The sequence below is a fragment of the Streptomyces sp. NBC_01264 genome (genome assembly GCF_026340675.1).
Lineage (GTDB): Bacteria > Actinomycetota > Actinomycetes > Streptomycetales > Streptomycetaceae > Streptomyces.
The window spans coordinates 4161620-4218926 of sequence record NZ_JAPEOX010000001.1; the positions used below are offsets into that span (position 1 = coordinate 4161620).

Consider the following 57307-nt stretch of genomic DNA (forward strand, 5'->3'; position numbering starts at 1 on the left):
CCGGCGTGCGTCGTCGCGCTCGGCGAGCACGACCGTACGGACCGCTGGATGGGACACCCGTACCCCCGCCACCAGCGCGATCCCGTCGGCCGCGGGCGTCGCGGAGCCGGACTCCCGCTGGGCGGGGACGCCCACGGGGACGGCGGCCAGGTCGGCGTCGACCAGCAGGACGTCGAAGCGGCGGCCCTCGGCCACCGCGCGTTCGAGGCAGCGCAGCGCGGCGGGGCCGCTGCCGGCCGCGGAGACGTCCACGTCCGGTTCGGCCGCGAGCGCGGCGGCGAGAGATTCGGCGAAGATGCGGTGATCGTCGACCACGAGTACCCGGATACGGACCACAAAACCCCCAAGGGTCGGGGAACGGACGACTGCGGGTACGACGCCCGGACCGGGTGATCCGCAGGCGCCGCGGCCGCCGCCGTGACATCTCTGCACTACCCCGGACCGGACGTCGTACCCGACTTGTCTCGACCCCTGAATCAACACCGGCCCCCACCGGTGTCACGCATCAGCGTAGGGCCGGGGTCGGCTCGTGGTTGGCCGAATTACAGAAGTTTTCCGAGCGATTTTCCGGCGAGGCGCTTCCGGAGCGGCTCCGAGATGGCTTGAAATCGCCCACAATCCACCCGACTGACGGCCCGTTCCGTCCGGTCGTGTGCCGCGGGCAGTTGCACGAGGGGTATTTCACTCGGCGTGCGCACGCCGGGCGCCCGCGCGCAGCGCCCGGCGGCGGCGCGCCCGGAACGCACGCGCGCCCCCGCCCTGGTCAGGGCGGGGGCGCGTGGGGCAGGGGGGTCGGTGGTTGCTGATGGGTACCGATGAGTGCCGGTGGGTGCCGGTGGGTGCCGGTGGGCTCAGCCGCGCCGGGCGCGGGTGAAGTTCCAGGCGTCCGTCACGATGCCCGTGAGGTCCGAACGGGTCGGGGTCCAGCCGAGCCGCTCGTGGGCCCTGCGGGCGGAGGCGACGAGGAAGGCCGGGTCGCCGGCCCGGCGGGGGGCCACCACCTCGGGAATCTCCTTCCCGGTGACCTTGCGGACGGTCTCGATGACCTCGCGGACCGAAAATCCGCTGCCGTTGCCGAGGTTGCACACCAGGTGCTCCCCCTCGCCGACCACCCGGAGCGCGGCGAGGTGCGCCTCGGCCAGGTCGGCGACGTGGATGTAGTCCCGTACGCAGGTGCCGTCCGGGGTCGGGAAGTCCTCGCCGAACACCGAGATCGACTCCCGCTCGCCGAGGGCCACTTGCAGGACCAGCGGGATCAGGTGGCTCTCGGGGTCGTGCAGCTCGCCGAACTGCCCGTAGGCGCCCGCCACGTTGAAGTAGCGCAGCGAGACCGCCGCGAGGCCGTGCGCCGCGCACTCCCCCGCGATCATGTGGTCGACGGCCAGCTTCGAGGCCCCGTACGGGTTGGTGGGGGCGGTCACCGAGGACTCGGTCAGCGGCCCGTCGCCGGGCTCGCCGTAGGTGGCCGCGGTGGAGGAGAACACCAGCCGGCGCACGCCCGCCCCGCGCATGGCGGCCAGCAGGGCCAGCGTCCCGCCGACGTTGTTCTCCCAGTACTTGCCGGGGTTCACCACGGACTCGCCGACCTGCGAGGAGGCCGCGAAGTGCAGGACGCCGTCGTAGGAGGGGTCGAGGTGCTCGGCGGCGTCCTGGATGCGGCCCTCGACGAACGCGGCTCCGGCCGGCACCCCGGAACGGAAGCCGGTGGAGAGGTCGTCGAGGACGGTGACCTCGTGGCCCGCCTCCAGGAGATGGGCCGCGACCACCCCGCCCACGTACCCGGCTCCGCCGGTGACGAGGTACTTGGAAGCATGGGAAGCCTTCGAAGACTTGGGATCCTTGGGAGCCTTGGATGTCGCCGTCTCGCTCACGCGCCTACTGCCTCTCGCCGGAAACGCACGCACCGTGCGCGTGCTGGTCACCGGCATACCCGAATCCGCGCTCCCGCGGAAATCCCGGGCCCGGATCAGAGCCCGGCGCCCCCGGACGGCGGCAGTCCGGCCCGGTCCAGCAGACCGGTACGGGCGGCCAGCGCGGCCGCCTCCAGCCGCGAGCCCACGCCCAGCTTCATCAGGACCCGCTGGACGTGCGTGCGCGCGGTGCTCGGCGCGATGGCCATGCCGGCGGCGATGAGCCGGGTGTCCTCCCCCTCGGCGACCCGGACGAGCACCTCCACCTCGCGCGGGGTGAGCAGCCGCAGCAGCCGGCTGCCCTCGTCGTCGGGCTGGGCGGTGGGGTTGAGCAGCTCCGCGAAGGCACCCTGCAACAGCTGCGGCGCGATGGCCACCTCCCCCGCCCGGGCCTTGGCCAGGGCCCGCTCCACGCCCTCGATGCGCTCGTCGTGCCGTACGTACCCCGAGGCGCCGGCCGCGAAGGCGGCGGCGATCCCGCGCGGGCTCGGCACCGGGCCCAGGACGACCACGGCGATCTGCGGGCGCTCCCGCTTGATCCGGACGATCGGCTCGAAGACCCCGGGCTCGGCGGGCGTGGCCGTGCCCAGCAGGCAGACCTCCGGGGCGCGGCTGATGACCAGTTCGGCGGCCCCCGCGGCCGGCGCGGCGGCAGCCAGCACCCGGTGGCCGCGCAGTTTCAGGGCCGAGGCGAGCGCCTCCGCCAGCAGCCGGTGCTCGTCGACCACCATGACCCGTACGCCCATTGAGGCACCCACCCCCGCCCTTCTGCCCCGGCAAGCTACACGCTTGTTCGACGGCGCGGTGCGATAACCGCGCAGAAGCCCCCGGAAGGACGGACCCTCCGGGGGCTTCCGGGCTGCTGCGCTTCGGTCAGCCCGTCGTGAAGGAGACGAAGTTGTAGTACGGGTCGGTGGACACCGTGGACTTGCTGTGCACGGCGTTGCGGGCGATGAAGAGCTTCCCGTTGCCGTAGCGGAACTCGCCGGAGTCCGGCAGGAACTGGGTCTCGGCGCGCTGCGATTCCTTGTCCGCCGGGTTCTGCATGAGCAGGGTCTCCTTCATCGTCTTGCCGTCGATGGAGACGACCTGGCCGCCGCCGTCGTAGGGCGGGACCTTGTAGGCGATGAGGTTGGAGCCGTCCATGCGCAGCGGGTAGATCGTGTAGCGCTCGCCGGCGTCGGCGCGGTCGGCGGTCAGCTTGCCGGTCTCCAGGTCGAAGGAGACGATCTCGTTGGTGCGGCCGTAGTCGGTCGTACCCCCCTTGTGCTCCTCGGTCGGCAGGTAGAGCTTGCCGTTTCCGACGACCATGTTGGTGCAGTCCTCGACCCTGAGGCCGCACTCGGGGTTGTAGTTGCCCGAGGTGAGCGGGATGCGCGCCTTGAGCTGGCCCCCGTCGTCGAGGACGAAGAGGTCGCTGACGCCGATGGCGTTCTTGGAGGTGTGGTTGACGTCCGCCGAGACGATCAGCGGCTTGCTGGAGACGATCCCGGCGTCCTCCAGACCCGGGGGGAGCTTGTACGTGGACTTCGGTGCGCCGGTGACCGGGTCGAGCGCCTGCGCGGACATCGCGTAGTTCCCGTACCGGCCGCAGCGGCGGATCACGGCGAGGGCGGGGCCGCCGCCGTAGCCGAGGTCCTGGCAGTCGTCCGCGTCGATCTTGGGCTTCCACAGGGGCTTGCCGTCGGCGAGGTTCCAGGCGGCGCCGCCGTACAGTCCGCCCGCAGCCACGGTCTGGCCGCTGACGGTCACCTCCTTGAACTCGATCGGCTTGTCGCCGCCGCCCTGGGTCTTGGTGGTGGCCTTCCACAGGAGCTTGCCGGCGTTCAGGTCGATGACGCCCACCTGGTTGCACGGCTGGTACTTCTTCTCGGCCGTCGGCAGGGCCTCGTCGAAGAGGATCGCCGTCTTGTTGTCCGAGACCCAGCGGCTCGCGGCGCAGACGTTGGCGCCGAGCGGGACCTCCCACTTCTTGGCGCCGTCGGCCACGTTGTAGCCGACGACCTTGCCCATGTCGGACTTGGCGTAGGTGGTGTCGGTGAGCCAGGAGCCGGGGATCTGGACGATCTCCTTCGACTCCGGCATCGGGAGGTTGACCAGCGTCTTCGACTTGGTCTTGGCCGGTACCTTCTCGGTGCCGCCGCCCTTCGCCTTGTCGCCGTCGGTGCCGCCGTCGGCCACGGGCTGGTTGCCGGAGCCCTTGTCCTCGCCGGAGACGTACCAGAAGCCGCCGCCGATGATGAGGACGATGGCCAGGAGGGCCGCGCCAACGATCATCAGCTGGGTGCGGATCTCGTTGCCGCCGCTGCCGGCGGGCGCGGCCGGGCTCTGGGCCGCGTACATGGGCGCGGTGACGGGCTGCGGCTGCTGCGGGTAGCCGTAGGGCTCCTGCGGATAGCCGTACGAGGCCTGCCCCGCGGGCGCCCCGGCGGGGACCGTCGGCGGCACGGCCGGGGGCGCGGGCGGCATGGCCGGGGGCGGCGGGGGGCCGGCCGGCATGGCCGGGGGCACCGGCGGGGGCCCGCCGAACCCTCCGGGCGGCTGGTCCTTGGGCGCGCCGTAGCCGCCCGGCGGCTGGTCCTGCGGCGCGCCGAAGCCGCCGGACGGCGGCTGGCTGGGGGGCGGCGGGGTACTCATCGGTGCTACTGCCTCTCGGTGGGCGGTTCGGCGGACTGCTCGGCGGGCTGCTCGTGCGCTGGGGGGCGGGCTCTCACTTGCCGAAGACCATCAGGAACTTCTCGCTCTTGTTCTCGGCCTTCAGGTGGGAGGCGGAGATGAACAGCCGGCCGTCCACGTAGTCCACGTTCGGGGAGTAGAAGGAGCTCTCCACCGGGGCCGCCGCGCCGGACGGGTTGCGCAGGACAGCGGTGGGCGTGCCTCCGGCGGCCGGGATCGTGAGGACCTCGCCGCCCTTGTCGCTCTCCGCCTCGCGGTAGACGACGACCTTGCCGCCCGCCGCCTTGAGCGGGGTGAGGGTGCGTCCCTCGCCCGCCGGGGTGCGCCACTTCACCTTGCCGGTGCCGAGGTCGAAGGCGACGACCTCGTTCGGCTTGCCGATGTCGGCCTTGGTCGGCAGGTAGAGGGTGTTCGCGTCCACGTAGGAGGAACCGCAGCTCTGGAGCGAGCGGTTGAAGCTGAAGAGGCCGCCGCAGCCGACCGGGAAGGTGCCTTCGCCGGAGACGGTGGCGCGCTGCTTGCCGTCGGGTCCGAGGACCACGATGGAGCGCTCCTTGGCCTCGTTGCCGAGGTCGAGGACGATCGGGTCGAGCGAGTAGACGTTCTTGACGTCGAAGCCCTTGGGGAGCTTGTAGATCCAGGTGTTCTTGCCGGTGGCCGGGTCGGCGTCCATGACCTGGACGGTCTTGTCGACGTCCTGGCAGGTCGCGACGGAGAGCATCTTGCCGTTCATCGCGACGAAGTCGGTGGGCCGGCAGCCCTCTTCCCGCTTGTTGTCGAAGAGCTTGTCCCCGGTGCTGACCTTGAACGCGCTGACCGTGCCCGTCCGGTTGACGACGAGGGCGTCACCGGTGAGGGCGAGGTCCGGGGAGGTCATGATGTCGAAGAGGCCTTCCTTCGGCACCTCCTTCGTCCATCCCTCCTTGCCGGCCTTGAGGTCGATCAGCCGCATCATGTTGCAGTCGGCACCGTCGGACTCGCCGTTCTTGTACATGACGACGGTCTTGCCGTCCGCGGTCATGTCGGTGACCCCGCAGATCTCGGCGGGGAGGGCGAGGGTCCACTTCTCCTTGCCGTCCTTGACCCCGTAGCCGGTGACCGACTTCCAGACGGTCTTGACGACGGTGTCCCCGACGATCCACTGCCCCTTGGAGTCCACGCCCCCGCCGGGGCCGTTGATCGTGCTGGTCTTGAGCCAGAGGACCTTGTCCTCGCCCTGCTTGCGGCCGGCGTTGAGGTCCTGCTCCTCCTCACCGCCGTTGCCGCTGCCGTCTCCCTTGTCCACGGAGGCGGAGGGCGAGGCCTTGTCGTCGACGGGCGGCGGCGTGGTGTCCTCCCCGATGACCTTGTCGTTGCGCTTGTCATCGCCGGAGAGCAGGAAGTAGCCGCCGGTGCCCAGGACGAGGACGCCGGCGACCGCGGCCGCGATCAGCACGCCGAGCTTCTTCTTCGGCCCGGCCGGCGGCGCGGGCGGCATGCCGGGGAACCCCGGGGCGCCGGGGGGCATGTGCGGGGGCTGGGGCGGGAAGCCGTAACCCCCGGCCAGCTGCTGGCCGTACGGGCCGCCCTGCAGCTGCTGGCCGTACGGGCCCTGCGGCTGGGGCTGAGGGGGCTGCTGGGGCTGCTGCGCGTACGGGTTCTCGCCCTGCTGCGGCGGGAAGCCGTACCCGGGCTGCGGGGGCCCGGGCAGGTGTCCGTAACCGGAAGGGTTCGGCGGCTGGGGCGGCTCGGTCATCAGCGCATACCTTCGGCTTCGGGTGTGGGAGGAAGCCCTTTCTATCACTGCCGGCGAGAACTGCCCGGGCCGGTCCGGCCCCTGTTCCCAAGGGAGGACCGGCCCGTGATGCCGCCGTTATCGCCCTGTTGGGGCCGCGGGCAGCGGTACGGGATCCTCAGCCGCTCCCGGTCCTGCTCCCGGTCCCGCGCGCGGCTCACCGCGGACGGGTCGCCGCTTCCCTCTCAACGCGTCCAACTCACCGCGTAGTACAGCAGTCGGGCGTCCTCGCCGACCGGGTGCATTCCGGCGGCCGCCATGACGTGCTGCGAGGCCGTGTTCGCCCGGTCGGTGTCGCCCGACACCGTGACCGCCCCCTGGGCGCGGGCGTGCTCCAGCAGGGCCCGGAGGGCCTCGGCCGCGTACCCCTGGCCCCGTACGGCGGGCACCAGCCCGTATCCCACGGTCACCCGGCCCGCCCCGTCGGCGGGGCCGTGGAACCCGGCGCCGCCGATCATCAGCCCGTCGGAGCGGCGCTGGATCTCGAACGCCCCGTACGGCGCCGGGTCACCCGTGTCGGCCAGGACCCGCAGATACCGTTCGGCCCCGGCCCGGTCCCCGGCCTCCGGATAGCCCTCGGCCCAGCGGTCCGACGGACCGGGTGGTCCGGATGGTCCGGCGGCGAGCCGCCGGGCCCGGTCGGCGTCGAGCGGGAGCAGGACGAGGCGTCGGGTGCGCAGTGGTTCCATCCACCAGGAGATAGCAGCCGCGCTCCGGGTACCGCACCCGGATTCGGGGCTACGCGTCCTCGGCGAGCTCCAGCCAGCGCATCTCCAAGTCGTCCCGGTCCGAGATGAGTTCGCGCAGCTCGGCGTCGAGCTTGGCGACCTTGTCGAAGTCGGTGGAGTTCTCGGCGATCTGGGCGTGCAGGCTGCTCTCGCGGTCCGTCATCTTGTTGAGCTGCCGCTCGATCTTCTGCAGCTCCTTCTTCGCGGCGCGCGCGTCCCCGGAGGCCGAGGACTTTCCGGCGGCGGCCTGGGCGGGGGCCGGGGAGGCCGCGTCGATCATCTTCTGGCGGCGCTCCAGGTACTCGTCGAGGCCGCGCGGCAGCATCCGCAGGCTCGCGTCGCCCAGCAGGGCCATGACCGTGTCGGTGGTGCGCTCGATGAAGAACCGGTCGTGCGAGATCACGATCATCGACCCGGGCCAGCCGTCGAGGAGGTCCTCCAGCTGGGTCAGGGTCTCGATGTCGAGGTCGTTGGTGGGCTCGTCGAGGAAGAGGACGTTGGGCTCGTCCATCAGCAGGCGCAGGATCTGCAGCCGGCGCCGCTCGCCACCGGAGAGGTCGCCGACGGGCGTCCACTGCTTCTCCTTGGTGAAGCCGAACTGCTCGCACAGCTGCCCCGCCGTCATCTCGCGGCCCTGGCCGAGGTCGACCCGGTCGCGGACGCGCTGGACGGCCTCCAGCACCCGCAGGGACGGGTCGAGTTCGCCGACCTCCTGCGAGAGGTAGGCCAGCTTGACGGTCTTGCCGACGGTCACGGTGCCCGCGGCCGGCTGGACCTCGCCCTGGGTGCGGGCCGCCTCGCCGAGGGCGCGCAGCAGGGAGGTCTTGCCGGCGCCGTTGACGCCGACGAGACCGACGCGGTCGCCGGGGCCCAGGTGCCAGGTGAGGTGCTTGAGGAGGGTCTTGGGGCCGGCCTGGACGGTCACGTCCTCCAGGTCGAACACCGTCTTGCCGAGGCGGGCGTTGGCGAACTTCATCAGCGCGGACTTGTCGCGCGGCGGCGGCACGTCGGCGATCAGCTCGTTGGCGGCCTCGATGCGGTAGCGCGGCTTGGAGGTGCGCGCGGGGGCTCCGCGGCGCAGCCAGGCGAGCTCCTTGCGCATCAGGTTCTGCCGCTTGGACTCCTCGGTCGCGGCGATGCGGTCGCGCTCGGCGCGGGCGAAGACGTAGTCGCTGTATCCGCCCTCGTACTCGTGGACGTCACCGCGCTGCACGTCCCACATGCGGGTGCAGACCTGGTCGAGGAACCACCGGTCGTGGGTGACGCAGACGAGCGCGGAGCGGCGCTCCTGGAGGTGCTTGGCCAGCCAGGAGATGCCCTCGACGTCGAGGTGGTTGGTGGGCTCGTCGAGTACGAGGAGGTCCTGGTCGGCGATGAGCAGCTTGGCCAGCGCGATGCGGCGGCGCTCGCCACCGGAGAGCGGACCGATGACTGTGTCGAGGCCCTGCCCGAAGCCGGGCAGGTCGAGCCCGCCGAAGAGGCCGGTCAGCACGTCGCGGATCTTGGAGTTGCCGGCCCACTCGTGGTCGGCCATGTCCCCGATGATCTCGTGGCGGACGGTGGCCTTCGGGTCGAGGGAGTCGTGCTGGGTGAGCACGCCCATGTGCAGGCCGCTGTTCTGGGTGACCCGGCCGGTGTCGGGTTCCTCCAGCTTGGCGAGCATGCGGATGAGGGTGGTCTTGCCGTCGCCGTTGCGGCCTACGACACCGATCCGGTCCCCCTCGGATACGCCGAGGGAGATGCCGTCGAGCAGGGTACGGGTGCCGTACACCTTGCTGACTGCCTCGACATTGACCAGGTTGACGGCCATCAGGAGCGCTCCAGGGAAGGGGTGTGGATCAGCCCCTCAGCCTAACCCTCCGCGAAGTGCCGGACCGTTCCACCAGCAGCCAGCCGCCCAGCGCCATGCCGATCGCGGCGGGCGCGGTGACCGGGAGGGCAATCAGCGTGGCGCTGTGGCCTTCCAGGAGCCCGCCGAGGCCGGTCGTGGAGAGCCCGAGGACGCCGAGCAGGCAGAGGGCGGTGCCGAGGGCGGCGCGGGGGCCGGAGCCGGGACCGGCGCCGCTGCTCGCGCTGCCTGCGCTGCCTGTGACGGGGGCCTCGAAGCGGCGGAAGACCGCGACGAGTACGCAGGTCAGCGCGGCGGCGGCGAGGAACCGGACCGGGACCTGGGCCCACCAGGCCGCCCCGGCGGGCTCGGGCAGGGCGATGCCGAGGCCCAGCTGGGCGGCGTAGACGGCGAGCATCGCGGTGAGGTGCCAGAGGAAGGCGGTCATGGCGACCCCGTTGGCGGCGACCACGCCGCGCCAGACCCCGGGCCGGTCCAGCCAGGCGCCGACGGGGGCCCTCAGCAGTTCCACGGCGCCCACGAGCCAGATCCCGTGCGCGAGCAGGGCGAGGGTGGGCGGGGCCATGTTGGAGACCTTCTCCCCGGGCATCCCGACCATGGACAGCGGGTACGGCCCGTACGCCACCAGCGCCACGGCCCCGGCGAGCCCGGCGGCGGCGAGGGCGCCGGGGCGGCGGAGCCGCCCATCGGCGCGCAGGAAGCCCAGCTGGTGGACGGCGAGCCAGACGAAGGCGAAGTTCAGGAACTCGGCGTACGGGACACCGCCCGCGAAGCGCAGCAGGTCGACGGCGGCCGCCGCCCCGGCCAGGGCCCCGAAGGCGGCCCAGCCGTACCGCTCGTGCAGGGTCAGCAGGGGCGGGGTGAGGGCGACCATCGCGAGGTAGATCCCGATGAACCACAGCGGCTGCGTGACCAGCCGGAACGCCGCCCCGGACAGCCGCCCGCCGCCCCCGCCGAGGAGCTGCGCGGCAAGGGCCGCGGCGGTCCAGACGCCGACGAAGACGAGGGTGGGCCGCAGCAGCCGGCGCAGGCGGGCCCGCAGGAAGGCGGCGTAGACGGGGCCGTCGGTGCGGCGGGCGAGGGAGCGGTAGGACAGGGCGTGCGAGAACCCGCCGACGAAGAAGAACACCGGCATGACCTGCAGCGCCCAGGTGAGCACCTGCAGCGGCGGCACGACGGCGAGCAGGTTGCCTATGCCGTCGGTACTGACGGCGGCCATCAGCCAGTGCCCCGCGATGACGGTCCCGAGCGAGGCGACCCGGAGCAGGTCGACGTAGCGGTCCCGGGTGGCGGGGGTGTGTGCGGCGATGTCGCTTGCGCTGGCTCCCATGACCCCTACGCTCCCGCGCGGGCCGTCCCGGCAACAGGGCGCGAGTACTCACTCCCACCTAGGTACCCGGGGCGGGCGCCCCCGACCCCAGCCCCCCGGTCCGACCGCCCCGTCTCCGCTGCGCGGGGCGGCATCCCGCCTGCGACCCTGCCGCTGCGCGGGGGCGAAGCCCCGGCTGCCCCGTCTCCGCTGCGCGGAGCTATTCCCGGCTGTGCCCCTTGCCGCTGCGCGGGGCGAGGTCCCCTACCCGCCCTTCCACCGTTCCCAGGGCTCCGCCCTGACCCGTCGGGCCCCGGGCTGCCCCCGAGGCCGTGGGGCTCCGCCCCAGACCCCGCTCCTCAAACGCCGGAGGGGCTGGGATCGCCCTGCGGGCAAACCAGCCCCGGCTCAGCGCACCGCGTGCACGTGTGGGCTGACGCCAGCCAAAATCCAGCCCCTCCGGCGTTTGAGGAGCGGGGGTCCGGGGGCTGGCCCCCGGCAACGGCGCCGCACCCGGCAAAGGGTCCGGGCGGAGCCCGGGGAACGGTGGAAGGGCGGGTAGGGGACCTCGCCCCGCAGAGCCGGCCCACCCCGCCGGGCCCCGCGGGGGCGGCCGACGCCGGTCAGGGCCGGTCAGGGGCCAATCAAGGCCGGTAAGGGGCCCGTCAGGGCCCGTCAGAGGAGGGTCGCGCCCGGCGCCGGGCTTGTGGCCACGTGGGTGCTGCGGCAGGTGCCGGAGGCGGCGAGCGCGGCGGCGACCTTCGTCGCCGACGAGGCATCGCGGACCAGGAAGGCCGTCGTCGGACCCGAGCCGGACACCAGCGCGGCCAGCGCCCCGGCCTCCGTACCCGCGGCCAGCGTCCCGGCCAGCGACGGCCGCAGCGAAAGGGCCGCGGCCTGGAGCCCGTTCTCCAGGGTGGCGGCCAGCTCGTCCGGGTCACCGGAGGCCAGCGCCGCGAGCAGCGCCGGGGAGGCCTGCGGAACAGGGACCTCCACCCCGGCGGTGAGCCGGTCGAACTCGCGGAACACCGCCGGGGTGGAGAGGCCTCCGTCGGCCACCGCGAACACCCAGTGGAAGGTCCCGGCCGCGACCGGAGTCAGGATCTCCCCGCGCCCGGTACCCAGCGCCGCCCCGCCGACCAGGCTGAACGGCACGTCACTGCCCAGCTCCGCGCAGATGTCGAGGAGTTCCCCGACCGGGGTCTTCAGACCCCACAGGGCGTCACAGGCCAGCAGGGCCGCCGCCCCGTCCGCGCTGCCGCCCGCCATGCCGCCCGCCACCGGGATCCGCTTCTCGATGTGGAGACGCACATCGGGGCTCAGCCCGGCCCGCTCCGCCAGGATCTCCGCGGCCCGGGCCACGAGGTTGGTGCGGTCGAGCGGCACCTTGTCGGCGTCCGGGCCGGCGCAGGTCACGGTGAGCCCGTCGGCGACGCTCGCGGTGACCTCGTCGTAGAGGGAGACCGCGAGGAAGACGTTGGCCAGGTCGTGGAAGCCGTCCGGCCGGGCCGCGCCCACCGCCAGCTGGACGTTGACCTTCGCGGGAACCCGTACGGTGATCGACCCGGTCACAGCGCGGGCCTCTCCGCGGCGGGCTTGTGCTCGGCGATCGCCGCGAACTCCTCGACGGTGAGGGACTCACCGCGGGCCTGCGGGGAGATCCCGGCGGCGACCAGCGCCGCCTCGGCTCCCGCGGCCGATCCGGCCCAGCCGGACAGCGCCGCGCGCAGCGTCTTGCGGCGCTGCGCGAAGGCCGCGTCGACGACCGCGAAGACCTCGGCCTTGGTCGCGGTGGTCTTGACCGGCTCCGCGCGGCGGACCAGCGAGACGAGTCCGGAGTCGACGTTCGGCGCGGGCCAGAAGACCTTGCGGCCGATGGCGCCGGCCCGCTTGACGTCCGCGTACCAGTTGGCCTTGACGGAGGGGACCCCGTACACCTTGTTGCCGGGCTCGGCGGCCAGCCGGTCGGCGACCTCGGCCTGCACCATGACCAGGGTCCGCTCGATGCTCGGGAAGCGGTCGAGCATCGTGAGCAGGACCGGCACGGCCACGTTGTAGGGGAGGTTCGCCACGAGCGCGGTCGGCGGCGGTCCGGGCAGCTCCTTGACCAGCATCGCGTCGGAGTGGACCAGCGCGAAGCGGTCCTTGCGCTGCGGCATCCGCGCCTCGATGGTGGCGGGCAGCGCGGCGGCCAGGATGTCGTCGATCTCGACGGCGACGACCCGGTCGGCTGCCTCCAGCAGTGCGAGCGTCAGCGAGCCCAGCCCGGGTCCGACCTCGACGACCACGTCGTCCGGCCGGACCTCGGCCGTGCGCACGATGCGGCGCACCGTGTTGGCGTCGATGACGAAGTTCTGGCCCTTCTGCTTCGTCGGCCGTACGCCGAGTACGGCGGCCAGCTCCCGGATGTCGGCCGCGCCGAGGAGGGCGGAGGTCTCGGGGGCGGAGGTCTCGGGCGCGGAAGGCGCGGAGGTCTCCGGCGCGGAGGTCTCCGGCACGGTGCTTTCGGGCTGCTGCTCTGCTGTGCTCACCGATAAAGGGTACGGCCGCAGTGTGGCCAGGGACTCGCCCCCCGCTGGACGTACAGCTTCTTGGCCCGGTACGTCTGTTCCGGGCCCGGAGCGTCCTGCGGGCGGCCGCTTCCGCCCAGGGCCTGCCAGGTCTGTACGTCGAACTGGTAGAGCCCCCCGTACGTGCCGGAGGGGTCCGTGGCGCCGGGCCGGCCGCCCGACTCGCAGCGGGCCAGCGCGCCCCAGTCGAGGCCGTCCGCGCCCTGCACGGAGGACGGCAGCGGCTTGGTGCCGACCTTGACGAGCTGGCTGACGGGCTCGCGGACGGTCTCCTCGGCGAGCCGCCGGGGCTTCTGCCGGACCCCGTTGACGGTGCGCAGGCTGTACGTGACCCTGCGCGCTCCGGGCCGCCCCGAGCGCGCGACGACTTCGGTGCCGGCGAAGAGGGAGGAGTCCTTGACCCGCTCGGTCGCGTACGGGATGCGTTCCTCGCGGATCTCGCGGGTGCCGGTGATGCGGAGCACGGTGACGGTCTGGCCGTCGCGCGGGAAGGAGCCGGCGGGCACGGAGGTGGTGTCCTGGCCGTGGAGGGTGATCCCGGCTTCGTCGAGGGCCTCCTGCACGGTGGCGGCGTTAGTGCGGATGGCGCGCTCGCGGCCGTCGGCCATGAAGGTGATGCTGCGTTCGGTGCGGACGGCGAGGGTCAGGCCGGTCCGGGGGACGGGGGCGGTGCGGGGCGAGGAGAGGTAGGCGCCCTCGGCGCGGATGCCGAACTGGCGCAGTGCGCCGTCCACGGTGCGGGCGGTGGTCCACACCTCGCGCCGCTGTCCGTCGAGGGTCAGGCTCAGCGGGCGGCCGTAGCGCAGGACGATCTCGTCCCCGTCGTCGAGGACCTGCGCCCCGGCCGGGGCCACGAGGTCGTGGGGGCCGATGCCGAGTCCTTCGGCGGCGAGCAGTTCGTCCACGTCGTCGGCGAAGGTGTGCAGGGTCCGCGGGACTCCGTCGACGGTGAGGCGTACGGCCTTGTCGGCGGCGACGAAGGCGGTGGTGCCGCCCGCCAGGAACGCGACGACCAGGGCCTGCGGCACGATGCGCCGCCAGGCGTCGCGCGAAGCGGGGGCGGCGCTCCTACGCCGCCTCGGACCGGAGGCGGGCCCGGCTCCGGTGCCGGGCCCGGTGCCAGGTCCGGGTCCGGGCCCGGGTCCGGGTCCGGGTCCGGGTCCGGGTCCGGGTCCGGGTCCGGGTCCGGGCCCGAGCCCCGTGCCAGGTCCGGTTCCGGGTCCGGACCCGAGCCCCGGTCCTGCGCCAGGTCCGGTACCGGGGCCGCTGCCCAGCCCGGTGCCCGGTCCGGCCGGGGCGGGCACCGTGCCGAGTCCGCCCCCGCCCCGGCGCCGCCCGGTCCCCGCGGGGGCGGGTCCGGCCGGGACGGTGTCCAAGGACGCCGCCGGCGCGCCGCGACGCCGACGGCCGGTGGCCGGCACCTCCGGCTCGGGGGCGGAGCCCGGAGCGGGGGCAGCAGGGGCGGGGGCAGGACCAGCGGGGGCCCGGCCGCGCGCCCGGCGGCCCGCCCCCGGCTCGGCCGCAGTCCGCCGCCGCCCACCGCCCCGAGGCGCCGGCACCCCGGGCTCCAACTGTGAGCTCGGGTCCGGGTCCGCCCCAGTGCGCAGGAACAGGTCCAGGCCCGGATCCTGGTCCGCCCCCGGGCGGAGGAACAGGTCCGGGCCCGGGTCGGGGTCCACCTCCGGTCCCGCCTCCGGGCCCCAGAACGCGTCCGCGTCCGGACCTGCCCCGGAGCCCGGGTAGGAGTCCGGATCCCGGTAGGGGCCCGCTCCGGCCTCCGGGCCCGCGTTCCCCGCACGGCCCGCGTACGGATCCGGATCTGGATCCCGGTGAGGCCCCGCTCCGGCGTCCAGGTCCGGTTGCCCGGCCCCGGAGGAGTCCGCGTACCAGTTCCGGTCCCGGTCAGCCGCCGCTCCCGCGGCCAGGTCCGGGTTCACCGCCCCCATCCGCGCGTACGGGTCCCCTTCCCGGTAAGGCCCCGCTCCCGCGTCCAGGTCCGGGTTCGCCCCGACGAGGCCCGCGTAAGGGTCCGAGTCGGTGTACGGGTCCGCGTACGCGCCCGGGTCCGGGGGCGCGGCCCAGGGGTCGCGTCCACCGGCCGGCCAGGCCACATCGCTCATCGCGCTCGCTCCACTGGTCCGTCCGGCTGCTTCGGGCACGGCACCCTAGCGGAGCGGCCGTCACGCAACAAAGCGGAACGGCTACGGAACGTGGCGAACGGGTGAGGGCCCGCTCAGTAGGCGAAGGCGCGGGCCGTGTTGGCCGCCAGGGCCGTCGCCATCGCGTCCTCGTCGATGCCGCGGACCGCGGCCATGGCCCGTACGGTCAGCGGAATGAGGTACGGCGCGTTGGGCCTTCCGCGGTACGGGGCCGGTGTGAGGTACGGGGCGTCCGTCTCCACGAGGACCAGTTCCAGCGGGGCCACCGCCAGCGCCTCGCGCAGCGGCGCCGCGTTCTTGAAGGTGACGGTCCCGGCGAAGGACATGTAGTAGCCGGCGGCGGCGCACTCCCGGGCCATCTCCGCGTCACCGGAGTAGCAGTGGAAGACGGTCCGCTCGGGGGCGCCCTCCTCGCGCAGGACCCGCAGCACGTCCGCGTGCGCCTCTCGGTCGTGGATGACCAGCGCCTTGCCCTGCCGCTTGGCGATCTCGATGTGCGCGCGGAAGGAACGCTCCTGCGCGGCCATTCCCTCGGGGCCGGTACGGAAGTGGTCGAGGCCGGTCTCGCCGACGGCCTTCACGTGCGCGAGCCCGGCCAGCGCCTCGATCTCGGCGAGCGCGTCGTCGAGCGCGGCCTCGCCGCCGCCCTTCCGGGCGCCCTGCCGCGACCAGCCGTCGGGGTCCCCGTGGACGATCCGGGGGGCCTCGTTGGGATGCAGGGCCACGGCCGCGTGGACGTTCTCGTACGCGGCCGCGGTCTCGGCGGCCCACCGGGAGCCCTTCACGTCGCAGCCCACCTGGACGACGGTGGTGACCCCGACGGAGGCGGCCTTGGCGAGGCCCTCCTCCACGGTGCCGGACTGCATGTCCAGGTGGGTGTGGGAGTCGGCGACCGCCACCCGGAGCGGCTCCGGCAGCGGGGGCGGTGCGTCGTTCGGCGTACTACGGCTCATGCGGCCGATCTTATGACCGGCGGAAGAACCCCAGCAGCCGGGCCATCAGACCGGGCCGCTCCACCGGGACCGGCCCGGGGGCGTCGTGCAGGGCGGCCTTGCGGGGCTTGGGGGCCTTCGCGCTGTACCCGGCGGGCACCGGGCCGGCGATCCCCGGGGCCGCGCGGTGGTGGTAGAGCTGGTCGAGCATGCCGATGACCGACTTGACCTGGCCCTCCCTCATGATCCGCACCACGTGCCCGCCGCAGTTCATGCAGGTCGGGTTGGACAGCGGGGAGGGGACCCGCTCACCGTCCGCCGTGTAGACGATGAACGGCATGCCCTTGCCGTCGGTGTGGTGCTCTATCTCGTACCCCTGCTCCCAGCCGTAGCCGCACTTCATGCAGGCGAAGGAGTACGCCTCGTGCACGGTCGGCACGGTGGCGGAAACGGGAGCCGCGGCAGCGGCCACCGGGGCGGTGACGGTAGAAGCGGTGGGTACGGAGACGGGTTGGGGTTCGGCGATCTCACTCATGCCAGCTCCTCTTGTTCCACTGGTGCCATTGCCAGTGGACGCCTCTTCGGGCGGGAGCGCATCAGGCCCTGTCTACTGTTGGACGGTCCTTGGGCGAGTCATGCCCAAAGCGCCCGGTGCGCGGTCTGAGCTTTGCTTTTCAGGTTAGCTCTTTACCGACTCACGGCGACTTTTGTGCCGCGTTCTTTGCCGCGACCACGGCGTCGAAGACCTCGCGCTTGGGTACCCCGGCCTCCGCGGCGACCGCCGCGATGGCCTCCTTGCGCCGCTCCCCCGCCTCCTCGCGCACCCGTACCCGGTTCACCAGCTCCTCGGCGTCCACATCGCCGGGGGCCGCGGCCGGGGCGCCCTCGACGACGACGGTGATCTCCCCGCGCACGCCTTCGGCGGCCCAGGCGGCCAGCTCGCCGAGACCGCCTCGCTTGACCTCCTCGTAGGTCTTGGTCAGCTCGCGGCAGACGGCGGCGCGCCGGTCGGCGCCGAAGACCTCGGCCATGGCGGCCAGGGTGTCGTCGAGCCGGTGCGGGGCCTCGAAGTAGACGAGGGTGCGGCGCTCGGCGGCGACCTCGCGGAGCTTGCTCAGCCGCTCGCCGGCCTTGCGCGGCAGGAAGCCCTCGAAGCAGAAGCGGTCGACGGGAAGCCCGGAGAGGGCGAGCGCGGTGAGGACGGCGGAGGGCCCGGGCACGGCCGTGACCTTGATGTCCTTCTCCACGGCGGCGGCGACGAGCCGGTAGCCGGGGTCGGAGACCGAGGGCATGCCGGCGTCGGTCACGAGCAGGACGCGCTTGCCGGCCTCCAGGGCCTCGACCAGCTCGGGGGTGCGCGCGGACTCGTTGCCCTCGAAGTACGACAGGACGCGCCCGGTGGTGTACACGCCGAGGCCCTGCGTCAGCCTGCGCAGCCGCCGGGTGTCCTCGGCGGCGATCACATCGGCCCGCTCCAGCTCGGAGGCGAGCCGTGGCGGGGCGTCGGCGAGGTCACCGATGGGGGTACCGGCGAGGACGAGGACGCCCACCCCGTGGCCATCGGATGAGGGGGCCGGGGAGGGGGCTTCGGCGGTGCGGGGCTGGTCAGTGGTCACCGCCCCATCCTCTCAGCCGCCCCAACCGCCGCGCCCCACACTGCCGTCCCCCTGGGTCCGGCACAGGGTCGTTCCCTACGATGTGCCGGTGACCAGTACCGCGACGCCGCCGCCCAGCCCTGCGGGGGCCCCGCCCGCCACCGAGGCCGGGCCCGGCCCCGACCCCGCCGACCAGCCGTCCGCCTGGATGCGCCGGCTGCGCGGCTTCGGCTACGCGCAGCCCGCCGGGGCGCAGCGGCAGTCGGACGTCGGCACCCGCCTGGTGCCCCCGTACGCACGGCCGTCCGCGCAGCTGTGGGCGCAGATCGGGATCGGGCCGGACGCGGCGGAGCGCTGGGAGCGGGTGCTGGCGTGGGCCGGGCCGCTGCTGGTGACGCTGGTCGCCGGGGTGCTGCGCTTCGTCCATCTGGGCACCCCGAAGGCGGTGATATTCGACGAGACGTACTACGCCAAGGACGCGTGGGCCACGATCAAGCAGGGCTACGAGGCGAGCTGGCCCAAGGACATCGACAAGTCGATCCTCGCCAACCCCCACGGAGTGCCCCTCCCGCTGGAACCGGGCTACGTCGTGCACCCGCCGGTCGGCAAATGGGTGATCGGCCTGGGCGAGTGGATGTTCGGCTTCGACCCCTTCGGCTGGCGGTTCATGACCGCGCTGCTCGGCACCCTGTCCGTGCTGATGCTGTGCCGCATCGGGCGGCGGCTGTTCCGCTCCACGTTCCTGGGCTGCCTGGCCGGCCTCCTGCTGGCCGTGGACGGCCTGCACCTGGTGATGAGCCGGACCGCCCTGCTCGACCTGGTGCTGATGTTCTTCGTGCTGGGCGCCTTCGGAGCACTCGTCATCGACCGGGACAAGGCGCGGGCCCGGCTCGCGGCCGCGCTCCCGGTGGACGAGGAGGGCCGGACCCGGCCGGACGCCCGCATCGCGGAGACGCTGAAGCTGGGCTGGCGCCCGTACCGCATCCTGGCCGGGATCAGCCTCGGCCTGGCCTTCGGCACGAAGTGGAACGGCCTGATCGTGCTGGCCTTCTTCGGCGTGCTGACCGTCCTGTGGGACGCGGCCGCCCGCCGCACGGCGGGCGCGGGCACCCCGTACGCGGCGATGCTGCGCCGTGACAGCTGGCCCGCCTTCCTCTCCCTCGTCCCCGTGGCGATCTCCGTCTACGTGGCCTCCTGGCTCGGCTGGATCCTCTCCCCCGACAACGGCAAGGGCGGCTACTTCCGCGACTGGGCCGCCAAGAACGACCAGCACAGCTCCCTCTCGTTCCTCCCGGAGTGGCTGCGGAGCCTGTGGCACTACGAGACGACGGTCTACGACTTCCACGTGGGCCTGACCTCGGGCCACACCTACGAGTCGAACCCGTGGAGCTGGCTGGTCCTGGGCCGTCCCGTCTCCTACTTCTACGAGTCCCCCTCCCCCGGCACCGACGGCTGCCCGGCGACGGAGACGGCCAAGTGCGCGCGCGAGGTGCTGGCGCTCGGCACGCCGCTGCTGTGGTGGGCGGGCTGCTTCGCCCTGCTGTACGTGCTGTGGCGCTGGCTCTTCCGCCGCGACTGGCGGGCGGGCGCGATCGCGTGCGCGCTGGGCGCGGGCCTGCTGCCCTGGTTCAACTACCAGGAGCGGACCATCTTCTTCTTCTACGCGGTGGTCTTCGTCCCGTACCTGTGCCTGGCGGTGGCCATGATGATCGGCGCCCTGCTGGGCCCGGCGGGCTCCTCGGAACGCCGCCGCGCGCTGGGTGCGGTGGCGGCGGGCGTCCTGGTGCTCCTGATCGTGTGGAACTTCATCTACTTCTGGCCCATCTACACGGGCCAGTCCATCCCGATGGACTCCTGGCAGAACCGCATGTGGCTGGACACCTGGGTCTAGCGGGGCGGCCGTGAGCCCGGACGCCCAGGACGGCCAAACCCCTGAACCGTCCGTCTGTTCGACGTAAGGTCTACTCCAGAGGGCCCTTGAACACGTTCAGTGTCCAAGGGCCGGGGTAGGGGACACGGGAACGGGGAGCGGGAATGAACGGGGCTGCAAAGGGAGCCGTCGTCGGCGGGGCCTTCCTCGCGATGCTGGGCGGGGCCGTGTACGGGGTGTACGCGCTGGTGGGGGACGCCGGTGACGGCGACGCCAAGAACACGAGCGCGACCGGCCCGGCGGTGCCCGCCAAGGGCACCGGGCCGGTCAGCGACAAGGACGCCGCGGCGACCGCCCAGGCCTTCTTCACCGCGTGGGCCGCCGGGGACGCCCGCGCCGGCGCCGATCTGACGAACAACCCCTCGGAGGCGCAGGTCGCCCTCGGCGGGTTCACGACCCAGGCCTACGTGTCCAAGGTCGCGATCACCCCCGGCGCGCAGACCGGGACCACGGTGGCGTACTCCGTCGCGGCCGAGGTCACCTACGAGGGCGTCACCAAGCCCCTCGCCTACGAGTCCAAGCTGACCGTGGTCCGCGGCAACACCACCGGGCTCCCGCTCGTCGACTGGCAGCCCTCGGTGCTCCACCCGCAGCTCCAGAAGGGCGAGAAGCTGCGCGGCGGCGCCCCGGCCAACCCGCCGGTCAAGGCCGTCGACCGCAAGGGCCGGGAGCTGACCGCCGAGAAGTACCCCTCGCTGCGCCCGGTGCTCGACAGCCTGCGCAAGAAGTACGGGGAGCAGCTGGGCGGCAAGAGCGGCGCCGAGCTGTGGATCGAGCCGGTCGCCGAGGATGCTCCACGGCGGACCCTGCTCACGCTGGTCGAGGGGAAGCCCGGGAAGATCGAGACCGTCCTGGACGCGGACGTCCAGGCGGCGGCGGAGCAGGCGGTGCTGAAGTTCCCGCAGGCCTCGGTGGTCGCCGTCCAGCCCAGCACCGGCAACGTCCTGGCCGTCGCCGACCATCGCGGCGACGGCTTCCCCGCGTCCCTGAGCGGGGCTCGCGCGCCCGGCTCCACGATGAAGATCGTGACCGGCGCGATGCTGCTGGACCGGGGTCTGGTGGCGGCGGACAAGGTCGCCCCGTGTCCGGCGGAGGTGCAGTGGGGCGGCAAGACCTTCAAGAACCTGAAGGGCTTCAAGCTCGAGGGCGAGACCTTCGCGACGAGCTTCGCCCAGTCCTGCAACACCGCCTTCATCAAGCAGATCCTGCCGGTGGACGACGACGACGCGCTCCCGAAGGAGGCCCGCGAGGTCTTCGGCATCGGCGAGGGCGTCGAGTGGAAGGTCGGCGTGCCCACCGTCGACGGCAAGGTCCCGGCCGCCACCGGGCCGGCGGCGGCCGCCGCGTACATCGGCCAGGGCCAGATCCAGATGAACCCGCTGACCATGGCCTCGATCACGGCGACCGCCCGCACCGGGGTGTTTCGCCAGCCGGTCGTCGTCAAGGCCTCGCTAGACGACCGCGAGCTCGCCAAGGCCACCCGGAGGATGAAGCCCTCGGTGGCGGCCCAGCTGGTGCGGATGATGAAGCTGACGGCCACCTCGGGCACCGCCCAGGGCGCGATGTCCGCGGTCCGCGGCTCCGACAAGGGCGCCAAGACCGGCTCGGCGGAGGTCGACGGGGCGCAGAACCCGGACAGCTGGTTCACCGGCTTCAGCGGCGACGTGGCGGCGGCGGCGATGGTCGAGGGCGGCGGCCACGGCGGCGACGCGGCGGGCCCGATCGTGGCGGCCGTCCTGAACGCGCGCTGACCGGCGGGCCCGGGCCGGCAGCGGGCCACGGGCCGGCCGGCGGGGGCCCGCCCCCGGGTCAGCCCTCCCGTACGTCGGCCAGCGCGGCCCCCGCGTTCCGGATCAGCTCGCGCGGATCCATCGGGAACACCGTGTGCGGAGTGCCCGCGGCCGCCCAGACCACCTCGTGGGCCAGCAGGGAGCGGTCCGCGAGGACCCGGGTGCGGGTGCGGTGCCCGAAGGGGGGCACCCCTCCGATGGCGTAGCCCGTGGTCTCCCGGACCAGGGCCGCGTCGGCCCGGGTCACCGCGCCCGCCCCGAGCTCGCGGCGCACCGCCTCCACGTCGACCCGGGAGGCGCCGTCCATGAGGACCAGTACGGGAACCCCGTCGGCTGCGAAGATCAGCGACTTCACGATCTGGCTGAGCTCGCAGCCGATCGCCGCCGCCGCGTCGGCGGCGGTCCGGGTCCCGTCGGGGAAGGTCCGTACGTCCGGCTCCAGGCCCAGGGCGGCGAGGGCTTCGGCGAACAGGGGATGCGTGGAGGTCGTCATGACCGCACGCTAACGCTCCCCGCGCCGCCCGTGCGGGGCATTTCACGAGCCGCGCTACAGCGCCGAGCGGACCGCCCGGACCAGGGCCTGGGCGCGCGGGTCGGCGGTGACGGACTTGGCGTGGCCGTTGGTGACGTAGCCGAAGCCGATGCCCGCCTCCGGGTCCGCGAAGGCCAGCGAGCCGCCGCGACCCGGGTGCCCGAAGGAGGCCGGGGACAGCAGCGGGGAGGCCGGGCCGTGCAGCATGTAGCCGGGCCCGAAGCGGGTGTTGACCACCAGCACGCGGTCGGGGCCCGAGGAGAACTCCTTGCCGGCGAGCGCGGTGGTGGCCGGGGTGAAGATCCGCGCGCCGCCCTCCACCACGCCGATGGTGGCGGCGTAGAAGCGGGCCAGGGCGCGGGCGGTGCCGATGCCCGCGGAGGCCGGCAGCTCTGCCGCGCGGTAGGCGGGGTCGTTCTCGTCGGGCAGCGGGTCGATGGCCGCGAAGGCGCGGCGGGTGAGGGAGTCCGGGTCGGCGTAGGCCGCGGAAACGTTCCGCTTCGGCCGGGTCCTGAGCGTGCCCGCGCTCTCCGGCGGATCGACCGGCGCCACCCGGCCCACCCGGTGCTCCTCGGACTCCGGCAGGCCGATCCAGAAGTCCAGGCCCAGCGGCTCCGCGATCTCCTCGGCCAGGATGCCCCCCAGCGAACGGCCGGTCGCCCGCAGCACCAGCTCGGACAGCAGCCAGCTGAAGGTCTGCGCGTGGTAGCCGTGCTCGGTACCGGGCTCCCAGAAGGCCCGCTGGGCGGCGATCGCACGCGGTCCGGTGACTCCGTCCGCGGCCTCGGCCACCGTCAGCCCGCGGTCCAGGGCCGGGACGCCCGCGCGGTGCGCGAGCAGGTCGCGGACCCGGGTCCGCTCCTTGCCGCCCGCCTTGAACTCCGGCCAGTACGAGCTCACCGGCGCGTCCAGGTCCAGCAGTCCGCGCTGCTGGAGCAGCAGCGGCACGGCCGCGGCCACGCCCTTGGTGGCGGAGCGGACGATCTGCGCGGTGTCCTCGGCCCAGGGCTCCGTACCCTCGGCGTCCTTGGTCCCGCCCCAGAGGTCGACGACCTTGCGCCCGTCCCGGTACACGGACACGGCCGCGCCCCGGTCCCCGAGCACCTGGAAGTTGCGTACGAACGCGTCCCTGACGGGCTCGAAGCCCTCCGCCACCACACCCTGGATGTCCACGGGGTGTGCAACAACCTCCGACCGGGGCTTATGCCACCACTGTGCTCATCCCACCGACACTGACCTCGGGTCGAAGCCGAAGGGCAGCTCCAGCCGGTGCGCCCGCATCAGCGCCTCGTCGCACAGCACGTCCTGGGTGCGGCCGTCGGCCACGATGGTCCCCTCGCTGAGGATCACCGCGCGCGGGCAGAGCTCCAGCGCGTAGGGCAGGTCGTGGGTCACCATCAGCACGGTGACGTCCAGCGAGCGCAGGATGTCCGCGAGCTCGCGGCGCGAGGCCGGGTCCAGGTTGGAGGACGGCTCGTCCAGGACGAGGATCTCGGGCCGCATGGCCAGTACGGTCGCCACCGCGACCCGGCGGCGCTGCCCGAAGGACAGGTGGTGCGGGGGCCGGTCGGCGAAGGCGGCCATCCCGACCTGCTCCAGTGCCTCGCGCACCCGCTCCTCCAGCTCGGCGCCGCGCATCCCGGCGGCGGCCGGGCCGAAGGCCACGTCCTCCCGGACGGTCGGCATGAACAGCTGGTCGTCCGGGTCCTGGAAGACGATGCCGACCTGGCGGCGGATCTCGGCGAGGTTGCGCTTCTCCACGGGCAGCCCGGCCACGCTCACGGTGCCGACGCCGCCGGTCAGGATGCCGTTGAGGTGCAGCACCAGGGTGGTCTTGCCGGCGCCGTTGGGACCCAGCAGCGCCACCCGCTCCCCGTGCCCGACGGCGAGGTCGACCCCGAAGAGGGCCTGGTGGCCGTCGGGGTAGGCGTAGGCGAGGCCGGCGACCTCCAGCGAGGGCGGGGGCACGGGCGCGGGCGTGGGTGCGTTCACAGGGTCCATCCCATCAGACAGACGGCCAGCGCCGTCACCGGGAGCGCTGCGGCGTACGCCCACTGCGTGCGGGTGGCCGTCACCTCGTCGATCACCGGCATCGAGCCGGCGTAGCCGCGGCTGACCATCGCGAGGTAGACCCGCTCGCCGCGCTCGTAGGAGCGGATGAACAGGGCCCCGGCGGTCTTCGCGAGGACCCCCCAGTGGCGGATCCCGCGCGCCTCGAAGCCCCGCGAGCGCCGGGCGATGGACATCCGGCGCAGCTCGTCACTGATGACGTCCCCGTACCGGATCATGAAGGAGGCGATCTGGACGAGGAGCGGCGGCAGCTTGAGCCGCTGGAGGCCCAGCAGCAGGGCGCGCAGTTCGGTGGTGGAGGCCAGGAGCACGGACGCGGCCACGCCGAGGGTGCCCTTGGCCAGGACGTTCCAGGCGCCCCAGAGGCCGGAGACGCTGAGCGACATGCCGGCGAACTCCACCCGCTCGCCCTGGGCCACGAAGGGCATCAGGACGGCGAAGGCGACGAAGGGCACCTCGATCAGGAGGCGGCGCAGCAGGAAGCCGAGCGGGATCCGGGCCACGGCGGTGGCGGCCGCGATGAGGACGGCGTACAGCCCGAAGGCCCACACCACCTCGCGCGGTGTGGACACGACGACGGCCACGAAGCCGAAGGTCGCGGCGAGCTTGCAGTGCGGCGGCAGGTCGTGGACGGGCGAGGATCCCGGCCGGTAGAGCTTGTGGGCGTGGCCCGCGCCCATGTCAGGCGGCCGGTACGGCCGTCGAGGCGGCCGTCAGGTCGGAGGCGCGGCGCCGGCGCACGGTCCAGAACACGCCGGTGCCGACGAGGACGGTCGCGCCCACGCCGATGACTCCGGCGAGGCCGCCGGACAGGCGGGCGTCGGAGACGTCCTTGACGCTGTAGTCGGCGAGCGGGGAGTCCGCGGCCGCGTGCTCGGTGACCTTCTGGTCGATGCCCTTGTCTGCGGCGACCTTCTCCAGTCCGTCCGGGCTGGAGGAGGCGTAGAAGGAGACGATGCCGGCGAGCGCCAGCGCGGCGACCAGGCCGGTGATCCACACGGGCTTCGTGGAGCGCGCGGCGGCCGGAACGGCGGCGGGGGCGGCGGGGGCATCGACCAGTTCGCCGCCGACGCGCAGCTTCAGCGGGGCGGACAGGCCGCGGGCGCCGTGGACGAGGTCGGGGCGGACGGCGATCACGGCGCCGACGGTGGCGGCGGTGATGACGGCCTCGCCGATGCCGATGAGGACGTGGACGCCGACCATGGCGCCGAAGACCTTGGCGATGGGGACGTCGGTGGTGCCGCCGAGGGCGTACAGGAGGGTGAAGAAGGCGGCCGCGGCGGGCACCGAGAGCAGGGCTCCGGCGAAGGCGGCGACGGTGACCGAGCGGCGGCTGTCGGGCAGCAGCTTGACCAGGGCGCGGAAGACGGCGTAGGCGACGACCACGGTGACGACGCCCATGGTGACGATGTTGACGCCGAGGGCGGTCAAGCCGCCGTCGGCGAAGAGGAGGCCCTGCATGAGCAGGACCACGGACACGCACAGCACGCCCGTATAGGGCCCGACGAGGATCGCGGCGAGCGCTCCTCCCAGCAGGTGGCCGCTTGTTCCGGCCGCGACGGGGAAGTTGAGCATCTGTACGGCGAAGATGAAGGCGGCCACGAGGCCGGCCAGCGGCGCGGTGCGCTCGTCGAGCTCCCGGCGGGCGCCGCGGAGGCTGACCGCCACGGCTCCGACGGCGGCGACACCTGCGGCAATGGAGACGGGGGCATCGATGAAGCCGTCGGGCACATGCATGGTTCTGCTCCGCTTCCTGCGGTCCGGCGAACGGTCCGTTGAGCTGACAAAGTCTTTAACCGTTCAAGAATAGGGCCTTCTTGCGAACAGTTGGCAAGAGCGGTGGCGTGACAAATAGCCCCGTGCGAATTCGTGGGAATGTGCGAGGCTGGGGGCAATACGGAAGCAAATGTTCCGATTAGAGGAGTCTTGTCGATGTCAGCCGCCGCCGAGAATCCATCCGCAGGTGCCACCGCCACCCGGGCCGCGACCGTCACGGCCTCCCTCGTCGAGGAACGGGTACGGGCCCGAGTGATCACCGACGACCCTCTCTACCGGGCCATCCCGGTCGCCCTGCGCTTCGTCCCCGACGAGCCACTGGCCGTACGGATCGTCTTCCCCGCCGACCTCTCCCCCGAGGGCACCGACAACGAGTGGGTCTTCCCCCGCGCCCTCCTGGAGGCCGGCCTGCAGGCCCCGACCGGGACCGGCGACGTACGCGTGTGGCCCTGCGGGCGGGTCCAGGCCGTCGTCGAGTTCCACTCGCCGGAGGGCGTCGCGGTGGTCCAGTTCGACATCGCCGCCCTGCGCCGCTTCCTGCGCCGTACGTACGCTCCCGCGCCCGCGGCCACCCGTTAGGCCCAGCCGGCCCCGCCCGGTCCCGGGCGCACGCGAACGGCCCCGCACCGAAAGGTGCGGGGCCGTTCTGCGTACGTACTGCCGACCGACGGCCGACCCGAGGGTCAGACGTTGGCCAGTTCGCGGTCCTTGTCCGGACCGGAGCCGTCCGCGGAGTCGCCGAGGTGCTTGCGCAGGCTCTCGCCCTCCACGTCCACGTTCGGCAGGATCCGGTCGAGCCACTTCGGCAGCCACCAGGCCTTGTGGCCGAGCAGCGCGAGGACGGCCGGGACGATGGTCATGCGGACGACGAAGGCGTCGAAGAAGACGGCGATGGCCAGGCCGAAGCCGATCATCTTCACCATCTGGTCGCTGGCGCCCATGAAACCGGAGAACACCGCGATCATGATGACGGCCGCGGCCACGACCACCCGGGCGCTGTACTGGAACCCGGTGACGACGGCCTGGCCCGGCCGCTCCCCGTGGACGTACGCCTCACGCATGCGGGTGACCAGGAAGACCTCGTAGTCCATGGCCAGACCGAAGACCACGCCGACCATGAAGATCGGCATCATCGACATGATCGGACCGGTCTGCTCCACCCCGAAGAGCGAGCCGAGCCAGCCCCACTGGAAGACCGCCACGACGGCGCCGAGGGCGGCGACCACCGAGAGCAGGAAGCCGAGGGCCGCCTTGAGCGGAACCAGGATCGAGCGGAAGACGAGCATCAGCAGCAGGAAGGCGAGGCCGACGACGAGTGCCAGGTAGGGCAGCAGTGCGTCGTTCATCTTCTGCGAGAAGTCGATGTTCATCGCGGTCTGGCCGGTGACGAACACCTTGCCGCTGTCGCTGCCCTCACGGATCTCGTGGACCAGGTCCTCGGTCTCCACGGAGGACGGACGGTCCTTCGGGATGACCGAGATGACGGCGGCGTCCTTGGCCTCGTTCTGGGTGGCCGGCATGACCGCCGCCACGCCGTCCAGGCCCTTGATCCGGTCGACGGTCGCGTCGGCGAGCGCCTTGTCCCCGTTCACGACGACCATCAGCGGGCCGTTGAAGCCGGGGCCGAAGCCTTCGGAGAGCATGTCGTACGCCTGGCGCTGGGTGGTGGACACCGGCTGGGCGCCGTCGTCCGGCAGGCCCATCTCCAGCTTGCTCGCCGGGACGGCGACGATGCCGAGGCCGATCACGCCCGCGAGCAGCACCATGACGGGGCGGCGCAGGATGAAGCGGGCCCAGCGGGTGCCGCCGTTGGGCTTGGCCTCGGCGCCTTCGGCGGCGTCCTTGCCCTTGCCGAGGAAGCGGGACTTGGTACCGGCGGGCAGCACCTTCTTGCCGGCGAATCCGAGCATGGCCGGGACCAGCGTCAGGGCGACGAGGACGGCGATGACCACGGTGCCCGCGGCGGCGAAGCCCATCTTGCTGAGCATGGGGATGTTGACGACGGCCAGGCCCACGAGGGCGATGACCACGGTCAGACCGGCGAAGACGACGGCGGAGCCGGCGGTTCCGACGGCGCGGCCGGCGGCCTCGTCGCGCTCGCGGCCCTCGGCGAGCTCCGCGCGGTAGCGGGAGACGATGAAGAGGGCGTAGTCGATGCCGACGGCGAGGCCGATCATCATCGCGAGGGTGGAGGTGGTGGAGCCGAGGTCCAGCACGTTGGCGAGCGCGGTGATGGAGGAGATGCCGATGCCCACGCCGATGAGCGCGGTCAGCAGCGGCAGACCCGCGGCGATGAGCGAGCCGAAGGTGATGACGAGGACGATCGCGGCGATCGCGATGCCGATGATCTCGCCGGAGCCCGTCTCGGGGGCGGCCTGCAGGGCGTCGCCGCCGATCTGGACGTTCAGCCCGTCGGCCTTGGCGCCCGTGGCGGACTCCGTGAGGGCCTCGCGGGTGGCGTCCGTCAGCTCCATGCCGCCGACCTTGTACTTGACGCTCACGTAGGCGGTGGAGCCGTCCTCGCTGACGGCCTTGGCCTCGTACGGGCTGGTGACCGAGGAGATCTGGTCCTTGCCCGGACCGTCCTTCAGCTCGCTGACGATCTTCTCGACCTGCGGCTTGACCGCCGCGGAGTCGACCTTCTCGCCGGCCGGGGCCTTGATCACGATGCGGGCGGTGGCGCCGTCGGCGGCCATCCCCGGGAAGCGCTGGTCCAGCAGGTCGAAGGCCTTCTGGGCCTCCGTGCCGGGTATGGAGAACGAGCCTGAGGTGGGTGCGGACGCCGATGCCGCGCCGAAGCCGGCGACGAACAGCAGCGCCACCCAGACGAGGGCGACGAATCGGCGGCGCCGGAAGGCGCCCCTGCCGAGTCGGTAGAGGAAGGTGGCCACGTCGGTGGTTCTCCCGTTCGGGTCGTGGGATGGATCAGGGCATGGAATGCCGTTCCGACGACGAGAGCGGCGTGTCAGGGCAGGCAGGAATCGAGCGCGGGGACAGCGCGGGCGGGCGGCTGCATGGGTGGGCAGCCGGGCAGGTCAGCAGCCGTGCGGGATCAGACGCCGAGGGCGGGGAAGACCACGGCGTCGATGAAGTCGCCGAGGAAGGTCCGGTCGACGGACCGGTCCTCGATCAGCGGGAGGGCGATGAACGCCCCGATGAGCATGTGCGGAACGAAGGCCAGGGCCGGACAGTCCGGGGCGATCTCACCCCGGGCGACCGCTCTTTGCAGCATCTCCTGCAGACCGTTGATCTCCGGATCGACCAGCAGGTCCCGTAGCGCCTGGTGGAGCTCGGGGCTCTCGTGCACCGCGTGGGTCAGGCCCCGCATCAGCGCGGTGTCCTTCGCCATCTGGGCGTCGTCGGAGTTCTCGATCATGACCCCGAAGTCCCCGCGGATGCTGCCCGTGTCGATCTCCCGGAGGGAGACCGGCTGGGTACAGCGCAGGGCCTTCGCGACCAGCTCGGGCTTGCTCCCCCACTGGCGGTAGAGGGTGGCCTTGCTGGACTTCGTACGGGCGGCGACCGCGTCCATGGTCAGCGCCTCGTAGCCGACCTCACGGAGCAGGTCGAGGACCGCGCCGTGCAGTTCGGCTTCCCGTTCGGGGGTGATCCGGCTGCGACGCGACATGACCTCTTCGACCATCCCGGCGCCTCCTCCCGACCTTGCCCAACCGAACGAAACCGTTTCGTACGGGTAGACCATACCCCGGCCGCAAGCGAAACGAAACCGTTCCGTTTCGCTTGCGGCGTGGTGTCGGTCACGTCCCCGGCGCCGCCCGCCACCCCCGCGTGAGGCCGCATGGATCACCTGTACGAGTTGCCAGCCCCCCTCCGCGCGGAAAGCATTGGGGGGTGAGTCACGACGCGGCGTACCTCCGGTTCCCCCATCTCCACGACGATCTGCTGTGCTTCGCCACCGAGGACGACCTCTGGGTGGCGCCCCTGGTACCTCCCGGAGAGCCCGCGGGCCGGGCCTGGCGGATCACCGTCGACCGGACCCGGGTGGGCCATCCCCGGTTCTCCCCCGACGGCAAGCACATCGCCTTCACCACCTGGCGCAGCCTCGACCCCGAGATCCACCTCGCCCCCGTCGCCGGCGGCCCGGCGCGCCGCCTCAGCCACTGGGGCTCCACCGACACCCGGGTCTGCGGCTGGACCCCGCCCGACAAGGACGGCCGCAGCGACATCCTGGCCGTCTCCTCGCACGGCCAGCCCTTCTCCTACTTCGCCTGGGCGTACACCATCCCGACCGACGGCAGCCCCGGCGGCCGGCTCCCCTGGGGTCCCGTCTCCGACATCGCCGTCCGCGAGGAGCCCTCCCAGGGGGACGAGCCGGGCGAGCGCCGCACCCTGCTGCTGACCGGCAAGCCCCCGCACGAGCCCGCCGCGTGGAAGCGCTACCGCGGCGGCGCCACCGGCCGGCTGTGGCTGCACGGCGAGCGGCTGCTGGAGGGCGTCGAAGGCCACCTGGACTCGCCGATGTTCGTGGACGGCCGGATCGCCTTCCTCTCCGACCACGAGGGCATCGGCAACGTCTACTCCTGCCTGCCCGACGGCACGGACCTGCGCCGGCACACCGACCACGAGGAGTTCTACGCCCGGCACGCCTCCAGCGACGGCTCCCGGATCGTCTACCAGTGCGCCGGCGACCTGTGGATCGTGGAGTCGCTGGCGCCCGACGCCTCCCCGCGCAAGCTGGAGGTCCGCCTCGGCGGCCCCCGCGCGGGCCGCCGTACCTACCAGGTCCCGGCCGCCAGCCACGTCGACTCGCTCTCCGTGGACGCCACCGGGCGGGCCAGCGCCGTCGTCGTGCGCGGCAGCCTGTACTGGCTCACGCACCGCGACGGGCCCGCCCGCACCATCGCCGACACCCCGGGCGTACGGGTCCGGCTGCCCGAGATGCTCGGCAGCGGCGGGCAGGTGGCGTACGTGACCGACGCGGAGGGCGAGGACGCGATCGAGATCGCCTACCTGCCCCGGGCCTCGGGCGACCGCGAGCCCCGCCGGCTCGCCTCCGGCGCCCTGGGCCGCGTACTGGAACTGCTCTCCGATCCGGACGGGGAGCGGCTCGCGATCGCCTCCAACGACGGCCGGCTGCTGCTGATCGACGCGACCGAGGAGTCCAACGGGGAGGCCAGCGAGCTGATCCGGTCCGAGAACGGGCCCGTCACCGACCTCGCCTTCTCCCCCGACGGCTGCTGGCTGACCTGGTCGCACCCCGGCATCGGCCGCTCGCTGCGCCAGATCAAGATGGCCAAGATCGCCGGACCCGGCTCCCCCACGATCGTGGACGTCACCAACGGCCGCTTCGAGGACGAGAATCCGGTCTTCACCCGGGACGGCCGCTACCTCGCCTTCCTGTCCTGGCGCGGTTTCGACCCCGTCTACGACGTCCACACCGGCGACCTGTCCTTCCCGCTGGGCTGCCGCCCGTACCTGGTGCCGCTGTCCTCGGCCACCCCCTCCCCCTTCGCCTTCTCCCCCGACGGCCGCCCCGCGGCGGGCGGACTCGACCCGGTCGAGGGGGACTCGGACTCCGGCGACGGCGCGGTCACCGTGGAGGTGGAGGGCCTGGAGAGCCGGGTGACCCCCTTCCCGGTGTCGGCCTCCAAGTACTCGGCGCTGTACCCGGTGAGCGGTGGCGGGCTGGTGTGGCTGCGCTGGCCGATCTCGGGCGCGCTCGGCGAGACCTTCGCCAATCCGGCCGACACGAGCGGCAAGCCCACCCTGGAGTACTTCGACCTCACCAAGGCCCGCAAGACGGAACTGGCCTCCGGGCTGGACTGGTTCGCGGTCAGCGGCGACGGCACCCGGCTCGTGGTCAACGACGACGGCGACCTGCGCGCCGTACCGGCGACCGAGTCCGGCGACACCGACTCCACCGTCTACCTGGACCTGCGGCGCATCCTGCACGAGGTGGACCCGGCGGCCGAGTGGCGCCAGGCCTACGAGGAGGCGGGGCGGCTGATCCGCGCCTACTTCTGGGAGCCGAAGATGTGCGGCATCGACTGGGACGGGGTGCTGCGCCAGTACCGCTCCCTGGTCGAACGGGTCGCCTCCCCCGACGAGTTCGCGGATCTGATGCGCGAGGTCCTCGGCGAGCTCGGCACCTCGCACGCGTACGTGTCCCCGGCCCGCCGCAACGAAGGCCCGCCGCACTACCAGCGGGCGATCGGCCTGCTCGGCGCCAACCTCTTCCCCCGCGACGGGGCCTGGGTCGTCGGCCGGATCCTGCCCGGCGAGTCCTCCGACTCCAAGGCCCGCTCCCCGCTCGCGGGCACCGGCATCCGCGAGGGCGCGGTCCTCACCCACGTCGACGGCCGCCCGGTGGACCCGGTCGCCGGGCCGTACCCGCTGCTCTCGGCGGCCGGCGGCACCACCGTGGAGCTCACCTTCGAGCCCGCCGAGGGGCAGGGCCGCTCGCGCCGGGTCGCGGTGGTCCCGCTGATCGACGAGCGTCCGCTGCGCTACCAGGACTGGGTGGCCAAACGCCGTGCGGTGGTCCGGGAGATCAGCGACGGCAAGTGCGGCTACCTGCACATCCCCGACATGGGCGGCTCGGGCTGGGCACAGTTCAACCGCGACCTGCGCGCCGAGATGTCCAAGCCGGCCCTGCTCGTGGACGTACGCGGCAACGCCGGCGGGCACATCAGCGAGCTGGTGGTGGAGAAGCTGACCCGCTCCATCCTCGGCTGGGACCTGACCCGCAACGCGCAGCCCGTCTCCTACGCCTCCAACGCGCCCCGGGGCCCGATCGTGGCCCTCGCCGACGAGGCGACCTCCTCCGACGGGGACATGATCACGGCCGCCTTCAAGCTGCTGGGCCTCGGCCCGGTCGTCGGCCAGCGCACCTGGGGCGGGGTGGTGGGCATGACCGGCCGGCACACGCTGGGCGACGGCACGGTGATCACGGTCCCGATGAACGCGGCCTGGTTCCCCGAGTACGGCTGGTCCGTGGAGAACCAGGGCGTGGAGCCCGACCTGCCGGTCCTGCGCACCCCGCTCGACTGGGCGGAGGGACGGCACGCGCAGCTCGACGACGCCGTGCACCTGGCGCTGGAGCTGCTGGAACAGGACCCGGCGGCGGTACCGCCCGGCTACACGGACGTACCGGACCGGCGCCGGCCGCAGCTGCCGCCGCGGGGGTGAGCCCGCAGGGCATGCGAAAGGGGTGCGACCCGGGACGGCGGGTCGCACCCCTCGGCATGTGTCTTCGGATACCGCTACTTGTCGCTACTTGTCGAAATTGTCATCGAAAGCGTCGCGGGCCTTGTCCTTGGCCTGGTCGGCGGCCTGCGAGGCGCGCTCGGACGCCTCGTCCTGCTGGCCGGAGGCCTTCGCCCGCTCCGCGAGTTCCTTGGCCTTGTCCTGGAACTGGTCCCTGATGCCCATGTGTCCTCACTCCTGCAGCGGTGGTCGGTAAGGGGAACGCGACCAGTCTCGCCCAGGTGGACATCCGGCGCATTCCGGTCAGCGGCTCTTGCTGCGCTCCTGCTCGTCCGCGGCCCCGCCGGCTCCCACAAGTCCCGTGGAAACGCTCGCCAGTCGCGGTTCGAACCGCTTCATCTCGCGCTGTCCGACTGCCGAGATGATCCCGGGCAGGTACCCGCGGACCCCCTGCATGCCCCGCAGCCACCACTGCGCGTACACGTGCGCGGAGCGCCGCTCGATGCCCGCGACGATCCGGTCGACGGCCGGCCCCAGCGGGTACGTCCGGTTCGACGGCCACGGCAGCCGCTGGCGCAGCTCGCGCATGACCTCGTCCTGGTCGGCGCCGCGCACCATGTCGGTGTCGGTCCAGGACAGGTAGCCGACGCCCACCTTGACCCCCTTGTAGCCGACCTCGGAGCGCAGGCAGTGCGCGAAGGCCTCGACCCCGGACTTGGAGGCGCAGTAGGCCGTCATCATCGGCGCCGGGGTGATCGCCGCGAGGGAGGCGATCTGCAGGAAGTACCCGCGGCTCTCCATCAGCACGGGCAGGAAGGCCCGGGCGGTGACGGCGCCGCCGATCAGGTTGACCTCGATGACCCGGCGCCAGGCGTCGGGGTCGGAGTCGGCGAAGGGCCCGCCGGAGGCGACGCCGGCGTTGGCGACGACTATGTCCACCTTGCCGAACCGCTGCTTGACCTCCTGCGCGACCCGGGCCATGGCCTCGTGGTCGGTGACGTCGGCGTACCAGTGGTCGCTGTCGGTGTGCAGCCGCTCGGAGACCTCCTTGAGGGCCTCGGGCTCCAGGCCCACGAGGGCCACCTTCGCGCCGCGGGCGGACAGTTTGCGGGCGAGCAGTTCGCCGACCCCGCGCGCGGCCCCCGTGACGACGGCGACCTGGCCTTCCAGACTCCTACGGGCACTCACGCGGTCTTCTCCTTCGCGGGACGGTTGGTGTCGGAGCGGCTGACGGTGGAGCCGATGTACGCCTCGACGAGCTCGCGCACGGCGGCCGTGACGGCCTCCGGGGCCTCGATCGGGCTCATGTGCCCGACCCCGGTCAGCTCGGTGAGTCCGACGCAGTTCGGCAGCGCCGCCGCCAGCCCCCGGGCGTGCACGATCGGCGTCAGCCGGTCGCTCTTGCCGCCGATGACGGCGGTGGGCACGGTGAGCGCGGCCAGCTGTGCGTCGAGGTCCAGCGCGGCCAGCACCCCGGACCAGGCGTGCCGCACGGAGGTGGGGCAGGCGTGCACGATCCGCGCGCAGGCCTCGACCTTGTCGGGCGCGGAGCCGGGACCCATCGTGGCGTACCTCAGCACCTTGCGGGCGACGGGGGTGACGGGCCCGAGCGGGGCCCGGGATCCCAGGACCGCCCCGGTGATACGGGTCCTCGCGCGGCCCGCGCGCCACGGCAGGACCTCCGCCTCCGCGACCAGCCGGCCGCTGCCCGTGCTGCACAGCAGCGCGGCCGCGGCGTGCTCGGCGAACTCCGGCCGGGCGGCGGCGGCCATGACCGTCATCCCGCCCATGGAGTGGCCCGCGACGACGGCCTTCTCGCCGGGGGCGAGGGTGGCCCCCAGGACCGCGACCAGGTCGTCGGCGAGGGCGTCGGTGCCGTAGCCGGAGCGGACACCGGCGGGGCTGCGGCCGTGGCCCCGCTGGTCGTAGGCGATGACCCGGTGTCCGGTGGACAGGGCCCGTATCTGCGCGGCCCAGAAGGCGGTCGAACAGGTCCAGCCGTGCGCGAGCACGACGGCCGGGGCTCCGTCCTCACCGTGCACCTCCACGTGCAGGCGCGCACCGTCGGCGGAGGTGGCGACCAGCTCGCGGCGGGCCGCCGGCGGGGCGTACGCCCCCGCGGTCACGTGCGTCAGGCGGCTCACGCGGCCCCCTCCTGCGCCGCTTCGGCCCCACCGGCCACCGGGACCCGCTCGCGCTCGCGGCCCCGTACGACCTCGTACTCGCTCAGGTCCACGCCCAGGGTCTCCTTGCGGAACTCCCCGGTGGTGCCCGGCCAGACCGTGGTGTTGCGGCCCTGCGCGTCCAGGTACCAGCTGGTGCAGCCGCCGGTGTTCCACACCGTCCGCTCCATCCGGGTCTGGACCTGCCGGTTCCAGGCGTTGACGGCGGAGGGCCGGGCGGCGAGGGCCACCTTCCCTCCCAGGACGCCCAGCTGGCGCATGTAGTCCGCCATGTAGTTCAGCTGCGACTCGATCATCAGGATCATCGAGCTGTTCCCGAGCCCGGTGTTCGGGCCGATGATCGTCATCCAGTTCGGGAAGCCCGCGGCGGTGGCCCCGCGCAGGGACTGCATCCCGTCCTTCCAGACCTCCGCGAGGGTCTTGCCGTCCAGGCCCACCACCCGGTCGGCGATCGGCATGTCCGTGACGTGGAAGCCGGTGCCGAAGACGATCGCGTCCACCTCGGTCTCGGTCCCGTCGGCCGCCACCAGCACCGACCCCCGGATCTCCTTGAGCCCGGAGGCCACGAGGTCCACGTCGGGCCGGGCCAGCGCCGGGTAGTACTCGCTGGAGAGCAGGATCCGCTTGCAGCCGATGCGGTACGACGGCGTCAGCTTGGCCCGCAGCTCCGGGTCCTTGATCGAGCGCGCCATGTTCGCCTTGGCGAGGGACTCGATCAGCCCGAGCTGGTTCGGCCGCTTGGTGAAGGCGCTGACCTGGAGCTCCCGGATCCCCCACAGCAGCCCGCGGCGGGCCGCCCGGGTGAAGGGGAGCTGGCGGTGCAGCCAGCGCTCCACCGAGGTGATCGCCCGGTCGGTGCGCGGCATCACCCACGGCGGGGTGCGCTGGAAGAGGGTGAGCCGCTCCACCTCGGGGGCGATGGCGGGCACGATCTGGATGGCGGAGGCGCCCGTACCGATCATGGCGACGCGCTTGCCGCGCAGGTCGTAGTCGTGGTCCCAGCGAGCCGAGTGGAAGACCTTGCCGGGGAAGCCGGCCAGTCCGGGGATCTCCGGCATCTTCGGGTCCGACAGCGGCCCGGTGGCGGAGACGACCACGTCGGCGGTGAGGTCCCCGCCCGCGGTCTCTATCTCCCACCGCATCGCGTCCGCGTCCCAGCGCATCATCCGGACCTCGTGGTTCAGCCGGATGTGCCGGCGCAGCCCGAAGGTGTCGGCCACGTGCTCCAGGTACTCCCTGATCGCGGGCTGCCCGGAGAAGGTGCGGGGCCAGTCGGGATTGGGGGCGAAGGAGAACGAATACAGATGGGAGGGCACGTCGCAGGCGCACCCGGGGTAGTTGTTGTCCCGCCAGGTGCCGCCGACGGAGTCGGCGCGCTCCAGGACGACGAAGTCCGTGATCCCCTCGCGCCGCAGCCGCACCGCGGCGCCCAGCCCGCCGAACCCGGATCCGATCACCGCCACGCGTACGTGCTCGCGCCCCTGCTCTCGTTCCCGCTCGCGCCCGTCCATGCCACCGCCCATGCCAGCCACCTTCGGATGCCGATGCCAACGCCCATTCGGATGCTGCCAGCAATCACTGGCACAATCGGGAGGGTAGAGCAGCTCCGTACTCATGGGTAGGGGTCGCGCCGGGAAAGTTACCGGGAGTACGCCCTAGGCTGCGCACGTGCCGCACAATGCGACGCAGGACGCGGCGCCACCCACCCACGCCACAGAAGCAGGGACCACAGTGCGCGAATACCGCACGGAAGAGCTGGCCGAGGCCGCCGGCATACCCGTACGCACCCTGCGCTTCTACCGTGAGCGCAAGCTCCTGCCGCCGCCCCGCCGCGAGGGCCGCATCGCCTGGTACGACGACCATCACCTGGCCCGGCTGCGCACCATCGCCGCCCTGCTGGAGCGCGGCCACACCCTCGGCGGGATAGCCGAGCTGACCGTCGCCTTCGAGAACGGCCGCGACGTGGGCCAGCTGGGTGAGCTGCTCGGCATCGGCTGGTCGGAGGAGACCCCGGTCCGGCTGACGCCCGAGGCCCTCGCGGACCACTTCGAGGGCGAGGTCACCCCGGAGAACCTGGCGGCCTCGCTCGACCTGGGCTACCTCGTCGCCGACGGCGAGGAGATCGTCCACGTCAGCCGCCGGCTCCTGGACGTCTCCTCGGCCCTGGTCCGCGAGGGCGTACCGCTCGCGGACGTCCTGGAGACGGGCCGCCGGGTGCGCGAGCACGCCGACGCGATGGCGGCCCTGTTCGCGGAGCTCATCTCCGCCCACATCTCGGAGGAGGCCGTCACGCGCCTGCGCCCGCTGGCCAAGAGCGTGGTCGAGGCGGAGCTCACGATGGCCATGGACCGCCTGCGCCCGCCGGCGCCGGGGCCCTCTCAGACGCCGAGCTCGTAGACCACCGTCACGGGCGCGTGGTCGGACCACCGCTCCGGGTGCGTCTCGGCCCGCTCCACGAACGCCTTGACGGCCTTGGCCGCCAGCCCCGGCGTGGCCACCTGCAGGTCGATCCGCCAGCCGGCGTCGTTGTCGAAGGCCCGCCCGCGGTAGGACCACCAGGAGTACGGCCCCTCGGTGTCCGGGTGCAGGCTGCGCACCACGTCCACGTACCCGGCGGCGTCGTACACCTGCCCGAGCCACTCGCGTTCCTCGGGCAGGAAGCCCGCGTTCTTCCGGTTGGTCTTCCAGTTCTTCAGGTCGGCTTCCTGGTGACAGATGTTCCAGTCGCCGCAGACGACGACCTCCCGCCCGTCCGCGGCCGCCCGCGCCCTGAGCTCCTTCAGGTAGCCGAGGAACTCGCCCATGAACCGGTACTTCTCGTCCTGCTTCTCGGTGCCCGCCTCCCCGGAGGGCAGGTAGAGGCTGGCGACGGTCACACCGGGCAGGTCGATCTCCAGGTACCGCCCGCTGGTGTCGAACTCGTCACTCCCGAAGCCGACCTGCACCCGCTCCGGCTCCCGCCGCGAGTACACCGCGACCCCGGCCCGCCCCTTGGCGGCGGCCGGCGCGAACACGGTGTGCCACCCCTCGGGCGCCCGGACCTCGTCCGGAATCTGCCCCTCCTCGGCCCGCACTTCCTGCAGGCAGACGACGTCGGCGTCCGACCCGGCGAGCCACGGGGAGAACCCCTTCTTGGCGGCGGCGCGGATTCCGTTCACATTCACAGAGGTCACAGAGAACATCCCTGCACGATAGCCGGAGCGTTCCGTACGCTGTTCCGATGTCTCAGGAGATCCAGCTCCGCGCCGTGTCGTACGACCACCCGGACGCGGTCAAGCTCAACGACCAAGTACAGATCGAATACCAGGAGCGCTACGAGGGCGAGGGCGACGAAACCTTCCTCGACCCGGCGATGTTCGAACCGCCGAGGGGCCTCTACCTCCTCGCCTACGACGCTTCGGGCGCACCGGTCGCCAGCGGCGGCTGGCGTGGCCACGAGGCGAACGACGAGGGCTACGCCGACGGCGACGCCGAGCTGAAGCGCATGTACGTGATCCCCGAGGCCCGCGGCCTGGGCCTGGCCCGCCGCATCCTCGCCGCCCTGGAAGCGGACGCCCGCGCGGCCGGCCGCCTGCGCATGGCCCTGGAAACCGGCGACCAGCAGCCCGAGGCCATCGCCCTCTACCTCTCCGAGGGCTACACCCTGACGAACGCCAAGTTCGGCCACTACCGCTTCCACGACTCCAGCCGCTGCATGACAAAGCCGCTGAACCCGTCATAGCGGAACCCGAGCCGGGCGCGGACCGACCCCATCCCGCGCCCGGCTCCGGCCCCAACTCGGGCCCGAACGCAAAAGATCCCGCCCGGTCTTCCGACCGGACGGGATCTCGTGACGTTCCCGGGAGCAACCCGTGAACTGTCGTTTGTGGACCTGTGGGGATTTGAACCCCAGACCCCCTCGATGCGAACGAGGTGCGCTACCAGACTGCGCCACAGGCCCTTGCGACGTGTGAAACATTAGCATCCCCTCGCGGGTGCTCCAAAACCGGATTCGGGGAGCGTCCGCGCAGGTCATCGATCACTCGTTCGCGGCGCGCGGGCGTTCGTCGCCCTCGTACTGGTCGAAGAGGGGGGTACGGGCCGCGTCGCGCGGGCGGGGGCGGGGCGACGGGGTGGACGGCTGGGCGCGCAGGCGGGGTTCCGTCGGCTCGGCCGTGCTGGAGCGGGTCGCGCTCCAGGGGTCCGGGGTCGCCGGGCCGGTGGCGCGCGGGGCGACCGGGGCCGTCACGTACGTGGGCAGCGGCACCGGGACGGGCTCCCAGCTGTCACCTCGGGCGGGGCCGCGCTCGCGTTCGCGCTGCTGGTCCACCCACTCCGCGTGGTCGGTCTGCTCGACCAGGGCGCGCCGGCCGGCCTCCTGCGGGGAGACGGGTGGCGCGGGGTCCGGGTCGGAGCCCGCCGACGCCTCGGACTCCCGGCGGCGCGGGCGGTTCTCGCGCAGGTGGCGGGCGGCCGCCTCGGCGCGGCGCCGGTCCATGGTGAACTCGTAGCGGCGTCGCTCCTGGACCCGCAGGTGCACGATGTACGTGCTCAGCAGCAGGGCGGGGACGGCCGGGGCCCACAGGTACTGGAGCCCGCCGACGGCAGCGGCGACCGCACCGAGGGTGAAGATCAGGAAGAGCAGCGCGGTGGTGCGCCTGCGGCGGGCCAGGACGACGAGTCGCTGTTCGCGGCGGGCCCGCTCCACGCGGTCGGCCCGCTCGGAGGCGGCGGATCTGGGCTCGGCGCGGGTCGGCGGGGGCACGACGACGGCCCGGGCGTCGGCGGCGTCCACGGATTTCACCGTTTCCGTCGCGTCGTCCGGGTCCGCGGGGTGCTGGGGCCGCGCCTCCTCGTCACCGCGCTCACGCAGCCCCTTGGCGTAACGGCGCTCCATTCCCGCCCGGCCGGAAAGCAGCCGGATGGCGGTGGAGAAGCGTTCCGTCGGACGGGCTTCGTTCAGCTCGTCCTGCCTCCGGAGCCACATGGGCACCAAGTAGGCGGCCCAGGCCCCGACAATGACTGCGTAGATGAGGCCGCTGCTGCTCACACCCCACACCGTAGAGGGGCGCGGCCGGGCGGATCCGCCAATTGGGACGGCGTGTCGCACGATCTCGCTGATATCACGGACTTTTTTTGTGATTCTTCGGATCAGGTTATGGGCGAATCGGTCATTGGACGAAAGAATTCGAACAGATATCGGATTTCTATTGTCCGGGCGACTTGCCCTGCTCGGCGGGACCGTGCGGATGGCGTTCGCGGTGCCAGCGGCGCAGCAGGCCCTCGCGCGCTTCCTCCGCCGTCAGCGCGTACACGAGGTGATCGCGCCAGGCCCCGTCGATGTGCAGGTACCGCGGGCGCAGTCCCTCCTCGCGGAAGCCGAGCTTCTCCACCACCCGCCGGCTCGGACCGTTCTCCGGGCGGATGCACACCTCGATCCGGTGCAGCCCGACCTTGGTGAAGCAGTGGTCCACCGCCAGCGCGACCGCCGTCGGCATCACCCCGCGGCCCGCCACGTCCCGGTCCACCCAGTAGCCCACGTGGCCCGCGCACATCGAGCCCCAGGTGATCCCCGCGACCGTCAACTGGCCCACCAGACGCCCCTGGTACTCGATGACGAACGGCAGCATCCGCCCCGCGTTCGCCTCCGCCCTCAGGTGGCGCACCATCTGGCGGTACGTCGGCCGCTGGATCACCGGCCCCCAGGGCGCCGGCGGCGGGATCGTCGCCTCCCAGGGCCGCAGCCAGTCGCGGTTGCGGCGGTTGACCTCGCGCCAGGCGGCCTGGTCCCGCAGCTTTATCGGCCGGAGCGTGACATCGCCGTCCGCCAGCACCACCGGCCAGGAGGGGCCGTTCAGCTCGCGCTCCCCGGAGGTCTGCCCTCGGGACGAGGGTGGTCGCCGCCGCGGATCTGGTCGACGGCGTGCAGCAGGACGCGGGACAGGACCGCGATCCCGTCGCGGACCCCGCCGGTGGAACCGGGAAGGTTCACGATCAGGGTGTGTCCGGCCACGCCCGCCAGGCCCCGGGACAGGGCCGCGGTGGGCACCGTCGCCAGGGACTCCGCGCGGATCGCCTGCGGGATGCCCGGGATCTCGTAGTCCAGGACCCGGGCGGTGGCGTCGGGGGTGCGGTCGGTCGGCGAGATGCCGGTGCCGCCGGTGGTCAGGATGACGTCGTATCCGGCGGCCACGCCCTCGCGCAGGGCCGCCTCCACGGGGTCCCCGTCGGGGACCACGCGCGGGCCGTCCACCGCGAAGCCGAGCGCGCTCAGGCCCTCGGCGAGCACCGGGCCGCCCTTGTCCGCGTATACGCCCTTCGAGGCCCGGTTCGAGGCCGTGACCACCAGCGCGCGCAGCGCGGGGGCCGTGGCAGCCACCGGCCGCACCTCCGGGGCGTGGGCGTGGCTGTGGACCTCGCCGCCGCGCGGGGCGTTCACGAGCGCGCCCAGTCGCCGGACTTGCCGCCCGTCTTCTCCTCGACCCGCACGTCGGTGATGACCGCGCCCTTGTCGACGGCCTTGACCATGTCGATGACGGTGAGCCCGGCGACCGCGACGGCGGTCAGCGCCTCCATCTCGACGCCCGTACGGTCGGTGGTCTTGACGGTGGCGAGGATCTCGACGGCGTCGTCGGTGACCTTCAGGTCCACCTTCACCCCGGAGACGGCCAGCGGGTGGCACAGCGGGATCAGGTCGGGGGTCTTCTTCGCCCCCATGATCCCGGCGATCCGCGCGGTGGCGAGGGCGTCGCCCTTGGGCACGCCCTCGCCCCGCAGCAGTTCGATGACCCGGGGGGAGACGAGCACGCGGCCGCTGGCCCGCGCCGTCCGGGTGGTGACGTCCTTCGCCGAGACGTCGACCATCCGGGCCGCGCCGGCCTCGTCGATGTGCGTCAGCCTGGTGCCGGCGGCGCCGCCGGCGCTGCTTTGCGTACTCATGTGTGCGTGCCGCTCCCGTCCGGGCCCCGCAAGGGCCTGTGTGGTGCAACACGCTACCCGCATCGGCCCGGCCTCAGCCGAGCAGGACCACTTCCAGCTCGGCCCCGGGCTCCACCGAGGTCACGTCCTCCGGCACGACCATCAGCGAGTCGGCGTGCGCCAGCGCGGCGATCAGGTGCGAGCCCGCTCCGCCGACCGGGCTGACCGTGCCGCTGACCGCGTCGTACTTGCCGCGCAGGAACTGGCGGCGGCCGGCCGGGGAGCCGATCGCCTTGTCCGCCTCGAGCACCGCGCGCACGCTCGGCCGGCTGACCTCGGAGGCGGGCAGGCCCATGAGGGCGCGGATCGCGGGGCGCACGAACAGCTCGAAGGAGACGTAGGAGGAGACCGGGTTGCCGGGCAGGGCCAGCAGCGGGGTGTGGTCGGGGCCGATGGTGCCGAAGCCCTGGGGCTTGCCGGGCTGCATGGCGAGCTTGCGGAAGTCGATCCCCGCGCCGTCGACCTCGTCGTCCCCGGTGGCGACGGCCGTCAGGGCCTCCTTGACCACGTCGTACGCGCCGACGCTGACCCCGCCCGTGGTGACGAGCAGGTCGGCCCGGATGAGCTGGTCCTCGATGGTGGAGCGCAGGGTGTCGGCGTCGTCGGCGACGGCTCCGACCCGGTAGGCGATGGCCCCGGCGTCCCGCGCGGCGGCGGCCAGGGCGAAGCTGTTGGAGTCGTAGATCGTGCCGGGCGCCAGGGCCTCACCGGGCTGGACCAGCTCGCTGCCGGTGGACAGGACGACCACGCGCGGGCGCGGACGCACCCGTACGGTGCCCCGCCCGATGGCGGCCAGCAGGGCGATCTGCGGCGGCCCGAGGACCGTGCCCGTGGCGAGCGCGAGGTCCCCGGCCTGTACGTCGCTGCCGCGCGAGCGGACGTGCGCACGCGCCTCCGCCGGGCGGTGGACCCGTACCTCGCCCGCGGCGCCCTCGGGCGCCTCGCTGGCGGGGGTCATCCCGGAGGCGGCTCCGCCTCCCGTGCCGCCGTCGGTCCACTCGACCGGTACGACGGCTTCCGCACCGGGGGGCAGCGGGGCGCCGGTCATGATGCGGGCGGCCTGGCCGGGGCCCACGGTCGGCAGCTCTCCGCTGCCGGCCGCCACGTCCCCGATAACCGTCAGCACCGCCGGGAACTCCTCGCTGGCCCCCTGGACATCGGCGGTCCGGACGGCGTACCCGTCCATCGAGCTGTTGTCGAAGGGCGGCAGGGCGACGGGCACGGTGACGTCCTCGACCAGGACGCAGCCCTGGGCGTCCAGCAGCTGGAGCTCGATGGGCTCCAGCGGCCGGACGGTGCCGAGGACGTCCGCCAGGTGCTCGTCCACCGACCAGAGGCGCTGGGAGCCTGTGTCCTGCGGTGCGTCGGGCTTGCTCAAGGTCCTACATCTCCTCCGTGACGTAATGGTGAAGCCAGGCGCGGAACTCCGGGCCCAGGTCCTCACGCTCGCACGCGAGTCGGACGATGGCCCGCAGGTAGTCCCCGCGGTCCCCGGTGTCGTAGCGCCGGCCCCGGAAGACCACGCCGTGCACCGGGCCGCCGACGGTCTCGTCCGCGGCCAGCTTCTGCAGGGCGTCGGTCAGCTGGATCTCATTGCCGCGGCCCGGCTCGGTCTCACGCAGTATGCCGAAGATCGCCGGATCGAGTACGTACCGTCCGATGACCGCGTAATTGCTGGGCGCGTCCGCGGCGTCCGGCTTCTCCACGAGACCGGTGATGCGGACCACGTCCGCCTCGCCGGTGGGCTCGACCGCGGCGCAGCCGTAGAGGTGCACCTGCGAGGGGTCGACCTCCATCAGCGCGACGACGGTGCCGCCGGCCCTCTGCTGGACCTCCGTCATCCGGCGCAGCAGCGGGTCGCGGGGGTCGATGAGGTCGTCGCCGAGGAGGACGGCGAAGGGCTCGTCGCCGACGTGCGGCTCGGCGCACAGCACGGCGTGGCCCAGGCCCCGGGGGTCGCCCTGGCGGACGTAGTGCATGGTGGCCAGGTCGCTGGACTCCTGGACCTTCTTGAGCTTGTCGTCGTCGCCCTTGGCGATGAGCGCCGACTCCAGCTCGTAGTTGCGGTCGAAGTGGTCTTCCAGGGCGCGCTTGTTACGACCCGTGATCATGAGGATGTCGTCGAGGCCGGCCGACACGGCCTCCTCGACGACGTATTGAATGGCCGGCTTGTCCACCACGGGAAGCATTTCCTTGGGTGTCGCCTTGGTCGCGGGAAGGAACCGAGTGCCGAGGCCCGCGGCCGGGATGACGGCCTTCTTGATCACGGGGTGCAACTGAGTCATGGGCGGAACGATAGTCGCTCCTGATGAGGGCCACGTGAGTTTCAGATGAACATGATCAGGTATACCCCGATAGAAAGTGATACGAGCCAACCGTGACAGAGAACCAGCCGTCGAGGGCCAAGGCGGACTTGCGCCGGGAACTCCTCGCGGCCCGCCGCGCCTTGTCCGCCGACACTCTGCGCACGGCGGCCGGCGCCCTCGCCCGCACCGCCTTGCGACTACCCGAACTCAGCTCCGCCCACACCGTGGCCGCCTACGTCTCCATCGGCTCCGAACCCGGCACCCGCGAGCTGCTCGACGCCCTCCGGGCGGCCGGCGCCCGCGTGCTGCTGCCCGTCCTGCTGCCCGACAACGACCTCGACTGGGCCGCGTACGAAGGCCCGGAGAGCCTGGCCGAGGCCGCGCACCTGGGGAAGATGCGGCTCCTGGAGCCCGCCGGTCCCCGTCTCGGGCCGGACGCGGTGACCGGCGCCGACGCCGTCCTGCTGCCCGGACTGGCCGTGGACCGGCGGGGGATGCGGCTCGGACGGGGCGGAGGCTCGTACGACCGGGTCCTGGAGCGGCTGGAGCGCGCCGGGGCGGATCCCGCGCTGGTCGTGCTCCTCTACGACGACGAGGTGGTCGCGCGGGTCCCGGAGGAACCGCACGACCACCCCGTACGCGCGGTGGCCACCCCGTCGGGGGTGCTCCGCTTCAGCTCTGACGCCCTATAGGCCCTATGGGTCCTATGGGTCCTATGGGTCCTACGGTCAGGAACCCTCGGGCTGGAGGGTCAGGGTGTCGACCGTGGCCTTGTCCACGGCGCCCTTCCCGAAGGACCAGTCCAGCAGTTCGCCCTTGGCCCACAGCGAGGTCTGGTCCGTGTAGTGGTCGTGGTACGCGTGCCCCGAGGCGCCCGTCAGGTTGATCCAGCGGGACTTGTCGAAGTCGGCGAGGTTCACGACCATCCGCATCGACGGCACCCAGGTGACCCCGTACCCGCTGGAGGCGTTCCAGCCGGTGGCGTTGACGGTGGCCTCGCCGCCGCCCAGGTTCCAGGGGCCGCGGTTGAGGAGCCACTGCAGGTAGCCGGGGCCCTCGGTGCCGATCGTCTGGTTCTTCAGCATCAGCTGGTGCATGCGGCCCCAGCTCCAGGTCGACTGGTCCTTGCCGAGCTTGGCGGTCAGCTCCCAGCGGGCGTCCTTCATGGCCCGCGCGAAGAGCTGGTCGCGGGTGGTGGTGGCGGCCACGGTGCGGCCGACGGCCGGCGACTGCCACCACGCCGAGTCCTCGTCCTTGACCAGGCGGCGCACCACCTCGAACCAGCGGTCACCGCCGTCCGGCTGCGCCGAGTCGGAGGCGCGCTCACCGCATTCGCGGACCATCTTGGCGAGGTCGTCGGCCGGGCCGGTGGTCTGCTCGGGGACGTTCATGCAGCTGCCCTCGACCCGCAGCTCCTTGGGCATCTTGTCGCCGAAGGCCAGCTTGAGGATGTTGCGCCAGACCGCGTTGAAGTACGCGGCGGCCGCCGAGTCGGGCTCCTGGGTGTAGTTCCAGCCCTCCAGCAGCTTCTGCGCGGAGCGGACGGCCGGGTCCGAGACGTCGATCTTTGCCAGCATCGGGGTCAGCAGCGCGGAGATCTCGCTGCTGTTGTCCATCTGCATGGTGCGCATGTCGTCGGTGGAGATCTTCCCGCTGTCCTTGATCTTCGCCTCGATGAGGTCGTTGATCCGCTGGCTGCGGGCTCCGTAGCCCCAGTCGGTGGTCAGCAGGTGCGGGTACTTGCCGGCGCCCGTGCCGGTCTCGGTGACGGCCTGGTTCGCGGTCACGATGAACCCGCGGTCCGGGTTGTACGCCCACGGCATCTCGTCCTGCGGGACGTAGCCGGCATTGCCGTCCTTGCCGCCCTTCCAGGCGTACTTGGAGTCCCAGCCGGGGGCGGGCATCTTGCCGTCGCCGGTGGTGCGCACCGGGATGCGGCCGGGGGCCTGGTAGCCGATGTTGCCGTTGGCGCCCTTGTTGTCCGCGTAGATCAGGTTCTGCGAGGGGACCTCGAAGTCGCGGGCCGCGGTGCGGAACTCCTGGAAGTTCTTGGCCCGGTTGAGCTTGAAGACCGCGTCCATCGACTTGCCCGGGTCCAGCGCGGTCCAGCGCAGGGAGACCCCGTAGCCGTTGCCGCGGTCGGGGGCGGCGCTGCTCACGGGGGCGCGGGAGCCGACCGTGGCGATCTCGTCGCTGCGGTCGGAGATCAGCGGTCCGTTGTTGGTGGACCGGACGGTGATCTTCTTCTCACCGCCGCCGGCGATCTTGATGACCTCTTCGCGGGTGGTGAAGGGGAGCGTCTTGCCGTCGTAGACGTAGCCCTCGGGCTTGACCTGCTCCAGGTAGAGGTCGGTGACGTCGGCGCCGAGGTTGGTCATGCCCCAGGCGATGTCGGCGTTGTGGCCTATGACCACGCCCGGCATGCCGGAGAAGGTGTAGCCGGCCACGTCGTACTGGCACGAGGGCGAGGCCGCCCGGCAGTGCAGGCCCATCTGGTACCAGACCGAGGGCAGCTGCGGGGAGAGGTGCGGGTCGTTCGCGAGCAGCGGCTTTCCGGTGGTCGTGTACTTGCCGGCGACGACCCAGGAGTTCGAGCCGATGCCGCTGCCGGAGGGGCCGAGGATCGCGGGGATCGTGTCGAGGGTGTCGGCCAGCGCGCCGAGCGAGGTGCGCAGGCCCACGGTGGCGCCCTGGGCGGTGACGTTGCCGGCCAGCCCGGTCTCACCGGTGGTGCCCGTGGAGACCTGGGAGCCGTTCGTGCCGCCCTGCCCGCCGGTGGGGGAGCCCACCGGGCTGCCGGAGCCGGGACCGGCCGCGGGGGTGTACTTGCCGCCCTTGACGGTGCCGCCCTCGACGATCGGACGGTTCCGGTCGAAGGGGTACGGCGGGTAGAGGTCGTTGATCTGCGCCTGCGAGAGCTTGCCCGTCATCAGCGCGCGGTCGATCTCGTCCTGCATGTTGCCGCGCAGGTCCCAGGCCATCGCCTTGAGCCAGGCCACCGAGTCGACCGGGGTCCACTGCTCGGGCTTGTAGTCGCCGCTGAGCTTGAGGGCGGCGTGCTCGACGGAGAGGTCCTTGCCGGACTTGTCCTTCAGGTACGCGTTGACCCCGTCGGCGTAGGCCTGCAGGTACTTCTTGGTGTCGGCCGACAGCTTGGTGTCGTACTCCTGCTGCGCGACCTGGCGCCAGCCGAGCGTGCGCAGGAAGGCGTCCGTCTCGACCTGGCCGGCGCCGAACATCTCGGAGAGCCGTCCGGAGGTCATGTGGCGGCGTACGTCCATCTCCCAGAACCGGTCCTGCGCGTGCACGAAGCCCTGCGCGCGGAAGAGGTCCTCGTCGGAGTCGGCGTACAGCTGGGGAATTCCGTTGGCGTCGCGCTTGACGTCGACGGTCCCGGTCAGGCCGGGCACCTTCAGGGAGCCGGTGGTCTGCGGGAACGAGGCCCGCACGCTGTCCACGCTCCAGTACGCCCCGTACCCGAGGCCAGCGAAGAGCGCCAGGACCAGGACGAGCACGATCAGACGGGCGCGTCGTCCCTTCTTCTTGACGGAAGGGGCGGTTTCGTTGGCGGGCATCGCTGTCCTTAGAGGGGCAGGGTGGTCCTGGGAGTGCTGGGAGCAACCATAGGCGCAGGACCGGGTGCGTTGATCCGCCAGGGGTCGAGCTCATGACGACAGGTCATGAGGACAGAGGCCCGCAGGCGTTTCACAATGTGGCTATCAAGTAAAGGGCGCGTCAAAGATTAGGTAAGGTAACGAAGTACTTGCCGTCCGTGCCCCTGCCGGAACGATCCGTCGACCCATCGTCGGCCGGTCCCCCGTTCCGTCATCGTCAGGCACGTCGAGGAAAGGGCCGCCCGCTGACTGTCCACACGCTCAATGAGCTCCTGCTGGTCTGCTCGCTCGTGCTGCTCGTCGCCGTGGCGGCGGTGCGCGTCTCTTCGCGCAGCGGCCTCCCCAGCCTGCTCATCTACCTCGGCATAGGCATCGCGATAGGCCAGGACGGCATCGGCAACGTCGTGTTCGACAACGCCGAGCTGACCCAGGTGATCGGCTATGCCGCGCTCGTCGTGATCCTCGCCGAGGGCGGTCTGGGCACCAAGTGGAAAGAGATCAAGCCGGCCCTGCCGGCCGCGATCGTGCTGTCGCTGGTCGGCGTCGCCGTCAGCGTGAGCGTGACCGCGGCGGGCGCGCACTACCTGGTCGGACTCGAATGGCGGCAGGCCCTGCTGATCGGTGCGGTCGTCTCCTCGACCGACGCGGCGGCCGTCTTCTCGGTCCTGCGCAAGGTCCCGCTCCCCTCCCGGATCACGGGTGTGCTGGAGGCCGAGTCCGGCTTCAACGACGCCCCCGTCGTCATCCTGGTCGTGGCCTTCGCGACCGTCGGACCGGTCGACCAGTGGTACGTCCTCATAGGCAAGATCGCGCTGGAGCTGGCGATCGGCGTCGCCATCGGCCTGGCGGTGGGCTTCCTGGGCTCGTACGGGCTGCGGCACGTGGCGCTGCCCGCCTCGGGCCTCTACCCGATCGCGGTGATGGCCATCGCGATCACCGCGTACGCGGCCGGCGCGATGGCGCACGGCTCCGGCTTCCTCGCGGTGTACCTGGCGGCGATGGTGCTCGGGAACGCGAAGCTCCCCCACTGGCCCGCCACCCGCGGATTCGCGGACGGGCTCGGCTGGATCGCCCAGATCGGCATGTTCGTGCTGCTGGGCCTGCTGGTCACCCCGCACGAGCTGGTCCACGACTTCTGGCCGGCGGTGATCATCGGGCTGGTGCTGACGATGGTGGCCCGGCCGCTGGAGGTCTTCGTCTCGCTGCTGCCCTTCCGGCTGCCCTGGCAAGAGCAGGCGCTCATGTCCTGGGCGGGCCTGCGCGGGGCCGTGCCCATCATCCTGGCGACCATCCCCATGGTGTCCGGGATCGAGGGCAGCGAGCGGGTCTTCAACATCGTCTTCGTCCTGGTCGTCGTCTACACCCTGGTCCAGGGCCCGACCCTGCCCTGGCTCGCGCGCAAGCTGAAGCTGGGCAACAGCGACGAGACCGCCTCGGACCTCGGGATCGAGTCGGCGCCGCTGGAGAAGCTGCGCGGACACCTGCTGTCCTTCGCGATCCCGCCCGCCTCGCGGATGCACGGGGTCGAGGTGAGCGAGCTGCGGCTGCCGCCGGGGGCTTCCGTGACGCTGGTCGTACGGGACGCGCGCAGCTTCGTACCGGCGCCGTCGACCGTGCTGCGGCGCGGGGACGAGCTGCTGGTGGTGGCCACGGACCCGGTACGGGACACGGCCGAGGCGCGGCTGCGAGCGGTGGCCCGGGGCGGCAAGCTGGCGGGCTGGCTGGGGACCGGCGGGGAAGGCGAGGGGGGCTCGGCCGGGAAGGCCAGGAGCGCGGGCAAGGGCTCAGCGAAGCGCTCCGGGAAGAGCGGCGGGAAGGGCAGTGGGATGGGCTCCGGGAAGGGTTCCGAGAAGAGCTCCGGGAAGAGCTCTGGGAAGGGTTAGAGCGTCGCTCTAATTCTGCATTTTCGATGACTCCTGTCCGCATTCACCCCTGTTTAGGCGGGGCTTGAATGCGAAGTTCCAGTTAATCGCAGGTGAAGACACGCCCTGTAGCCCGAATCACAGGGCGTATCGGGCGATCTGCCTGTACGATTAAGGAACAACACATCGAACCAACTCTGCCTGACGCAGAGCTGGCGCGACCGCAAAGCGGCCGTGGCACCCTCCCGCAGTGGGCGCCCAGGTATCACTCGGTTCTGCGCAAGAGGACAGCTCTCGGGCCTCCCACATGTACGGGTGTCACCGCTCACGAAGCGGGGCATCGTCCGCAGACGGGGAGTTCTACCAGGCAGCGGAAAGGCCAGGCCGTGACATCCGCGGTCACGACCGACAAGTCCGCCCAGTCCACCCGACCCGGCTACGGGCAGCTCCTGCGCACGCCCGGCGCCCTCGGCTTCGTTCTCCCGGGATTCGCCGCGCGACTCCCCTTCGGCATGCTGACGATCAGCATCCTGCTGCTCGTCCAGCACACCACCGGTTCCTACGGAAGCGCCGGCATCGTCGCCGCCTTCACCGGTGTCTCCATGGCCGTGTTCGCCCCGGTCATGGGCAAGCTCATCGACCGCCACGGCCAGAGCGCCGTCCTGGTCCCGGTGGCCCTCGTACACGCCACCGCCGTCAGCTCCCTGGTGGCGTTCGCGCTGCTGGGGGCGCCCGTCTGGGCGCTCGCACTGGCGGCCGTCCCCGCCGGTGCATCCGTCCCGCAGGTCGGACCCATGGTCCGGTCCCGCTGGGCGGCCAAGCTCGAGGGCTCCCCGCTGCTGCCGACGGCCGCCGCGTTCGAGTCCGTCACCGACGAGTTCACCTTCGTCGTCGGCCCGGTGCTCGCCACCGCGCTGTGCACCGGCATCAACCCGGCGGCCGGTCTGGTCACCGAGGCCGCGCTGACCCTGATCGGCGGCCTGCTCTTCGCCGCCCAGCGCGCCACGCAGCCGGGGCCCGTCGCCCGCCCGGCGCACGGTGAGAAGCACGCCCCGGCCCTGTCGTTCCACGGCCTGCGCGTCCTGATCGTCGCCTTCATCGGCATCGGCGCCGTCTTCGGCGGCATGCAGGTCTCGCTCGCCGCCTTCACCGAGGAGATCGGCAACCCGGGAGCCAACGGTCTGCTCTACGGCGTCTTCGCCGCGGGCAACATGATCGCCGGCATCGCCTGCGGCGCCATCGCCTGGAAGATCGGCCCGCGCCGCCGCCTGATCCTCGGCTACATCGGCCTCACCGCGGCCGCCTCGGTCCTGTGGGCCGCGAACTCGATGATCGTGCTGGGTGCGCTCGGCCTGGTCGTCGGACTGTGCATCGCCCCGGCGCTGATCACCGGATACACCATGATCGAGAAGCTGATCCCGGCTGCCTCGCGGACCGAGGCCTTCACCTGGCTCACCGGTGGCGTCGCCTTCGGGCAGGCCGGCGCCGTGATCCTGGCCGGCCGTCTGACGGACGCGCACGGGTCCTCGTACGGGTTCCTCGTGCCGATGGTGGCCACCGCGCTCGCGCTGACCATCCTGCTGGCGCTGCGTGCGAAGCTGGCCCCGAAGGCCCCGAGCCGGATCGTCAGCTCGTCCAAGCCGGCCGTCCAGACCGCTCAGACCACCTCCGCGGCACCCGCCGCGGGTGTGAACGAGCGTGGTCTGGGTCACCGCGTGCCGGTGACGGTGGACTGATCCGCCGGAATACGTCACCATGGAGCGTCGTTAGCACTCATTGAGTCAGAGTGCCAGGAGGAAATTCGTGCCGACCTACCAGTACCAGTGCACCGAGTGCGGTGAGGGCCTTGAGGCCGTGCAGAAGTTCACCGATGACGCACTGACCGTGTGCCCGAGCTGTGACGGACGCCTGAAGAAGGTGTTCTCCGCGGTCGGCATCGTCTTCAAGGGCTCCGGTTTCTACCGGAACGACAGCCGTGGCGCTTCGTCGAGCAGCACCCCTGCCTCGAAGCCCGCGTCGACGCCCGCCGCCGCCCCGGCCGCGTCGTCCTCGACGACGTCTTCGTCCTCGACCTCGACCTCCTCGTCGTCGTCGAGCACGTCCGCCGCCTGACGCGCTCCAAGGCTCCACCGGCTGCAACAGCTTCACCCGAGGCCCTGTCGTCCCCACGGACAGCGGGGCCTTCGGCATGCCCCGTTAGGCTGGCCGCATGGCGAATGCAGAGATCGGTGTCATCGGCGGATCGGGCTTCTACTCCTTCCTGGAGGACGTCTCCGAGATCCAGGTCGAGACGCCCTACGGACCCCCCAGCGACTCCCTCTACCTCGGCGAGCTGGCCGGCCGGACCGTGGCCTTCCTGCCCCGGCACGGCCGCAGCCACACCGTGCCCCCGCACAAGATCAACTACCGGGCCAACCTGTGGGCGCTGCGTTCCGTGGGCGTCCGCCAGGTGCTGGGCCCCTGCGCCGTGGGCGGCCTGCGCTCCGAGTACGGCCCGGGCACGCTGCTCGTCCCCGACCAGCTGGTCGACCGTACGAAGTCCCGCGCCCAGACCTTCTTCGACGGGGAGCCGCTGCCGGACGGCTCGGTCCCCAACGTCGTGCACACCACCTTCGCCGACCCGTACTGCCCGGTGGGCCGCTCGGTGGCCCTGGCGGCGGCGCGCGGGCGGGAGTGGGAGCCCGTGGACGGCGGCACCATGGTCGTCATCGAGGGGCCGCGCTTCTCCACCCGCGCCGAATCGCGGTGGCACGCCGCGGCCGGCTGGTCGGTGGTCGGCATGACGGGGCACCCCGAGGCGGTCCTCGCGCGCGAGCTGGGGCTCTGCTACACCTCGATGGCGCTGGTCACGGACCTGGACGCGGGCGCGGAGACGGGCGAGGGGGTCTCCCACACCGAGGTCCTCAAGGTCTTCGGCGAGAACGTCGGGCGACTGCGCGAGGTCCTCTTCGACGCGGTGGCCGCCCTGCCGCCGACGGAATCCCGCGCCTGCCTGTGCACCCACGCCCACGACGGCTGGGACCTGGGCATCGAGCTGCCGTAGCCGTCCGGAACGCCGGCCCGGTGAACGACACCACCGTGAACGGTCCCGCCGCCCCCCGGGTCATCGTCGCCCTCGACTTCGACGACCGCTCCGCCGCCGAGGCCCTCGTGGCACGCCTCGGGGGCGCCTGCGGCTTCTACAAGGTCGGGCTGGAGCTGCTGACCGCCGCCGGGCCGGACCTCGTGCGCGGGCTGGTCGATCAGGGTCACGAGGTCTTCCTCGACCTGAAGCTCTTCGAGATCCCGAACTCCGTGGCCGGCGCCGTCCGCGCCGCGGGCTCCCTGGGCGCGTCCGTGGTGACCGTGCACTCCATGGGCGGTACGGGCATCATGACGGCCGCCGTGGACGCCGCCCGGGAGTTCCCCGGGCTCCGGGTGCTCGCGCTGACGGTGGTCACGAGCACGACCGGGAGCGACCTCGCCGACATCGGGATCGGCGGGGGCACCGAGGAGCAGGTGCTGCGGCTGGCCCGGCTGGCGGCCGGGGCCGGATGCGACGGAGTCGTCGGATCGCCCCGGGAGGCTGGGCCGCTGCGCAAGCTGCTGGGTCGTCTCTTTCGGATCTTGTCGGCCGAGCCCGCGGCGTCTGGTTTTGTGCCTGGGCGCGCTGTCGGGGCGCTCGCGTACTGGGCGTACGTGGTCGCCTCGGCAGTGCGGCCAGGCGCGGTGCCAGGCGCCGCGGGCCCGGCAAGATCCGAAAGAGACGGCCTAGGTCCGGACCGGCTGATCGTCACGCCGGGCGTGACCCTGCCGGGGGTGACGCTGCCGGGCGGGAAGCCGCCTGCGGGGACGGGCGGGCACGCCCGCGCCGACACCCCGTGGGCGGCCTTCGCGGCCGGGGCCTCGCACGTCGTGGTGGGGCGGTCGGTGACCCGGGCCGCGGACCCGGTGGCGGCGCTCCGGCTGATCGGGGGCGGGCGGCCCCGGTAGCTCCCGCGGGTGACGGGGATATCCACAAGCTGGGGACGGTCCACAGGTCCGGGCGGGATCCGGCGGGACGGCGGATCGTGTGGGGTGTCCGGGCGCTGGGTCCGGGCTTCGGATCCCCTCTGGTGGTGGCCTTCATGACCGCGAACGCCCGCGTCCCCTCGATCCCCTCCCGCTCCGCACCCCACGTCCACACCCCGGTGCGCCCCTCCCCCGTCCCGTGTCCCCCCGCGCGCTCCGTTCCCCTCTTCGCCCCGCTCCGCGTGGGGCGGGCAGGGGACCGGCTGCGCAGGGCGGTGCGGCGCCGGCGGCGCGGGGCCGCGGCCGGGCTGGCCGTCGTGGCGGCCGTGCTGGCGGTGGGCGGCACCGAGGCGCGGGCCTCGCGGGGCTCGTCACCACCCGCGGCGCAGCCCCCTCCGGCGGCGGTGCGGCTGGTGTCGGCCCCGGTGCGCATCGCGGACGCGGCGACGGTGCGACTGCTGCGGCCCGGGGACCGGGTGGACGTGGTCGCCGCGGAGCGCGGCGGGCCGCCCCGGGTGGTGGCGGCGGGCGCACGGGTCACCGAAGTGCCCGCGCCGGAGCCGGGTGTTGGGGACGGCGGGGCGCTGGTGGTGCTGTCCGTCCCCCGGGACACCGCGCGGGCCCTCGTGGGCGCGGGGACCGTGTCGCGACTGGCGGTGACATTGTGTTGAATCGTATGAAGGTGCGGTCAAGTCACCGTGGGGTGAGGGTCGATTGGACACGACTCACCCAAACTGCCGTAGCTTTCGGAACCGTTGGCTCCGTGTTCGGCAGATACGAAGAAAGGCTCAGTAGTGAGCGAGAAGAAGAAGGAGAGCGTCCTGGCGGGCTTCAAGGCCTTCCTGATGCGCGGCAACGTGGTGGACCTGGCGGTCGCCGTGGTCATCGGCGCCGCATTCACGAACATCGTGAACTCCGTGGTGAAGGGGATCATCGGCCCCCTGGTCGGCGCCATCGGGACGAAGAACCTGGACGCCTACACCTCGTGCCTGAAGGGTCCTTGCAGCGTCGACGCGAAGGGCGAGCCGGTCGGCGTGAACATCATGTGGGGCTCGGTGCTGAACGCGGCGCTCAGCTTCCTGATCACCGCCGCGGTCGTCTACTTCCTGATGGTCCTGCCGATGGCGAAGTACCTCGCCAAGGTGGAGCAGCGCCGCAAGGCGAAGGAAGGCGTCCAGGAGACCATGGAGATCACCGAGCTGGTGGTCCTCAAGGAGATCCGCGACGCCCTGGTCGCCCAGCGCGGTGCGAACGGCGGGAACGGCGGGGCCCAGCCCGGCCAGTACGGCGACCCCGGGCCCCGGCTCTAGGCGGCACCCCGGGTCAGACGTGGTGCGGAGGCTTCTCGTCGAGGAAGCGGGCCAGGTCGGCCGCGCTTCCGCTGGCGGGCGGCCGTTCGCCCCAGCCCCGGTCGGTGTCGTCCGAGGACTGCTGGTCGAGCGGGTCGCCGAAGTCCAGGCGCGGCTTCGGCCGGGACGTCGGCTGCGTCGCGGGCTGGGGCGTGGACGGCGTCGCAGACTGGGCCTTCGGGGCGTGCGGGTCGGTGGCTGGGGCGTCGCTCATGCCTCCAGGGTACGGCCGTCCCCGCCACCGGCCCCGCTCAGCTGGGGGCCTCGGCGCCCTTGCGGGCGTAGAACCAGTAGCAGACCACCAGGCACGTGGCGTAGAAGCCGATGAAGATCCACAGTGCGTTGGTGACGGCCATGGCCGCGAACATCGCGGGGATGAAGAAGAAGCCGTAGGCCGCGATGGCCGAGGAGAAGCCGGTGACGGCGCCCGACTCCATCTCCGACTGCTTGAGCGCCGCGGCCTGTGCCTCGGGGCCCTTGCCCTCGGCCTCCTTCATGTGGTGGTCCCGGAAGATCACCGGGATCTGCCGGAAGGTCGAGCCGTTGCCCAGGCCGGAGAAGGCGAAAGCCACCAGGAAGCCGATGTAGAAGGGCCAGAAGTCGCCCTCCTTGCCACCGGACGGCAGCGCGAAGATCACCACGACGAGGGCCGCGGCCATGCCGATGAAGGACAGGATCGTGACCCTGGCTCCGCCGATCTTGTCCGAGAGCCAGCCGCCGCCCCAGCGCGTGAGGGCCCCGATGAACGGACCGATCCAGGCGTAGGTGGTGGCCTGGTAGCCCTGCCCCTCGAAATTGTTCTTGATCAGCAGCGGCAGGGCGGCCGCGAAGCCGATGAAGGACCCGAAGGTGCCGACGTACAGCCAGGTCATCAGCCAGTTGTGCTTGCGCTTGAAGATGATCTTCTGCTGGCTGAAGGGGGCCGCGGCCACCTGGAGGTCGTTCATCAGGAACCAGGCGGCCAGCGCCATGATGACCAGCAGCGGCACCCAGAGGAAGGCGCCGTTCTGCAGCCAGATGTCGGTGTTCTTCTTCCCGTCGTACTGGGGTCCGCCCGCCGGGGCGCCCAAGACGGCCGCGGTGACCACCAGCGGGGCGACCAGCTGGACCACGCTCACGCCGAGGTTGCCGAGGCCGCCGTTGAGGCCGTTGGCGCTGCCCTTCTCCCGCTTGGGGAAGAAGAAGCCGATGTTCGCCATCGAGGAGGCGAAGTTCGCGCCGCCGATGCCGCAGACGGCCGCGATCAGCGCCAGCTCCCAGTACGGGGTCCCGGTGTCCTGGAGCGCGAAGCCCAGCCACAGCATCGGCCCGACCAGGATGATCGTGCTGAAGGCGGTGAACTTCCGCTCGCCGAACATCGGCCCGATGAAGGTGTAGAGGATCCGGAAGGTACCGCCGGTGATACCGGGGATGGCGGTCAGCCAGAACAGCTGCGACTTCGAGAAGCCGAAGCCGACGTCGTTCAGCCTGACCACGGTCACCGACCAGACCTGCCAGACCACGAAGCCGAGCATCAGGGCCGGGATCGAGACCCAGAGATTGCGCTGGGCGACCCGGTGTCCGGTGGACTGCCAGAAGCCCTCGTCCTCGGGCCGCCAGTCGGCGATGGTGGCCCCGGGCTTGTAGCTCTCCGCGCGGTGGCTGTGGGATGCCGACGAAGTCGGCGTGGGCATCGACATGGTCATCGGTCCTTCGGGTCGAGGAGCCACAGTCCGATCACTACGAGGAAGGACAGGATCAGGAACCCCGCTCCCCACCAGGCCGTGCCGGTGTTTCCCTTCATCCACTCGTTGACGGTCACGGTGAGCGCCCAGAGCTGGCCGATCACGACCGTCAGGGCCAGGACGAGGCGCGCGTTGAGGCGGGACGAGCGCTCGGGCTCCTGCTCGGTGCCGGCGCCGGGGCCCGGGCCCGTGTGCCGGATCCGGGGGTCCCCGTACCCGCTGGTGGAGCGGATCTGCGGGTACCGTTCGCGCACCGGCCGGTTGAGCCGTGGCTGGGCACTTCCCGGGTGGTACTCCGGGCGGGGTGGCAGCGGGGCCTCGCTCATGTGGGCCTCCTCTCGGTGGTACCGGCCCGGGCCGCGCCGGGGCAGCCCAGGCGGGCGGACTCCTCCGGGTGGGAGTCGCCGAACTGCCGGCAGAGCGCGTCCTTGACCTGCTCTCCCGACCGGGCGGTCGCCACGGCCCAGACGCTGCCGTCGGCCTGCTCGGTCAGGTAGATCCGCGGCAGCGGGCGCGGCGGCGGACCGGCCGTCACCTCGCCGGTGCGGGCGTCGA

General features: G+C 72.3%; 51 protein-coding genes and 1 tRNA gene (2 of these 52 cut by a window edge). 14 read left to right on the plus strand and 38 right to left on the minus strand.

Annotated elements, in window-relative coordinates:
* The 14 genes from OG435_RS19135 to rsmI all read right to left on the minus strand — a co-directional run.
* Nucleotides 1-336 carry the 5' end (the start) of a LuxR C-terminal-related transcriptional regulator gene (locus tag OG435_RS19135; protein WP_266878182.1) on the minus strand. 450 nt of this gene lie to the left of the window's left edge, so the window shows 336 of its 786 coding nt (coding positions 1-336); its start codon is at nucleotides 334-336; its stop codon lies beyond the left edge, outside the window.
* Between the two features lie 515 nt (nucleotides 337-851).
* Nucleotides 852-1871 (minus strand): UDP-glucose 4-epimerase GalE, encoded by a 1020-nt coding sequence (galE, locus tag OG435_RS19140; RefSeq protein WP_266878184.1) that lies wholly within the window; start codon nucleotides 1869-1871, stop codon nucleotides 852-854.
* Between the two features lie 95 nt (nucleotides 1872-1966).
* The gene (locus OG435_RS19145) at nucleotides 1967-2656 is read right to left on the minus strand and encodes a response regulator transcription factor (protein ID WP_266881880.1); all 690 of its coding nucleotides are present in this window, start codon (nucleotides 2654-2656) and stop codon (nucleotides 1967-1969) included.
* A 127-nt stretch (nucleotides 2657-2783) separates the two neighbouring features.
* Nucleotides 2784-4547, minus strand: a complete 1764-nt coding sequence (locus OG435_RS19150) for a PQQ-binding-like beta-propeller repeat protein (RefSeq protein ID WP_266878185.1) — start codon at nucleotides 4545-4547, stop codon at nucleotides 2784-2786.
* Between the two features lie 73 nt (nucleotides 4548-4620).
* Nucleotides 4621-6321 carry a PQQ-binding-like beta-propeller repeat protein gene (locus OG435_RS19155; protein ID WP_266878186.1) on the minus strand — a complete coding sequence of 567 codons (1701 nt, stop codon included), beginning with the start codon at nucleotides 6319-6321 and terminating at the stop codon, nucleotides 4621-4623.
* Nucleotides 6322-6545: 224 nt separating this feature from the next.
* Nucleotides 6546-7049, minus strand: coding sequence for a GNAT family N-acetyltransferase (locus OG435_RS19160; RefSeq protein ID WP_266878188.1), 504 nt, complete (start codon nucleotides 7047-7049; stop codon nucleotides 6546-6548).
* A 49-nt stretch (nucleotides 7050-7098) separates the two neighbouring features.
* Nucleotides 7099-8898 carry an ABC-F family ATP-binding cassette domain-containing protein gene (locus OG435_RS19165; RefSeq protein ID WP_266878189.1) on the minus strand — a complete coding sequence of 600 codons (1800 nt, stop codon included), beginning with the start codon at nucleotides 8896-8898 and terminating at the stop codon, nucleotides 7099-7101.
* A 28-nt stretch (nucleotides 8899-8926) separates the two neighbouring features.
* Nucleotides 8927-10267, minus strand: coding sequence for an acyltransferase family protein (locus tag OG435_RS19170; protein WP_266878191.1), 1341 nt, complete (start codon nucleotides 10265-10267; stop codon nucleotides 8927-8929).
* Nucleotides 10268-10921: 654 nt separating this feature from the next.
* Nucleotides 10922-11818, minus strand: coding sequence for a 4-(cytidine 5'-diphospho)-2-C-methyl-D-erythritol kinase (locus OG435_RS19175; protein WP_266878192.1), 897 nt, complete (start codon nucleotides 11816-11818; stop codon nucleotides 10922-10924).
* Entirely contained in the window at nucleotides 11815-12654 is an 840-nt protein-coding gene (rsmA, locus tag OG435_RS19180) for a 16S rRNA (adenine(1518)-N(6)/adenine(1519)-N(6))-dimethyltransferase RsmA (RefSeq protein WP_266881882.1), read from the minus strand. The genes OG435_RS19175 and rsmA overlap by 4 nt, the downstream gene beginning before the upstream one ends.
* Nucleotides 12655-12773: 119 nt before the next feature.
* Nucleotides 12774-14120: a ubiquitin-like domain-containing protein gene (locus tag OG435_RS19185; protein WP_430625763.1), complete on the minus strand. Its 1347-nt coding sequence runs from the start codon at nucleotides 14118-14120 to the stop codon at nucleotides 12774-12776.
* Between the two features lie 929 nt (nucleotides 14121-15049).
* Complete coding sequence (locus tag OG435_RS19190) at nucleotides 15050-15928, minus strand: TatD family hydrolase (protein WP_266878194.1); 879 nt, start codon at nucleotides 15926-15928, stop codon at nucleotides 15050-15052.
* Between the two features lie 10 nt (nucleotides 15929-15938).
* Complete coding sequence (locus OG435_RS19195; RefSeq protein ID WP_266881886.1) at nucleotides 15939-16310, minus strand: hypothetical protein; 372 nt, start codon at nucleotides 16308-16310, stop codon at nucleotides 15939-15941.
* 292 nt (nucleotides 16311-16602) lie between these two features.
* Nucleotides 16603-17457, minus strand: a complete 855-nt coding sequence (rsmI, locus tag OG435_RS19200; protein WP_266881888.1) for a 16S rRNA (cytidine(1402)-2'-O)-methyltransferase — start codon at nucleotides 17455-17457, stop codon at nucleotides 16603-16605.
* Nucleotides 17458-17611: 154 nt separating this feature from the next.
* On the opposite strand from rsmI, the gene OG435_RS19205 reads away from it, so the two are divergent.
* Together OG435_RS19205 and OG435_RS19210 are read left to right on the plus strand one after the other, a co-directional pair.
* Entirely contained in the window at nucleotides 17612-19393 is a 1782-nt protein-coding gene (locus OG435_RS19205) for a dolichyl-phosphate-mannose--protein mannosyltransferase (RefSeq protein WP_430625655.1), read from the plus strand.
* Nucleotides 19394-19536: 143 nt separating this feature from the next.
* Entirely contained in the window at nucleotides 19537-21183 is a 1647-nt protein-coding gene (locus tag OG435_RS19210) for a penicillin-binding transpeptidase domain-containing protein (RefSeq protein ID WP_266878195.1), read from the plus strand.
* Between the two features lie 58 nt (nucleotides 21184-21241).
* Here OG435_RS19210 and OG435_RS19215 read toward each other — a convergent pair whose 3' ends face one another.
* Genes OG435_RS19215 through OG435_RS19235 form a run of 5 tightly spaced genes read right to left on the minus strand, consistent with a single transcriptional unit; the run spans nucleotide 21242 to nucleotide 25561 of the window.
* The gene (locus OG435_RS19215; protein ID WP_266878197.1) at nucleotides 21242-21715 is read right to left on the minus strand and encodes a YbaK/EbsC family protein; all 474 of its coding nucleotides are present in this window, start codon (nucleotides 21713-21715) and stop codon (nucleotides 21242-21244) included.
* Nucleotides 21716-21769: 54 nt separating this feature from the next.
* A complete protein-coding gene (locus OG435_RS19220) occupies nucleotides 21770-22927 on the minus strand; it encodes a serine hydrolase domain-containing protein (protein WP_266878199.1) in 1158 nt (385 codons plus the stop codon).
* Between the two features lie 45 nt (nucleotides 22928-22972).
* Nucleotides 22973-23755 (minus strand): energy-coupling factor ABC transporter ATP-binding protein, encoded by a 783-nt coding sequence (locus OG435_RS19225; protein ID WP_266878200.1) that lies wholly within the window; start codon nucleotides 23753-23755, stop codon nucleotides 22973-22975.
* Nucleotides 23743-24504, minus strand: a complete 762-nt coding sequence (gene cbiQ, locus OG435_RS19230) for a cobalt ECF transporter T component CbiQ (RefSeq protein ID WP_266878202.1) — start codon at nucleotides 24502-24504, stop codon at nucleotides 23743-23745. The genes OG435_RS19225 and cbiQ overlap by 13 nt, the downstream gene beginning before the upstream one ends.
* Nucleotide 24505: 1 nt before the next feature.
* A complete protein-coding gene (locus OG435_RS19235) occupies nucleotides 24506-25561 on the minus strand; it encodes an energy-coupling factor ABC transporter permease (RefSeq protein WP_266878204.1) in 1056 nt (351 codons plus the stop codon).
* A gap of 195 nt (nucleotides 25562-25756) precedes the next feature.
* On the opposite strand from OG435_RS19235, the gene OG435_RS19240 reads away from it, so the two are divergent.
* Entirely contained in the window at nucleotides 25757-26179 is a 423-nt protein-coding gene (locus OG435_RS19240; protein WP_266878205.1) for an SsgA family sporulation/cell division regulator, read from the plus strand.
* Between the two features lie 104 nt (nucleotides 26180-26283).
* On the opposite strand, the gene OG435_RS19245 is transcribed toward OG435_RS19240, so the two are convergent.
* Both OG435_RS19245 and OG435_RS19250 read right to left on the minus strand, forming a co-directional pair.
* A complete protein-coding gene (locus OG435_RS19245; RefSeq protein ID WP_266878207.1) occupies nucleotides 26284-28491 on the minus strand; it encodes an MMPL family transporter in 2208 nt (735 codons plus the stop codon).
* 161 nt (nucleotides 28492-28652) lie between these two features.
* A complete protein-coding gene (locus tag OG435_RS19250) occupies nucleotides 28653-29243 on the minus strand; it encodes a TetR/AcrR family transcriptional regulator (protein ID WP_266878208.1) in 591 nt (196 codons plus the stop codon).
* Between the two features lie 209 nt (nucleotides 29244-29452).
* Here OG435_RS19250 and OG435_RS19255 point away from each other — a divergent pair, with 209 nt between their 5' ends.
* Nucleotides 29453-32749, plus strand: coding sequence for a S41 family peptidase (locus tag OG435_RS19255; RefSeq protein ID WP_266878210.1), 3297 nt, complete (start codon nucleotides 29453-29455; stop codon nucleotides 32747-32749).
* Nucleotides 32750-32833: 84 nt separating this feature from the next.
* Here OG435_RS19255 and OG435_RS19260 read toward each other — a convergent pair whose 3' ends face one another.
* From OG435_RS19260 to OG435_RS19275, 4 genes are all read right to left on the minus strand, one after another.
* Nucleotides 32834-32992, minus strand: a complete 159-nt coding sequence (locus OG435_RS19260; protein WP_266878211.1) for a hypothetical protein — start codon at nucleotides 32990-32992, stop codon at nucleotides 32834-32836.
* 78 nt (nucleotides 32993-33070) lie between these two features.
* Complete coding sequence (locus OG435_RS19265; RefSeq protein ID WP_266878213.1) at nucleotides 33071-33955, minus strand: SDR family oxidoreductase; 885 nt, start codon at nucleotides 33953-33955, stop codon at nucleotides 33071-33073.
* Entirely contained in the window at nucleotides 33952-34911 is a 960-nt protein-coding gene (locus OG435_RS19270; protein WP_266878215.1) for an alpha/beta fold hydrolase, read from the minus strand. The genes OG435_RS19265 and OG435_RS19270 overlap by 4 nt, the downstream gene beginning before the upstream one ends.
* Nucleotides 34908-36473, minus strand: coding sequence for a flavin-containing monooxygenase (locus OG435_RS19275; protein WP_266878217.1), 1566 nt, complete (start codon nucleotides 36471-36473; stop codon nucleotides 34908-34910). Before OG435_RS19275 ends, OG435_RS19270 begins: the two co-directional genes overlap by 4 nt.
* 208 nt (nucleotides 36474-36681) lie before the next feature.
* Here OG435_RS19275 and OG435_RS19280 point away from each other — a divergent pair, with 208 nt between their 5' ends.
* Nucleotides 36682-37347, plus strand: a complete 666-nt coding sequence (locus OG435_RS19280) for a MerR family transcriptional regulator (RefSeq protein WP_266881892.1) — start codon at nucleotides 36682-36684, stop codon at nucleotides 37345-37347.
* On the opposite strand, the gene OG435_RS19285 is transcribed toward OG435_RS19280, so the two are convergent.
* Nucleotides 37329-38132 carry an exodeoxyribonuclease III gene (locus tag OG435_RS19285; RefSeq protein ID WP_266878218.1) on the minus strand — a complete coding sequence of 268 codons (804 nt, stop codon included), beginning with the start codon at nucleotides 38130-38132 and terminating at the stop codon, nucleotides 37329-37331. The two genes, OG435_RS19280 and OG435_RS19285, sit on opposite strands and share 19 nt — an antisense overlap.
* 38 nt (nucleotides 38133-38170) lie before the next feature.
* Here OG435_RS19285 and OG435_RS19290 point away from each other — a divergent pair, with 38 nt between their 5' ends.
* Nucleotides 38171-38671: a GNAT family N-acetyltransferase gene (locus OG435_RS19290; RefSeq protein WP_266878220.1), complete on the plus strand. Its 501-nt coding sequence runs from the start codon at nucleotides 38171-38173 to the stop codon at nucleotides 38669-38671.
* Nucleotides 38672-38816: 145 nt separating this feature from the next.
* On the opposite strand, the gene OG435_RS19295 is transcribed toward OG435_RS19290, so the two are convergent.
* The 7 genes from OG435_RS19295 to galU all read right to left on the minus strand — a co-directional run bounded on the left by OG435_RS19295 (nucleotide 38817) and on the right by galU (nucleotide 44192).
* Nucleotides 38817-38890, minus strand: a tRNA-Ala gene (locus tag OG435_RS19295).
* Nucleotides 38891-38968: 78 nt separating this feature from the next.
* Nucleotides 38969-39979 carry a divisome protein SepX/GlpR gene (gene sepX, locus OG435_RS19300; RefSeq protein ID WP_266878222.1) on the minus strand — a complete coding sequence of 337 codons (1011 nt, stop codon included), beginning with the start codon at nucleotides 39977-39979 and terminating at the stop codon, nucleotides 38969-38971.
* Nucleotides 39980-40136: 157 nt separating this feature from the next.
* Complete coding sequence (locus OG435_RS19305; RefSeq protein ID WP_266878224.1) at nucleotides 40137-40766, minus strand: GNAT family N-acetyltransferase; 630 nt, start codon at nucleotides 40764-40766, stop codon at nucleotides 40137-40139.
* A gap of 17 nt (nucleotides 40767-40783) precedes the next feature.
* A complete protein-coding gene (locus OG435_RS19310) occupies nucleotides 40784-41317 on the minus strand; it encodes a MogA/MoaB family molybdenum cofactor biosynthesis protein (RefSeq protein WP_266881894.1) in 534 nt (177 codons plus the stop codon).
* A gap of 47 nt (nucleotides 41318-41364) precedes the next feature.
* Nucleotides 41365-41868, minus strand: coding sequence for a cyclic pyranopterin monophosphate synthase MoaC (gene moaC / locus OG435_RS19315; RefSeq protein ID WP_243335354.1), 504 nt, complete (start codon nucleotides 41866-41868; stop codon nucleotides 41365-41367).
* A 73-nt stretch (nucleotides 41869-41941) separates the two neighbouring features.
* A complete protein-coding gene (gene glp, locus OG435_RS19320) occupies nucleotides 41942-43285 on the minus strand; it encodes a molybdotransferase-like divisome protein Glp (RefSeq protein WP_266878227.1) in 1344 nt (447 codons plus the stop codon).
* 4 nt (nucleotides 43286-43289) lie between these two features.
* Nucleotides 43290-44192, minus strand: a complete 903-nt coding sequence (galU, locus tag OG435_RS19325) for a UTP--glucose-1-phosphate uridylyltransferase GalU (RefSeq protein WP_266878229.1) — start codon at nucleotides 44190-44192, stop codon at nucleotides 43290-43292.
* A gap of 92 nt (nucleotides 44193-44284) precedes the next feature.
* On the opposite strand from galU, the gene OG435_RS19330 reads away from it, so the two are divergent.
* On the plus strand, nucleotides 44285-44905 hold the full coding sequence (locus tag OG435_RS19330) for a 5-formyltetrahydrofolate cyclo-ligase (RefSeq protein ID WP_266878231.1): 621 nt from the start codon (nucleotides 44285-44287) through the stop codon (nucleotides 44903-44905).
* A gap of 36 nt (nucleotides 44906-44941) precedes the next feature.
* On the opposite strand, the gene OG435_RS19335 is transcribed toward OG435_RS19330, so the two are convergent.
* Nucleotides 44942-47788 (minus strand): penicillin acylase family protein, encoded by a 2847-nt coding sequence (locus tag OG435_RS19335; RefSeq protein ID WP_266878233.1) that lies wholly within the window; start codon nucleotides 47786-47788, stop codon nucleotides 44942-44944.
* A gap of 329 nt (nucleotides 47789-48117) precedes the next feature.
* Between OG435_RS19335 and OG435_RS19340 the strand changes: the two genes are divergently transcribed.
* From OG435_RS19340 to mscL, 7 genes are all read left to right on the plus strand, one after another.
* Nucleotides 48118-49710: a potassium/proton antiporter gene (locus OG435_RS19340; protein WP_266878235.1), complete on the plus strand. Its 1593-nt coding sequence runs from the start codon at nucleotides 48118-48120 to the stop codon at nucleotides 49708-49710.
* 365 nt (nucleotides 49711-50075) lie between these two features.
* On the plus strand, nucleotides 50076-51425 hold the full coding sequence (locus OG435_RS19345; RefSeq protein WP_266878237.1) for an MFS transporter: 1350 nt from the start codon (nucleotides 50076-50078) through the stop codon (nucleotides 51423-51425).
* Nucleotides 51426-51492: 67 nt separating this feature from the next.
* Nucleotides 51493-51801 (plus strand): FmdB family zinc ribbon protein, encoded by a 309-nt coding sequence (locus OG435_RS19350; protein ID WP_266878239.1) that lies wholly within the window; start codon nucleotides 51493-51495, stop codon nucleotides 51799-51801.
* Between the two features lie 97 nt (nucleotides 51802-51898).
* Nucleotides 51899-52732, plus strand: a complete 834-nt coding sequence (locus OG435_RS19355) for an S-methyl-5'-thioadenosine phosphorylase (protein WP_266878240.1) — start codon at nucleotides 51899-51901, stop codon at nucleotides 52730-52732.
* A gap of 20 nt (nucleotides 52733-52752) precedes the next feature.
* Complete coding sequence (pyrF, locus tag OG435_RS19360) at nucleotides 52753-53661, plus strand: orotidine-5'-phosphate decarboxylase (RefSeq protein ID WP_266878241.1); 909 nt, start codon at nucleotides 52753-52755, stop codon at nucleotides 53659-53661.
* A gap of 134 nt (nucleotides 53662-53795) precedes the next feature.
* Nucleotides 53796-54350 carry a hypothetical protein gene (locus OG435_RS19365; protein ID WP_266878243.1) on the plus strand — a complete coding sequence of 185 codons (555 nt, stop codon included), beginning with the start codon at nucleotides 53796-53798 and terminating at the stop codon, nucleotides 54348-54350.
* Nucleotides 54351-54473: 123 nt separating this feature from the next.
* The gene (gene mscL, locus OG435_RS19370) at nucleotides 54474-54989 is read left to right on the plus strand and encodes a large conductance mechanosensitive channel protein MscL (RefSeq protein ID WP_266878245.1); all 516 of its coding nucleotides are present in this window, start codon (nucleotides 54474-54476) and stop codon (nucleotides 54987-54989) included.
* Between the two features lie 13 nt (nucleotides 54990-55002).
* On the opposite strand, the gene OG435_RS19375 is transcribed toward mscL, so the two are convergent.
* The 4 genes in view from OG435_RS19375 to OG435_RS19390 are tightly spaced (at most 37 nt apart) and all read right to left on the minus strand, a layout consistent with a single transcriptional unit that may run on beyond the window.
* Complete coding sequence (locus OG435_RS19375) at nucleotides 55003-55242, minus strand: hypothetical protein (RefSeq protein WP_266878247.1); 240 nt, start codon at nucleotides 55240-55242, stop codon at nucleotides 55003-55005.
* Nucleotides 55243-55279: 37 nt separating this feature from the next.
* A complete protein-coding gene (locus OG435_RS19380; RefSeq protein WP_323187847.1) occupies nucleotides 55280-56707 on the minus strand; it encodes a NarK family nitrate/nitrite MFS transporter in 1428 nt (475 codons plus the stop codon).
* A gap of 2 nt (nucleotides 56708-56709) precedes the next feature.
* The gene (locus OG435_RS19385) at nucleotides 56710-57078 is read right to left on the minus strand and encodes a DUF6755 family protein (protein ID WP_266878249.1); all 369 of its coding nucleotides are present in this window, start codon (nucleotides 57076-57078) and stop codon (nucleotides 56710-56712) included.
* Nucleotides 57075-57307, minus strand: the 3' end of a protein-coding gene (locus tag OG435_RS19390) for a ubiquinol-cytochrome c reductase iron-sulfur subunit (RefSeq protein ID WP_266878250.1). The gene runs 451 nt beyond the window's last position; the window shows 233 of its 684 coding nt (coding positions 452-684); its start codon lies beyond the right edge, outside the window — the gene reads right to left on this strand; its stop codon occupies nucleotides 57075-57077. The genes OG435_RS19385 and OG435_RS19390 overlap by 4 nt, the downstream gene beginning before the upstream one ends.

Coding starts and splice junctions, on each gene's coding strand:
- OG435_RS19145 (WP_266881880.1), bottom strand. CDS start 2,656: ATGGGCGTACGGGTCATGGTGGTCGACGAGCACCGGCTGCTGGCGGAG.
- OG435_RS19150 (WP_266878185.1), bottom strand. CDS start 4,547: ATGAGTACCCCGCCGCCCCCCAGCCAGCCGCCGTCCGGCGGCTTCGGC.
- OG435_RS19155 (WP_266878186.1), bottom strand. CDS start 6,321: ATGACCGAGCCGCCCCAGCCGCCGAACCCTTCCGGTTACGGACACCTG.
- OG435_RS19160 (WP_266878188.1), bottom strand. CDS start 7,049: ATGGAACCACTGCGCACCCGACGCCTCGTCCTGCTCCCGCTCGACGCC.
- OG435_RS19165 (WP_266878189.1), bottom strand. CDS start 8,898: ATGGCCGTCAACCTGGTCAATGTCGAGGCAGTCAGCAAGGTGTACGGC.
- OG435_RS19170 (WP_266878191.1), bottom strand. CDS start 10,267: ATGGGAGCCAGCGCAAGCGACATCGCCGCACACACCCCCGCCACCCGG.
- OG435_RS19190 (WP_266878194.1), bottom strand. CDS start 15,928: ATGAGCCGTAGTACGCCGAACGACGCACCGCCCCCGCTGCCGGAGCCG.
- OG435_RS19195 (WP_266881886.1), bottom strand. CDS start 16,310: ATGAAGTGCGGCTACGGCTGGGAGCAGGGGTACGAGATAGAGCACCAC.
- OG435_RS19210 (WP_266878195.1), top strand. CDS start 19,537: ATGAACGGGGCTGCAAAGGGAGCCGTCGTCGGCGGGGCCTTCCTCGCG.
- OG435_RS19215 (WP_266878197.1), bottom strand. CDS start 21,715: ATGACGACCTCCACGCATCCCCTGTTCGCCGAAGCCCTCGCCGCCCTG.
- OG435_RS19225 (WP_266878200.1), bottom strand. CDS start 23,755: ATGGACCCTGTGAACGCACCCACGCCCGCGCCCGTGCCCCCGCCCTCG.
- cbiQ (WP_266878202.1), bottom strand. CDS start 24,504: ATGGGCGCGGGCCACGCCCACAAGCTCTACCGGCCGGGATCCTCGCCC.
- OG435_RS19235 (WP_266878204.1), bottom strand. CDS start 25,561: ATGCATGTGCCCGACGGCTTCATCGATGCCCCCGTCTCCATTGCCGCA.
- OG435_RS19240 (WP_266878205.1), top strand. CDS start 25,757: ATGTCAGCCGCCGCCGAGAATCCATCCGCAGGTGCCACCGCCACCCGG.
- OG435_RS19250 (WP_266878208.1), bottom strand. CDS start 29,243: ATGGTCGAAGAGGTCATGTCGCGTCGCAGCCGGATCACCCCCGAACGG.
- OG435_RS19260 (WP_266878211.1), bottom strand. CDS start 32,992: ATGGGCATCAGGGACCAGTTCCAGGACAAGGCCAAGGAACTCGCGGAG.
- OG435_RS19275 (WP_266878217.1), bottom strand. CDS start 36,473: ATGGGCGGTGGCATGGACGGGCGCGAGCGGGAACGAGAGCAGGGGCGC.
- OG435_RS19285 (WP_266878218.1), bottom strand. CDS start 38,132: ATGTTCTCTGTGACCTCTGTGAATGTGAACGGAATCCGCGCCGCCGCC.
- OG435_RS19290 (WP_266878220.1), top strand. CDS start 38,171: ATGTCTCAGGAGATCCAGCTCCGCGCCGTGTCGTACGACCACCCGGAC.
- moaC (WP_243335354.1), bottom strand. CDS start 41,868: ATGAGTACGCAAAGCAGCGCCGGCGGCGCCGCCGGCACCAGGCTGACG.
- galU (WP_266878229.1), bottom strand. CDS start 44,192: ATGACTCAGTTGCACCCCGTGATCAAGAAGGCCGTCATCCCGGCCGCG.
- OG435_RS19335 (WP_266878233.1), bottom strand. CDS start 47,788: ATGCCCGCCAACGAAACCGCCCCTTCCGTCAAGAAGAAGGGACGACGC.
- OG435_RS19355 (WP_266878240.1), top strand. CDS start 51,899: ATGGCGAATGCAGAGATCGGTGTCATCGGCGGATCGGGCTTCTACTCC.
- OG435_RS19365 (WP_266878243.1), top strand. CDS start 53,796: ATGACCGCGAACGCCCGCGTCCCCTCGATCCCCTCCCGCTCCGCACCC.
- OG435_RS19375 (WP_266878247.1), bottom strand. CDS start 55,242: ATGAGCGACGCCCCAGCCACCGACCCGCACGCCCCGAAGGCCCAGTCT.
- OG435_RS19380 (WP_323187847.1), bottom strand. CDS start 56,707: ATGTCGATGCCCACGCCGACTTCGTCGGCATCCCACAGCCACCGCGCG.
- OG435_RS19385 (WP_266878249.1), bottom strand. CDS start 57,078: ATGAGCGAGGCCCCGCTGCCACCCCGCCCGGAGTACCACCCGGGAAGT.